Raw genomic sequence first — 56937 nt, 5'->3', positions numbered from 1 at the left:
TGAGCTCCCTGATGATGCCCAGCACCTCCACCACCAGCTCCGGGTCGAGCGCCGAGGTGACCTCGTCGAGCAACATCAGCCGCGGCTGGGTGGCCAGCGCCCTGATGATCGCCACCCGCTGCTGCTGGCCGCCGGAGAGCTGGTCGGGGTAGGCCCGCGCCTTGTCCGCCAGCCCGAACCTGGCCAGCAGGTCGTGCGCCTGCTCCTCCGCCGGCCCCCTGGCCACCCGGTGCACCTGCCGGGGCGCCAGCGTGACGTTGTCGAGCACGGTCATGTGCGGGAACAGGTTGAACGCCTGGAACACGATGCCCAGCCGCTTGCGCACGTCGTCGACGTTCACGCGCGGATCGGTGATCTCGTCGCCGTCGAGGTGGATCGTGCCGTCGTCCACGGTCTCCAGCAGGTTGACGCAGCGCAGCAGCGTGGACTTGCCCGAACCCGACGCGCCGATCAGGCTGACCACCTCGTGCGCCTCGACCTCCAGGTCGATGCCGCGCAGCACGCTGTGCCCGCCGAAGGTCTTCCACACCCCGTCGATCGAGAGGACGCTCATACGCCACGCCTCCTGCGCGTACGTGCGGCCAGATGGTCGGTGAACCTGGCCATGGGGATGGTGAGCAGGATGAACAGCAGCGCGGCGGCGAGGTAGGGCGTGTAGTTGAACGTGCTGGCCGCGTGGATCTGCGCCTGCCGAAGCGCCTCCAGCGGTCCGATGGTGGCCACCAGCGCCGTGTCCTTCTGCAGCGAGACGAAGTCGTTCAGCAGCGGCGGCACCACCCTGCGGGTCGCCTGCGGCAACACCACGAACCGCATGGCCTTGCCGTGGCTCAGCCCGAGGGAGCGGGCCGCGGCCACCTGGCTGGGATGGATCGACTCGATGCCCGAGCGGAACACCTCCGCCACGTACGCGCCGTAGGAGAGGGTCAGCGCGATGATGCCCAGCGTGGCCAGGTCGGTGGGAATGCCCTGCAACCGCAGGGCCGGCAGCCCGAACCCCACCAGGTAGATCACCAGGATTGTCGGCACGCCGCGGAAGACGTCGGTGTAGAGCGTGGCCAGCGCCCGGATCGGGAAGAACGCGGGCGTCCTGATGCCCCTCGCCAGCGCCACCAGCAGCCCCACGACGAGGATCAGCGGCTCGGCGATCAGGAACATCTTGATGTTGAGCAGAAACCCGTCCAGCACGTCGGGCAGCGCCTCGCGGAACTCGCCGAAGTCGAAGAACGTCTCCCTCACCCGCGGCCAGCCCGGCGAGCTCGTCACGATCCACCCCACCATGACGACGAAGACGACCGTCGAAGCCGTCGCGATGGAGGCCGTGCGGCGGCTGCGCGACCTGCGCATGCGCTCGCGCTCGGCCTGCCGCTCCGACTTGACCCACTTGCTCACCACGGCATCACTTCAGCTCGGGCGCGCCCGCCGCCGAACCGAGCCACTCCTGCTCGATTCTGGCCAGCTCACCCTTCGACTTCAACGTGTCCACGGCCTTGTCCACGCAGGACCTGAGCGGGCTGCCCTTCTCCATGACCAGCCCGAACTCCTCCGGCGTGCCGCCCGTCGAGCTGAACTGGCCCACGATCTTGGCGTTCTCCACCTGCGCGGACGTCACGTAGAACGCCGTCGGCAGATCGACGACGATCGCGTCCACCTGCTTGTTCTTCAGCGCGTTCACGGCGTCCACCTGCTCGTTGTAGACGTTGGGGTCCTTGCCGGGCTGGATGACGCTCTTGACCGCGTCGAGCGAGGTCGTCCCCACCTGTACGCCGATCTTCGCGTCCTTCAGCTCGGCCAGGCTCTTCGCCCCCGCCACCTTGCTCCCGTCGACCGCCACCACGGCCTGCTTGACCGTGTAGTAGCCCTTGCTGAAGTCGACCGCCTTGGCCCGGTCAGGCGTGATGGACACCTGGTTGATGTCGAAGTCGAACTGCTTCTTGCCCGGCGCGTACGCCGAGTCGAACTTGACCGTGTTCCACTGCACCTCGGTGCGGTCGAATCCGAGCTCCCCCGCCACGGCGAACGCCACCGCGCTCTCGAACCCCTGGCCGTTGCCCGGGTCGTCGTCCTTGAACCACGGCTCGTAGGCCGGCTTGTCGGTGCCGACGGTCAGCTTGCCGGGGGTGACGAGCTGGAGCTGCTCCTTGGCGCAGGCGGTGGACGTGGTCGGGGCGGCCGCCGTGTCCTCAACGGGTGCGCAGCCAACGACCGCCACCGCGAGTGCGAGCAGTATGAGGGGACGGGCCATGGCCTAGCCTCCAGGGGGAACGTGCCAGATAAACGTGGGCATTCTACGCTGCCCAAACCAATCTCCCAGCCCGCGCCCCTCTCCCGAACCACCCCCAACGTTCCCCCCAAGACCATGGTCAAGTAGCTCACCATGGACCATGGGCAACGTTGTGACCACGGCGACGGGTCCACGTGGGCTCGCGTTACGGCGCTCGGCCGGTGAAGGGTCAGAGGCCGTTCCCTGGAGGGCCCTCGACCGAAGTACGGCGGGTGGCGGACCACGGCGGCGCGTAACAGATGGAGACAGCACCCCTACGGGGCCTCGGTTGCGTGCTGACCCTACTTTCGACAGGGGTCATGGTTGACGATCGAGGGATGTTCCGCCTGGCTCGCCCTTGACAGGCTCCCTCCATGAACACGTTCTTTCCCGGCCGGTGGATCGGCGGTGTGACGCTTATCTTGGGGCCGGTGGCTCTGTGCGCCGGATACCTGCTGCGTTACGTGAGCACGGCCACCGCTCTCACTTCTCAGCAGCACGCGTGGGCCGAGGCGCAGCCGTTCGCCGCCTACGGTCAGTTACTCGCCTATACCTCAGAACCCGCTCTACTCACCCTCTCCTACGCGGTCTTCGCGCTGGGGGCGGTGCTGCTCTTCCCCGCTTTCATCGCCTTGGCTGGATGCGTGGGCGGCGAGCTCGCCTTCTGGGGCGCCGCTCTGCTGGTCGTCGGGCTTTTCGCCCGGCTGTACTTCGCCGGTGCCGACCAGACAGCCTTCCAGCTCACCGAGGTGCTCGGGCTGGACCAGGCGACACATGCGACTATGAAGGAGTACGTCGACATCTCCTACGGGCCGTGGCGCGTACCTGTCTGGGCCTCGGTCGGCCAGTACGCCGGCTCGCTCCTGCTGGCCATCGCTGCCTGGCGCTCGGGCGTCTTCGGCACCGCCCGCTCCTTGATGGTGTTGTTGGCGGGAGGCACCTGGATGGGTGTGCTGAAAGGCGCCTCAATCCCTGATGTGCTGGTCACCGGCCTGCTCTGCGTGGCGCTGCTCCCGATGGGCGCGCAGGTGCTGCGGGAGCGGCTGCCAGCCCCAACCGGCCGTTCGAAGCTGCTGAGCTGGTGAAGGGCGAGCCTGCTCAGCACACAGAAGAGTCAGCGCAACAGACGGAGACAGCACGCCGCACGCGGAGACAGAAAAAAGCCCCCGCACGAGGCGGGGGCTTTTCTCGCACAGGTCAGCCTGCGACGACCTCGACGTCGATCGCAGCGGACACCTCAGGGTGCAGCTTGACGGTGACCTTGTGGGAGCCGACGCTCTTGATCGGGTTGACGATCTCGATGCGGCGGCGGTCGATGATCGGGCCGCCGGCGGCCTTGACGGCGTCGGCGATGTCGCCCGTGGTGATCGAGCCGAACAGCCGGCCGGACTCGCCGGCGCGGGTGGCCAGGCGCACACGCAGGGCGCCGAGCTGGCCGGCGACCTCCTTGGCGGTGCCGAGGTCGCGGATCTCGCGAGCGTCGCGGGCCTTCCTGATGGTCTCGATCTGCTTCTCGGCGCCGCGCGTCCAGCGCATGGCGTAGCCGCGCGGGATGAGGTAGTTGCGGCCGTAGCCGTCCTTCACCTCGACGACGTCGCCAGGGGTGCCGAGGCCGGAGACCTCGTTGGTGAGGATGAGCTTCATGTCGACATGCCTCCTTAGCGCGCCGTGCTCGTGTAAGGCAGCAGGGCCACCTCACGGGCGTTCTTGATCGCGGTCGCCACGTCGCGCTGGTGCTGGGTGCAGTTGCCCGTCACCCGGCGGGCACGGATCTTGCCGCGGTCGGAGATGAACTTCCGCAGCAGCGCCGTGTCCTTGTAGTCGACGTAGGAGATCTTGTCGTGGCAGAACAGGCAAACCTTCTTCTTGGGCTTGCGCAGTGCCGGCTTGGCCATCGTGGTGCTCCTCTCAGAGCCCCGCACCAGGGCGGGAATGGACAGTCATCCGCTTGCGCGGATCTTCACGTGTTAGAAAGGCGGTTCGTCGCTGAAGTCGTTGCCGCCGCCGCCGAAGCCGCCGCCGCCCTGCTGGCCGCCCTGCTGGCCGCCGCCTCCACCGCCGAAGCCGCCACCACCGCCGCCCTGGGGCGGGGCGGGCGTCGCGGAGGCCCACGGGTCGTCGGCCGGGCCGCCGAAGCCGCCGCCACCACCCTGGCGGGAGGTGCGGTTGACCTTGGCGGTGGCGTTGCGCAGGGACGGGCCGACCTCGTCGACCTCGACCTCGTAGACCGTGCGCTTCTCGCCTTCCTTGGTCTCGTAGGACCGCTGCTTGAGCCGCCCCTGAACGATGACCCGCATGCCGCGCTGGAGGCTCTCGGCGGCGTTCTCCGCCGCCTGCCGCCACACGTTGCAGGTCAGGAAGAGGCTCTCGCCGTCTTTCCACTCGTTGGTCTGGCGGTCCATATACCGCGGAGTGGATGCGATGCGGAATCGAGCCACCGCTTGCCCCGTGGGGGTGAAGCGCAGCTCCGGGTCGTCGACAAGGTTGCCGACAAGGGTGATTACGGTGTCGCCTGCTGCCATGGCTAGCGCTCGCCTTCCTGCACGCCTTCGCTTGGGTTTCGCTCAGACTACGGTCGCCGCCCGACAGAATTCCGGGCAACGAGCTTGCTCAGTGCACGTCCGGACGCAGGACCTTGGTGCGGAGGATGCCCTCGTTGAGGTTCATCTGCCGGTCGAGCTCCTTGACCGTCGCGGGCTCCGCGGCCAGGTCGATGACGGCGTAGATGCCTTCGGACTTCTTGTCGATGTCGTAGGCGAGACGGCGACGGCCCCAGACGTCGACCTTCTCCACGGTGCCGCCGTCGTTGCGGACCACGGTGAGGAACTGGTCGAGGGACGGCGCGACGGTGCGCTCATCGAGCGAAGGGTCCAGAATGACCATTACTTCGTAACGACGCATGCGGGACTCCAACCTCCTCTGGACTCTTGCGGTCACGACACTCTGCCGTGACAGGAGGACGCTGACGTCTGAGCCCTGGCGCCCCTTTCGGCGCCCGGACCGATGGATCAACCATCACAACGCAGCGTGCCCAAGGTTACCAGCCTCGACAAGGTGGGAAAGCCTTTAGGAAAGCGAGGGGGTGGTGGTTGTGCCGCACGTGCTTCAGCCCTCCGAACAGGAGCGGTTCCGTCTCAGGCTCAACACCGACGGACGTTCGCACCCAGTGGAGAACACACTGGCCGTCGTCACGCTGGTGTGCGGTGTGGTGGCGTTCGTCGCGACGTTCTGGGACTCCGCGCACATGATCGCGTCCTGGGTCGGAACGCTGGGGTTCGGCGTCGGTCTCTACTCCCAGTACATCTCGGCGACCACGCCGCAGCGCACGCTCAACGTCGTCGGTCTCGTGGGGGCGTTCATCGGCGCCGCACTGGGCATCGCGCACGGCGGTTTCCTTCCCCATCCGTGAGCGAGGACCCCGGCGTACGCGCCTGGCGCCGAGCCCGTACGGAGCTCATCCGCTGACGTGCAGGTCTATCCCGAGCAGCACGAGGAACCAGAGGAAGACGGAGAGCAGCGCCTCGGCGAGGTCCCTGAGGAGTCCTGGCGTGATGTAGTCGTGAACCCACGCGACGTAGATGCCGATGACCACGTAGATCACGATGATCAGCGCTCGTAAGCGCCAGCGGCTCATGGTTTCTCCTCGGGTCGGGGGTGCCTGGCGACTTCCCCGGCGTGCCCCGGCCAAACGGATAAGCTCGGTGACATGGTGCGCATCGGAGCTCACGTCGACCAGGACGACCCGGCCGCTCACGCCGAGGAGGTGGGGGCCGAGGTGGTGCAGTTCTTCCTCGGCGATCCCCAGGGCTACAAGAAGCCCGTGCTGCCCGCCGAACCTGTGGAGGGCGTCGACATCTACATCCACGCCCCCTACCTCGTCAACGTGGCCACCACCAACAACCGCATCAGGATCCCGAGCCGCAAGCTGCTGCAGCAGCACCTGACGGCGGCCGCCGGCCTCGGGGCCAAGGGCCTGATCGTGCACGGCGGTCACGTCGGCAAGGACGACGACCCGCAGACCGGGTTCGACAACTGGCGCAAGGTGTTCGAGCGCATGGAGTGCCCCATCCCCGTGCTGATCGAGAACACCGCGGGCGGCGGCAACGCGATGGCCCGCAAGCTTGAGCGCATCGCCCGGCTGTGGGAGGCGCTCGACGGGTTCGACGTGGGTTTCTGCCTCGACACCTGCCACGCGCACGCGGGAGGCGAAGAGCTGGTCGACCTGGTCGACCGGGTCAAGGCCATCACCGGCCGGATCGACCTGGTGCACTGCAACGACTCCCGCGACGCCTTCGACTCGGGCGCCGACCGCCACGCCAACCTGGGCAAGGGAACGATCGACCCCGAGCTGATCCTGGCGGTCTGCCGGGCGGCCGGTGCGCCGGTCGTGGTGGAGACGCCGGCCGAGGGCCAGGCCGACGACATTGCCTTCCTGAGGAAGAACCTCTAGCGAATACACACAGGCTGTGGATAACTTCCCTGGATTACCGAGGAAAGAAAGGGGGTAGAGAGATCATCCCCCGATCGACCCGCCCACGCCCGCGACTCAGCCCGCCCACGCGCCGTCGAGGAAGCGGGCGGTGTTGACCAGCATGAGCGGCCCCGAGATCAGGGCATAGAGCGCCAGCACCCACGCCTTCCTGGTCATGACCTTGGCGACCAGCACCCACACCGGAAACCACAGCAGCAGCGAGCGCGGGATCGACAGGTAGTACGCCGACGTCATCAGCGCCGCCGCCTGCGCCCCCGTGTAGACGAGCTCGCTCCACCGGCGCAGCACGGCCAGCCAGACCAGCGCGGCCACGGCCACCACGGCCCCCACGATCTCCATCCTGAAGGCCACCGCGAAGTCGTCGGCGCCCATCGCGGAGTGCCAGGTCGTCTGCCACGCCTCCCACGGCCACACGAAGTCGCGCCCCCAGCCGGCCTCCTGCGCGTGCTTCCAGGCCAGCCAGTCGCCCGTCCTGCTGTAGTGGTACGACGAGTACGCCACCAGCGGGGCGAACGGCACCACCAGCCACCCGGCCCGGTGCGGCGACTCCCTCCTCGCGCCGAACTCCACGACGAGCGCGACCGCCAGGAACAACCCGGTGATCCGCACGCAGGAGGCGCCCGCGGCCAGCAGCGCGGCCGCCGGCCAGCGCCCCTGCCTGGCGGCCAGCCACGCGGGGATGGCGAAGGCCAGGAAGAGCGACTCGCTGTAGCCCGCGGCCAGGAACACCGCCATCGGGAAGAGCAGCAGCGCCAGCACCGCCATCCAGCCGGAGGCGCCCTCGAACTCGGTCAGCCGGGCCAGCGCCATCATGGCGACCGCCCCGGCGGCCAGCGAGACCAGCAGTCCGGCCGCCGCCCAGTCGGGTACGACCAGGTAAACCATGCGCAGCGCCGCGGGCAGGCCGGGGAAGAACGCGGGCAGCCCCTCGTCCACCGGTCTGCCGGGCTCGCCGTCGTAGCCGTACTGGGCGATCGTGATGAACAGCGTGGCATCCCACTTGCGCCACTTGTCCAGATATTCGCCCAGCGCCACGCCGAGCACGGTCGCCAGCAGCAGCCCCGCCCGCGAGCCGCACCAGAGCAGCAGCGCGTCCCGGCCGGACGAGCGCGTGATCATCGCGTGAGGGAGGCCAGGGTGAAGCGGTCACGCGCGTCGGCGAACACGCCGCCCGCCTGGTCGTCGATCCCGGCCTGCCGCACGACGTCCTTGCCGGGGCGCAGGATGTCGCGCACCACGAACGCCATCATGATGCCGATCGTGATGACCCGCCCCCAGACGGCGGTGAAGTATGTGTCGTCGCCGATGCCCAGGTCGTCCCTGCTGAGCGGCGGCTGCGCGAGCAGGTAGAGCCAGATGGCGACGAAATACCACACCTCCGCGAGCTGCCACAGCGCCAGCGGCTTCCAGTTGGGCCTGGCCAGCACGGCGAACGGCACCAGCCAGAGCACGAACTGCGGCGACCACACCTTATTCGTCATCATGAACGCGGCCAGCGCCAGGAAGCAGATCTGCGCGAGCCTCGGCCTGCGCGGCGCGGCCAGCGTGAGCACGGCGATGCCGAAGCACAGGACGGCCAGCGAGGCCATGCCGAGCGTGCTCACGTCGGCCTCACCCAGGACCGGCCAGCCCTTGTTCTGGAAGAACAACCACGGCGAGCCCCAGTCGACGCCGCGCTCCTGGGAGAAAACGTAGAAGCGACGCCAGCCGTCCCACGCGAAGACCATGAACGGCACGTTGACCACGAGCCACGCGCCGGCGGCCGAGCCCATGGTGACCAGGAACGGCCGCCATCGCGCCGTACGCCAGGTGAGCAGGAACAACGCGCCCACGAACATCAGCGGATAGAACTTCGTGGCGATCGCCAGCCCGAGCAGCACCCCGGCCAGCACCTGCCGCTTGCGCGCCCAGGCCAGCAGCATGCCCATGGACAACGCGCCGGCGATGAGGTCCCAGTTGATGTACGCGGCCAGCACCACGGCGGGCGCGACGGCGTACCAGAGCGCGTCCCACCGACGCGTGGGCCCGGCCACCGCGGCCATCAGCAGCACGCCGGCCACGAGGGACAGGCCGAGCAGGATGACCGTCAGGTCGTAGAACCTGACCGCCTGCGCGACCTGGTCGGGCTCCAGCCACCGGGCGATCCAGCTGAACACCTGCATGACCTCGCCCAGCACCACCGGGTATTCGACCTGCTTGTCGAACGGCACCGCGGCGAAGTAGGGGTTCTCGGTGGCCAGCTGCCTGTCGAAGTAGAGCGGGTAGATGTCGGTGTAGCAGAAGTTGGTGTACGTCGAGATCTGGTCGTTCCAGCCGCCGGTGCGGCACGGCAGCCGCACGACGTATGCGAGGGACGCCCCCAGAGCCGCGAACAGCCCCAAGGGGAGGAACGGAATGGCGCGCGCCGCCAGCGGCACGCGCACCTCCGTGGTCGTCATTGGTCCTCGAGCCTGCCGTTGACCGGCCCGGGCCCTCCGGCTCGCGTGTCGGTCCCGGTCTCGCCGCCCGCGACGTCCGGGTCGTCGGCCTCGGGGAACCCGTCGTCGGCCGGCGGCGGATCGTCGGTGGTGGGCTCGTCGCCGGTGTCGCCGTCACAGCCGATGAGGCAGTCGGGGTCGTCGCCGGTCTCGTCGTCGAAGGGGTTCTCGCCGTCGTCGAACGGGTTCTCCGGCGTCTTCGTCGGCGTGGGGCTCGGGCTGGGCACGATGTTCTCCGGCGTGCCGATCTCCGCCCTCTCGGGGAACTGCTCGACCGGCTTGCCCTCGTGCGCGGCCAGCATGAACCGCTGCCAGGCGATCGTGGGCGGGCCCGCGCCCTCGAAGCCCAGGGACACTTCGAACGGCCTGGTGTACGGGTTGTTGAGGTTGTACTTCTTGCTCGCCTTGCCCTTGGGCGTGATGGGGCAGTTGGAGTGGAGCGGCGGGACGACCTTGCCGTTTTCTGTCCTGCACTGCTCGCGGTAGAATCCGACGGCGGTGGAGATCTGCGGCGTGTAGCCGACGAACCAGGCGCCGTTCTCGTCGTTGTTGGTGCCGGTCTTGCCGGCGGCCGGCCGGTTGCCGAGGCCCTTGCCCGCCGCGGTGCCGTTGCGCAGCACCTGCGCCATGGCGACGGTGGAGTCGGCGGCCACGCCGGGGTCGATGACCGACTTGGAGAGCTGCTGCTCCGGGTAGGCGACCTGGCCGTTCTGCTCGACCTTCTGCACGACGTGGTAGCGGGTGTATTTCCCGGCGTTGGCGAAGATGGAGTAGCCGGCGGCCTGCTCGACCGGCGTCACCGGGGCGCTGCCGATGGCGAACTGGTAGTGGTGCTCCTGGATGTCCTTGGTCATGTCCTGTTCGTTGAACCCGGCCGCCACGACGAGGTTCTTCACGTCGTCGAGCCGGTTGGGCAGCGCGAACGCCATGGAGACGAAGGCGGTGTTGACCGACTGGGCCGTCGCCTTGACCACGTCGACGGCCCTGCCGACGTTGTGGCTGTTGGTGATGCCGCCCTTCTGCTGGCCGGGGAGCTCCTTCGGCACGGTCTCGTTGCCCGGCACGTAGCTGCTGAGCGAGTAGCCGGCCTGCAGCCAGGCGGCCAGCACGTACGGCTTGAACGCCGACGCGGCCTGCTTCTTCGACTCGAAGGCTTCGTTCCACGGGTCGTTGATGTAGTTGTCGCCGCCGTAGAAGGCGAGGACGCGGCCGTTCTTCGGGTTGACCGCGGCCAGGCCGCCGTGGAACTCCTTCGACATGCCCTGCATCGTGGTCTTCATCGCCTGCCGGGCGGCCTTCATCAGTTTCCTGTCGAAGGTGGAGACGATCTTGTAGCCGCCGCTCTCGACCTCGTCGCGGGTCAGGCCGCGCGACTCCAGCTCGTTGAGCACCTGCTTGACCATGTAGCCCCGGTCACCGCCCAGGGAGTTGCTGGTGGTGGTTTTCCGCGTCTTGGGGAACTTCGCGGGCTGCGGGAGCTGGCCGTATTTCTCGGGCCAGAGCTCGGCCATCCTCTTGACGGTCTGGTTGAAACGATATTTCAGCCCTGGGGCGTCGGGCTCCCAGGCCGGCTGCTGGATCCGCGCGGCGAGGTAGGCGCCCTGCTCGGGGGACAACTTAGCGGCGGTCATCCTCTTGCCGAAGTAGGCCTGCGCGGCGGCCTCCACGCCGTACGCGCGGCCGAAGTTGACGGTGTTGAGGTAGTTGCGCAGGATCTCGTCCTTGGTCAGCGTGTCGTCGAGCTTGACCGCGACGAAGATCTCCTTGATCTTACGTTCGATGGACACTTCCTGGCTGAGGCCGTCGTAGTAACCGCGGGCCATCTGCTGGGTGATGGTCGAGGCGCCCTGCAGCTGCTGCCCGGTCGCGGTCATCCACACCGAACGGGCCATGCCGGAGAAGGAGATGCCGGAGTCCTCGTAGAACGTGTCGTTCTCGATGGCGATCGCGGCGTCCTTGACACTGTCGGCCATCTGGTTGATCTCGACGCTCTTGCGCGGCATGCCGAGCCTGGCGATCTCGGTCTTGCCGTCGTTGTAGTAGATGGTGCTCTGCTGCGCGGTCGCCTCGGCCTGCACGGTCGTCGGCACCGGCACGTTGGCGTACGCCACCATGATCATGCCGAACATGCCCGCCGTGAGCACCACGACGCCGGCGACGACGATCTTCCAGCTCGGCACGAACCTGCGCCAGCCACGGCGGCCACCGCCGCCGCCCTTCTTCACAGGTGGCTCCGGGGGACCTGGCGGCCCGCCCTGGCCTCTTCTGCGCGAGCGCCGCGGCATGTCGCTGGCCATCGTCTCCTGGTTACTGAGCGTGCGCGACTCCGAGCGCGAACGAGAGCGCGGCGGCGGCTGGTCGCCGCGCTCATCCGCCGGGTCGGCGCGTCTGGGAGGCTCGTCGTACGGCTGTGCGGCCATGGCCCCGGTCTGCTCGTACGCCGCTTCGGCACGTCGGGGCTCCGGCGCCTCGCCCCAGCCGGATCCGCCGGTCTGGCGAGAGGAACCTTGGGGCACAGAACGGGATGAGCTGGAGCGACGGCGCCTGCCTTGGCGCGCCGATCCCTCATTCATGCTGTTACTCACACGTCCTCGCAACGTCGTCGGAACTGAAACGGCGGTTGGGCGTGAGGCTCCTCGCCGCCCTCGGTCTTCACGCTTGGCCGACGAGGTCAGGCGGTCCGTTCCCGAGTACGTACGAAACCGTCAAGTGGTTCCAGGAACAACCTTGGCAGACCTCGACAACGTACACCCGGAACTCATCGTAATCATGAGCCATGGTGATGAGCTCTGATGTGACTTTTGCCTGGCCGGCATGGCGCCCAAGGCACTCACCGTAGACATAAGTCACATTGGTGACGTTCTCCCTTTCGCAGACCGGGCAGAGACGTTCGGTCGGCTCGCCGAAGTGGCGGGCCGCGCGAAGGAGGTAGGGCTGTGCGTCACAGACGTCACCGCGCGAGGCTCGCCCGGAATGCAGGGAGCGGACTGCCGCTCTCTTCGCGAGACCGTAATCCACCACCCTTCGCTGTGACCACATGAGCGTCAGACTACGGCGTTTTGAGTGTCCATCCCAACGACTCCGCGGAATCATAGATTGCAGCGATATAGCGCCACGACGTATCATCGGGATGTATCGGCTCGATACATCGACGCGAGAGGGGGCGGTTCCCATGGCCAGCGGGCAGGGCAGGGTCCTGGAGCTGGCCGTGCTCGGGTCGCTGCACGAAACGCCGCTGCACGGCTATGAGCTGCGCAAACGTCTCAACGCCCTGCTGGGGATGTTCCGTGCGTTCTCCTACGGATCGCTTTACCCCTGTCTGCGATCACTTCTCGCTCGGGGCCTCATCGCGGAGGAGCAGCCCGCTTCCACCACGATCGTCGGCGGCCGGTCGAAAATCGTTTACAAGCTGACCGCCGAAGGCAAGGAACGCCTGCAGGACCTGCTCACGCAGGCCGGTCCTTCCGCATGGGAGGACGAGAGCTTCGGCGTGCATTTCGCGTTTTTCCGGCACACCGAGGCCGAGGTGCGGCTGCGCATTCTCGAAGGCCGCCGCAGCCGGCTGGAAGAGCGGCTCGACGCGGTGCGCACGGCGCTGGCGCGCACCAGGGAACGTCTCGACAGCTACACGCTCGAGCTGCAGCGTCACGGGCTCGAGTCGGTCGAGCGCGAGGTGCGCTGGCTCAACGAGCTGATCGCAACGGAGCGCCGGGCCTCGGAAGAGCCCGGCAGAGACACCACGTCAACTGATGAGTAAGGGAGCGAGTGCGATGGGTTCGGTTCGCGTGGCCATTGTCGGTGTCGGCAACTGCGCGTCGTCGCTGGTCCAGGGTGTTCACTATTACAAGGACGCCGACCCGGACACACGGGTCCCGGGCCTGATGCACGTGAAGTTCGGCGATTACCACGTCGGCGACGTCGAGTTCGTCGCGGCCTTCGACGTTGACGCCAAAAAGGTCGGCCGTGACCTGTCCGAGGCCATCGTCGCCAGCGAGAACAACACCATCAAGATCACCGATGTGCCGCCCACCGGCGTGACCGTGCAACGCGGGCCCACCTTCGACGGACTCGGCGAGTTCTACCAGGACATCATCGACGAGTCCGACGAGACGCCCGTCGACGTGGTCCAGGTGCTGCGCGACAACCAGGCCGACGTCCTGGTCTCCTACCTGCCCGTCGGCTCCGAGGACGCAGACCGCTTCTACGCCCAGTGCGCCATCGACGCGGGCGTCGCCTTCGTCAACGCGCTGCCCGTCTTCATCGCCTCCGACCCCGTCTGGGCGGCCAAGTTCACCGACGCCGGCGTGCCCATCGTCGGCGACGACATCAAATCCCAGGTCGGCGCCACCATCACCCACCGCGTCATGGCCAAGCTCTTCGAAGACCGCGGCGTCGAGCTGCTACGCACCTACCAGCTCAACTTCGGCGGCAACATGGACTTCATGAACATGCTGGAGCGCAAGCGCCTGCAGTCCAAGAAGATCTCCAAGACCCAGTCGGTCACCTCCCAGATCCCCCGCGAGATGGGCAAGAGCGACGTGCACATCGGCCCCTCCGACCATGTGCCCTGGCTCGACGACCGCAAATGGGCCTACGTCCGCCTCGAAGGCCGCTCCTTCGGCGACACCCCGCTCAACCTGGAATACAAGCTCGAGGTGTGGGACTCACCCAACTCCGCCGGCATCATCATCGACGCCGTCCGCGCCGCCAAGATCGCCCTCGACCGCGGCATCGCCGGGCCCATCCTGTCGGCCTCCTCCTACTTCATGAAGTCCCCGCCCGAGCAGTACTCCGACGACCAGGCCCGCGAATACGTCGAGAAGTTCATCCGCGGCGAAGTCGAACGCTGACCTCCGCACCATCCCCAGGGCGCCGCGCCTGTGCGGCGCCCTGGGCTTCGCTCACAGACGGGCCGCGGGAGGCAGCTCGTCGGCCGGAGCTGGCCGCCAGGTGAGCGGGTCGGAGCCGAGCCTCGCCAGCTGCGGCACCTGCTCCCTGCACCACGGCGAGATCGCCAGCAGGCCGTTGAGCACGCCCTCGGCGAACTCCTTCCACGGCATCCACGAGGTCTCCCCCACCTCGTCGGGGTTGGGCACGACGGGCGCGTCGACCGTGACCCGGAAGACCGGGCAGAGCTCGTGCTCGACGATGCCGTTGGACATGACGGCGCGGTAGGCGAAGGCGGGCAGCATCAGGTCGGCGCGCTCGGCCTTCAGCCCCAGCTCGTAGGAGAGCCGGCGCATGACCGCGCGGTCGAGCGACTCACCCGGCAGCGGGTGGCCGCAGCAGCTGTTGGTCCAGACGCCGGGCCAGGTGAGCTTGTGGTCGGCCCTCCTGGTGAGCAGTACGCGGCCGTCCCGGTCGAAGACATAGCTGGAGAAGGCCAGGTGAAGGGGGGTGTCATGGCAGTGCACCGACATCTTCGGCGCGGTGCCGAGCGGATGGCCACTGCGATCGACCAGCACAACGAGTTCGTCAGTCGTCACGCTTCGAAGCGTACGTGATCATGTGTGCTGTGGGGAAGCCGGGTTCACCTGCTGGACCGGCATCCGCGCGTCCCGCACGACGGGTCCGGGGCTAGGCTGACGGCGTGTCATTCGTCGCCGATCTCCGCGTGGTCCTGCGGGGCAGAGATTTCCGGCGCCTGTTCGGGACCCGTCTGGTCTCCCAGTTCTCCGACGGGATCTTCCAGTTCGGCGTGACGGGTTTCGCCTTCTTCAGCCCCGAGAACCAGACGACCGCGCTCGAGGTGGCGGTGGGGCTGGCCGTGCTGCTGCTGCCGTACAGCGTGCTCGGGCCGTTCGTCGGCGTGTTCATCGACCGCTGGTCGCGGCGGCAGATCCTGGTGGTCGCGCCCTTCATACGCGGTGTGCTGCTGCTCGTGGCGGCCGGGCTGGTCGTCGCCGACGTGCCCGACCCGCTGTTCTACGGCGCGGCGCTGCTGGTGCTCGGCGTCAACCGGTTCTTCCTGGCCGCGCTCGGCGCCTCGCTGCCGCACGTCGTCCCACCCGAGCGGCTGATCGCGGCCAACGCCGTCACCCCCACCTCAGGGACGGTGGCCACGTTCATCGGCGCCGGTCTTGGGTTCCTGTTGCGGGAGATCTTCGGCGGCGGCGACTTCGGCGTGGCGCTGCTGCTGGCGACGTCCGGCGTGGTGTTCACGCTGAGCGCGCTCGTGGCGCGGACCATGGACCGCCGGCTGCTCGGCCCATGGTCCGACCCCGACCTGCCGCAGGCCCGCCAGGCCCTGCGCAACGTCGTCACCGGTCTCATCGACGGCGCCAGGCACCTGGTGCGCCACCGGGTGGCCGCCGCGACGATGGGCGCGATGGCCACGCACCGGTTCCTGTTCGGCATGTCCACCGCGCTCGGCATCATCCTCTACCGCTACTACTTCGCCGACGGCGACGCCGAGACCGCGCTGCGCGGGGTCGGCCTCGTCGTGGTCGGCGCCGGCATCGGCACGGCCCTCGCCGTGGTCATCACCCCGTACACGACCGATTGGTTCGGGATCGAGCGGTGGGTGCAGATCGCGATGGCGGGAGCGGGCGTGCTGACGGCGGCGCTCGTGCTGCCCTTCCAGGAGTGGGGGCTGCCGGTGGCCGGGTTCGTGCTGGGCGTGGCCGGGCAGAGCGTCAAGATCTGCGCCGACACGACGGTCCAGCGCGACGTCGAGGACATCTACAGGGGCCGCGCGTTCTCCCTCTACGACATGCTCTTCAACGGCATGTACGTGCTCGCCGCCGCCGTGTCGGCGGTGATCCTGCCGGCCGACGGCAAGTCGTACGCCGCCGTGGTGATCATCTCGGTCGGCTATCCGGCGGCGGCGCTCGTCTACCGGATGATCACCACCGCGTCACGCGCCGAGGTCGTCTGACCTGGCCCACTCCAGCAGCGCCTCCGTGGCCGCCTCCTTGCCGATCATGCCCTTGTCGAGCCTGAGCTCGAGCAGGAACTTGTACGCCCGCCCCACGACCGGCCCAGGCCCGACCCCGAGCACCCGCTGGATCTCGTTGCCGTCGAGCTCGGGGCGGATCTTGGCCAGCTCCTCCTCCTCGGCCAGCCTGGCGATGCGCTCCTCCAGGTGGTCGTAGGTCCGCGCCAGCGCCGCGGCCTTGCGCTTGTTGCGGGTCGTGCAGTCGGCCCTGGTCAGCTTGTGCAGCCGGTCGAGCAGATGGCCGGCGTCGCGCACGTAGCGACGCACGGCGCTGTCGGTCCACTCCCCCGTGCCGTAGCCGTGGAAGCGCAGGTGCAGCTCGACCAGCCGGGAGACGTCGGACACGACGTCCTTGGGGAACTTCAGCTCGGTCATGCGCTTCTTGGTCATCTGGGCGCCGACCACCTCGTGGTGGTGGAACGACACCCGGCCGCCCGGCTCGTGGCGGCGCGTCTTCGGCTTGCCGACGTCGTGCATGAGCGCCGTCCAGCGCAGGATCTTGTCGGGCTTGCCGTCCTCCTCCTGCGCGATGGCCTGGTCGAGCACCGTCAACGTGTGCTCGTAGACGTCCTTGTGCCGGTGGTGCTCGTCGATCTCGAGGCGCAGCTTGGGCAGCTCGGGCAGCACGTACGCCGCCAGCCCCGTCTGCACCAGCAGCCGCAGCCCCTCGCGCGGGTTGGCGCCGCAGACGAGCTTGTCGAGCTCGTCACGGATGCGCTCGGCCGAGACGATCTGGATGCGCTCGGCCATCGCGGACATCGCCGCCAGGGCGTCGTCGTCGACCGTGAACCCGAGCTGCGAGGCGAACCTGGCCGCCCGCAACATGCGCAGCGGATCATCGCCGAAGGAGCGTTCGGGAGACCCCGGTGTGCGCAGCAGCCCGGCCCGCAGGTCGCGCAGCCCGCCGTAGGGGTCGATGAACTCGTGCCCCGGCAGCCGCACCGCCATCGCGTTGACCGCGAAGTCGCGCCGCTCCAGGTCGGCCTCCAGCGTCTCGCCGTACATGACGTCGGGTTTGCGCGACTTCGGGTCGTACGACTCGCTGCGGTAGGTCGTGATCTCGATGAGCGAGCCGCCTTTGCGCAGGCCGACGGTGCCGAAGTCGATGCCGATCGTCCACACGGAGTCGGCCCAGTCCTTGACGATCTCCAGCACCCGCTCGGGGCGGGCGTCGGTGGTCAGGTCGAGGTCGTTGCCGATGCGGCCGAGGAGGAGGTCACGCACGGGCCCGCCGACCAGGGCGAGCTCGTGGCCGTGCGCGGCGAACAGGCGGCCGAGCTCGTCGGCCGCCGGCGCGATCTTGCGGAACAGGTCGTGCATGGCCTGCCGCTGGCTTTCGGTCAGAGTTGAGTCGGACAAACGCAGTGGGTCCTTCCGGAACATATCCCCCGAGCCACACCAGGTCCGGGTTACCTTCGGTCAAAGGACCGTCGGGGGCCATGGAACGAGGTAAGGAGGACTATATGAAGGATGCCCTCGCGATCCACCGCCGGCTCCTCGCACACCAGGTCCATCATGAGATCGTACGCCTTCCGCGTCCCATGACATCCGCGCGGGAACTGCCGGACATGGTCTCCGCGGCGCCCGAGAGGTGCCTGATGGTCACCGTGCTCGAAGTGGCCACCAGGGTCGGCCGCGAGGTCGTCGTCGCGGTGACCTCCCCCGTCGCCCTGCCGCCCAGGCCCGGAGCCGTCGGCGCCCTGCTCGGCGCGCGCCAGGTGCGCCACGCCGCCTCCCACGTGGTCAACGCGGCCACCGACTACGCCGACGGGCTGGTGTGCCCGCTGCTGCTGCCGCAGCCGCTGCCCGTGTTCATCGACGACCGGCTGCGCGTGGACGAAGGACCGGTGTTCATGCCCATCGGCGAACGCCACACCGCCCTCTCCTTACGTGCCCGCGACCTGCTGGAACTTCTGCCGGGAAAGCTCGCCGACCTACGGGGCGCACGCCTGAGAGGAGCACGTGGGGCGGTCGCGCGACGGCACTGAACCCGTACCATTGCGGGCGTGCGTCGTCGTACTCCAGCTCGGGCATGCGCGTGATCCGTAAGGCCACGCTGCTCGCCGTGCTCTCCGCCGCGTTGCTCGCCCTCATGGTGGCGGCGACGCCGGGCACGGCTGCCACCAGCGCGAGCAGGCAGACCGTCACCGTGTCGATCGCGTCGATCACCCCCGACGTGCCCACTTCCCCAAGCGACGAGATCAAGTTCGCCGGCACGGTCCGCAACGACACGGGCGCTCCCAAACCTGCCATGCGCGTACGCCTGCGCTACACGCCACAGAGGATCATCGACCGGGCGTCCATGGAGGTCTACGCGGCCGACCAGAACACCACGACGCTCCCGGGCAACGTCTCGTCCTCCTCGGCGATGGACATCCCGCCGCTCGCCGCCGGCGAGGAGACCCGCTGGGAGTTCACCGCGACGCCGGTGCAGCTCGGCTACCGCTCGTTCGGGGCCTATCCGATCGCCATCGACGTGGCCCAGTACGGCGTGCCGATCTTCGCGCAGCGCACGTTCCTCACCTACGCGCCGCCCACCGTCCCCAAGCCGCCGCGCAACAAGCTGGCCGTCGCCCTGCCGATCATCGACCAGCCGCACCGGGCGACCGACGGGTCCATGTTCGTGGACGACAAGTTGAGCCAGTCGGTCGCCGGCCGGGGCCGCCTGGCCGACCTGGCCCGCGTCGCGCAGGTCGCGCCCAAGACGGTGACCTGGTTCTTCGAGCCCGGGCTGCTCGACGACCTCGACGTGATGAAGAGCGGCTACACGGTCAGGACGAAGGACGGCGAAGAGAGCCGGCCGGCCAGCGCCGCGGCCGGCGCGTGGCTGACGAGCATGCGCACCTCGCTGGCCTCCTCGCCCGTGGTGGCGGTCCCCTACGCCGATCCCGACGTGACCGGGATGGCCCACCGCGGCCTCGACGTCCAGCCCAACAGGGCCATCCAGCTGGCCGGGCAGAAGGCCGGGGAACTGCTGGGCCGCGAGGTGAAGACCAACGTCAACTGGCCGCCCTCCGGCCGGCTCGACCCGGACGCGCTCGACCTGCTCTCGGTCTCCGACGCCAAGGTCGACCGGGTGCTGCTCGACCCCGGCAACCTGCCCCCGCAGCCGCCCGTCACGTTCACGCCCGACGCCGCCTCGACCCTCGACTCGGTCAACGGCCCCGTCACCGCGCTCGTCGCCGATCCCCAGCTGAGCGCCCTGTTCGAGCCCAAGGGCGCCACGAGCGTCCTGCTCAGCACGCAGCGTTTCATCGCCGAGACCGCGATGATCTCCGCCGAGCAGGGCCAGACCTCGCCCAGGTCGCTGGTCATCGCCCCGTCGAGGCGCTGGGATCCCAACCCGGCCCTCGTCTCCGCCCTGCTCAAGGCCGCGGGCCGCCTGCCGTGGCTGCAGATGACCACGCTTGAGTCGATCAAGCCGAGCAAGGCTTCGGTGCCGCGCGCCGGGCTGACCTACACCGACGCCGACCGCAAGGACGAGTTGAGCGGCAAATACCTCAAGCGGGTCAAGGAGACCTGGGAGAAGGCGCAGCTGACCGCCGAGATCACCACGACGAAGACACGGTCCAGCTTCGACGCGGCCGTACTCAGGCTGTCCTCCTCGGCCTGGCGCTCCAGCTCGCGGACGGGCCGCGCGCTGACCAAGCAGGTGAGCGCGGCGGTCGATGACCGCCTGGGCAAGGTCACGATCACCGGAGCCGGCTCCGACCGGCCACGCAAATCGCTGGCCGGCAGCGACGGCGTGGTGCCCATCAGCGTGAAGAACTCGACGGGCGCCCAGATCTCCCTCTACGTCGACGTCCAGTCCAACAACCGCAAGCTGCTGCAGGTCAAAGACCAGAACGAGCGGCTGACCATCGGCGTCGGGCAGAGCGGCACGGTCCCGGTGCCGATGAACGCCACCGGCAACGGCGACGCCACGGTCACCGTGCAGCTCAGGACCGTCGACGGCAAGGCGTACGGCGAGCCGGTGCGGCTGACCATCCGCACCACCGGCTACACCGGCATCGCCTCGGTGATCGTCGGAGCCGCTCTCACCGTTATGCTCGCCGCCGTGGTGACGCGGGTGCTGCGCCGACGGTCAGAACGCAAGCTCGCCCGGGCCGCCAAGAACCGGGAGGTGAGCACTGCATGAGCCGCATGCTGAAGGCCAGCGCCATCATGGCGGCGGGCACGATGGTGTCCAGGGTGACGGGTTTCGTCAGGACCATGGTGCTGGCGTACGCCATCGGCACGGCTCTGCTCGGCGACGCCTACAACGCGGCCTACGCGATCCCGTACAGCATCCTCGACCTGCTGCTGCTGGGCGTGCTGAGCAGCGTCGTGGTGCCGATGATCGTACGGGCGCAGCAGCGCGACGCCGACGGCGGGCGGGCCTACGAGCAGCGGCTGCTGACGCTCGCCACGCTGACGCTGGCCGTCATCGCGGTCGCCGCCGCTTTCGCCGCGCCGCTGCTCATCGACCTCTACACGGTGTGGGACCGGGACAGCAGGGAGTTCGAGGTCGCGGTCATGCTGGCCCGGTTCATCCTGCCGCAGTTGGCCTTCTTCGGCACGGGCGCGGTGGCGGGCGCCATCCTCAACACCCGCGACCGCTTCGCCGCCCCCATGTGGGCGCCCGTACTCAACAACCTCGTCGTCATCTGCGCGTTCCTTCTCTTCGCCCTGGTCAGCACCGCAGGCGGCGACATCGCCAAGGTCACCGACGGTGATCTCGTCCTGCTGGGCCTCGGCACCACGGCCGGCATCGTGGCACAGGCGTCCGTGCTGATCGTGGCGCTCAAGCGCGCCGGGTTCTCCTTCAAGCCCCGCCTCGACCTGCGTAACGCCCGGCTGGGCGAGATGGCCAAGGCCGGCGTCTGGACGATCGGCTACACCGTCGTCACCCAGCTCGGCTTCGTGCTGACCACCAACCTGGCCAGCGCCGCGGGCTCCGTGGTGGAGGGGCACGGCATCAGCCCGTACACCCTGGCGTTCCAGCTCTTCCAGCTGCCCTACGGCGTCATCGGCGTCTCGGTGATCACGGCCATGCTGCCGCGGATGAGCAGGGCCGTCAGTGACGGGCGGTTCGACGACGTACGCTCCGAGTTCGGGTCGAGCGTCCGCCTCGTCTGCTCGCTGATGGTGCCAGTGTCGCTGCTGCTCATGGTGCTCGGCCCGGCCATCACCGTGCCGATCTACGGCCACGGCGCCAACAGCGTCGCCGACGCCGTCTACATCGGCAACGTGCTGCAGGTATACGGGCTGGCGCTCGTGCCGTTCGCGCTCTTCCAGCTGCTGCTGCGCGTCTTCTACAGCTTCGGCGACACCCGCACGCCGGTGTTCGTCGGCGCGGGCACGACCGCGGTCAACGCCCTGCTCATGTGGCTGTTCTTCACGCTGCTGCCGGCGCGTTATGCCGTGATGGGGCTGGCTCTCGCGTACGCGGTCGCGTACGCGCTGGGCGCCCTTACGGCCTGGTGGCTGGCCGGCCGGCGGGTGCAGGGGCTGGGCGGATGGAGCATCGGCATGGCACTGACCAGGATGTACCTCGCGGCGCTGCCCACCGCTGTACTGGCCCTCGGGGCAGTATGGGTGGTCACCGGGGTCTTCGACGGGCTAGGGTTCGTCAATTCGCTGATCGTTCTGGCCGTCGGAGGCGGTCTCGGGTTGCTCCTCTATCTCGGCGTTGCGCACAGAATGCGCATCCCGGAGGTCAACTCCATCGTTGGGATGGTCGCGGGGCGGGTAGGTCGGTAAAGAACGCGGGCGGAATCTACTCGGCACTACCATGGAGCCCGACACGCGCGAATGAGAGCAGGAGGGGCGTGGGCGGATCCACCCGGCATAGCGTGCCTTCGTGGTACACGACCACGCAGGTGAGTCGAGTCATGAGCACGCCCGATCGGCGCAGCGGAGTGAGCCAGTGAGCACGTCGGCGGTCGAACCCGGCACCCGCCTCGCCGAGCGCTTCCGCCTGGAAGACCGCGTCAGCGAGTCCGACGGCGCCACCCTGTGGAAGGCCATCGACGAGATCCTCGCCAGGCCGGTGGCGGTCCACACCTTCAGCCCCGGTTTTCCCCGGGTCCACGAGGTCGTCACGGCCGCCCGGTCGGCCAGCCGGCTCACCGACCCGCGCCTGACCCAGGTGTTCGACGCGGCGGAGGACGAGAAGGCCTCCTACGTCGTGAGCGAGTGGGTCACCGGCGAGAGCCTGACCGACCTGCTGGCCTCGGGCCCGCTGGATCCGGAGCGCGCGGCCGGGCTGGTGGCCGAGGCCGCCGAGGCGCTCGCGCACGCCCACGAGGCGCAGCTCTACCATCTGTGCCTGCGCCCGTCCCACCTGGTGTGGACGACCGGCAACACGGTCAAGGTGCTCGGCGTGGCCGTCGACGCGGCCATGTACGGCCTCACCACCGACCAGCCGGCGCTCGACGACGCCGAGGGCCTGGGCCGGCTGCTCTACGCGGGGCTGACCGGACACTGGCCAGGCGACGAGGAAGAGGGCGGGCTGCCCGCGGCGCCGATGACCGATGGCCACTTCTGCACGCCGCGGCAGGTCACCGCGGGCGTGCCCGGCTATCTCGACGCGGTGACCGTGCGGGCGTGCCTGCCCGAGTCGCGCAAGGGCCACGGCGCGCTGGCCAACCCGGACGAGGTGGCCGCGGCGCTGGCCGACGTCGCCAGGCCGATGCCGATCCCGATCTCCTACCCTTCGACCCCGGCGGTGGCCTCCGCGTCCCATACCGAGGGCCTCGACATCGCCCACCGGCAGAAGTTGTCCGTCCCACCGCCGCAGCCCCCGCCGCACCGCGTGCCCAAGGGCGAGGGCAGCATGGTCAACCGGGTGCTGATGACGTTGGTGGTGCTGCTCGTCATCGCCGCCGTCGGTGTGGGCGCGTGGACGATCGGCAGGAGCCTGGGCAGCCCCACCGACCCTGAGGCCCAGCAGACCGTTCCCAGCGTGTCGGCGTCGGCGTCCGCGCAGGTCGAGGCCGTCAAGCCCGACAGCGCCAAGGGCTTCGACCCGCTCGGCGACGATGACGAGAAGTCCGACATCGCGAAGCTGGCCATCGACGGCAAGCCCAGCACGCTGTGGAAGACCGAGTCCTACAGCAGCGCCGACCTCGGCCGGCTGAAGGACGGCGTCGGCCTCCTGCTCGACATGGGCAAGTCCATCCGGATCAGCGACGTGGTGGCTACGCTGGGCGACGCGCCGGGCGCGACCGTCGAACTCAAGGTGGGTGACTCAGCCGATCTCGACGCCCTGAAGACGGTGGCCACGAAGAAGGACGCAGCAGGTAAGACCACTCTGACCCCCGAAGAACCAGCAAGCGGTCAGTACGTTTTGATCTGGTTCACGCGCGTTCCGACAGATGGGGGCAAGTTTCATGGCACCATCTATGACGTAGTGGTGCACTCTCCCGGATCGGCATAATCAGGAAACTCTCTTGTGAACTCCCCACCCGAGACACCCTCAGCAGCGGAGCGGCCGGCGGTCACAGACGCCGAGCTGCTGACTGCCCATATCAACGGGGATACCCACGCCTTCAGCGAAATCGTCAAAAGGCACCGCGACCGCATGTGGGCGGTCGCCCTGCGTACGCTCGGTGACCCCGACGAGGCCGCCGACGCCGTGCAGGACGCCTTCGTCTCCGCGTACCGCAAGGCCGCCACGTTCCGCGGCGAGGCGGCCGTCACCACCTGGCTGCACCGCATCGTGGTCAACGCCTGTCTCGACCGCATGCGCCGCAAGTCCGTCAGGCCCGTCGCGGACGACGAGCTGATCGAGGCCGCCGAGCGCGAGACCCCCCTGCCCGACCAGACCGTGGAGCGTGAGGTCTCCATGGAGGTGTCGGCCGCGCTCAAACTCCTGCCCAGCGATCAGCGGGCGGCCCTCGTCCTCGTCGACATGATGGGGTATTCGGTCGAAGACGCAGCTCACGTGCTCCAGGTTCCGAGCGGCACGGTGAAGAGCCGGTGTGCCAGAGGACGCGCGAAACTTGCCCCGATTCTTTCGCATCTGCGGAACCGAACGGACCTTAATCGCGTCTCATCCGCGAAGGGAGCAGAACTTCGTGACGGGTGATACGCACTACGATCTGGACATCCTGGCCGAGTTGGCCGAGGGTCTCCTGGACGTCGACACGGCACGCCAGGTCCGCGGGCATCTCGCGGTCTGCGACCCCTGCGGGGAGCTACTGGCAGACCTGGCGACGGTTCGCGAGGTGCTCGCGGCGACCCCCACACCGGCCATGCCGATGGGTGTCGCACTGCGCATCGACAAGGCTCTGGCCGCCGAGGCGGAGTCCCGCAAGGGTGGAGGCGTCGGCCTCGCCGACACCCCGGACTGGGACGAGCTCATGCGGGACGCGCCGTGGGAGCGCGCCGCCGAGGTGCCGGAGCCCGCACGCTTCGGCGCGGGCAAGGTCGCCGAGCCGGCGCGGACCGACGCCCCCGGGCAGGACGCAACTGAGCCGGTGCGTCTGGGCGTGGTCGCCGACGACGGCACCATCGTCCAGGCCAGGCGCACGCGCGCACGACGGCGCGGCTGGGCGTTGCCCGCGGTCGCGGCAGCGGCGGCGGTCGCCGTGGTCGGCACGGCGTTGGCCTCGACCAGCCTGCTGGCGAGCGGCGGAGGCGGTCAGGGCGACACCGTCGCCCCACCGGTGGCGCAGTCCAAGGCGGTGTCGACGCCCACGCCGGTGGAGCGGAATCCGACGCGGGCGAGGTCGTACGCGCTGACCGACAGCCAGCACAACTACAGCGACCAGGAGCTTCGGCAGCCGCTCGAAGGCGTCTTCGGCCCCGCGCCCATCGTCGGTGGCGGCACGTCCGACGCCGCGAGCGTCGACAAGTGCGTGAACAGGGTGGCGGATCGCTCGAAGCTGCCGACGTACGCGGTCGACCAGGGACAGTACAACGGCCAGGAGGCCCTGGTGATCGCCTCGTGGAAGGACAAGGCCGCCCAGAAGCTGCGCATCGACATCGTCGACCCGTTCAACTGCAAGAACCTGCGTAAGCCCGCACTGGGCCGTTGGTAGGCGAAACCCCATGTCAGAGCCCGCTTCGGCGGGCTCTTTCGTTTCGGGTGGGTGTGGCGGGCAGGGCAGGGAATCAGGGCGGCCTAGGATCTGTTGACGCCGATGGCATCAGCTGACTGAGGAAGGCAGGCGTGAAGCGTTGAGTGACGTGCGTAACGTGATCATCATCGGATCCGGCCCAGCCGGCTACACCGCGGCCGTCTACTCCGCTCGTGCCGAGCTCAAGCCGCTGATCTTCGAGGGCTCCGTCACAGCGGGCGGCGCGCTCATGAACACCACCGACGTGGAGAACTTCCCTGGGTTCCCTGACGGCATCATGGGCCCCGACCTGATGGACAACCTGCGCAAGCAGGCCGAACGGTTCGGCGCCGAGCTCATCGCCGACGACGTCGTCGAGGTCGACCTCCGGGCCAACCCCAAGGTCGTCAAGACCCACACCGACACCTACTACGCCAGGTCCGTCATCCTGGCGATGGGGTCCGGCTACCGCGAGCTCGGCCTGGCCAACGAGAAGCGTCTGTCCGGCCACGGCGTGTCCTGGTGTGCCACCTGTGACGGCTTCTTCTTCCGCAACAAGGACATCGTGGTGGTCGGCGGCGGCGACACCGCGATGGAGGAGGCCACGTTTCTGACCAGGTTCGGCCGCATGGTGACGGTGGTGCACCGGCGTGACCAGCTGCGGGCCAGCAAGATCATGCAGGACCGCGCCTTCGGCAACGACAAGATCCGGTTCGTCTGGGACTCCGAGGTCGTCGACGTGATCGGCGACACCAAGGTCGAGGCGGTCAAGCTGCGCAACCTCAAGACCGGCGAGGAGTGCGAGCTGGCCACCGACGCGCTGTTCCTGGCCATCGGCCACGACCCGCGCACCGAGCTGATCAAGGGGCAGATCGACCTCGACGAGAACGGCTACATCAAGGTGGCCTCCCCCAGCACCGCCACCAACATCGAGGGCGTCTTCGCCGCAGGAGACGTCGTGGACCACACCTACCGCCAGGCCATCACCGCGGCCGGCACCGGCTGCGCGGCCTCGCTCGACTCCGAGCGCTGGCTGGCCACCATCGAGAAGTAAGGAGCGCACCGTGAAGGCTGTCACCGACGCCAACTTCGACACCGAGGTCCTCAAGAGCGACAAGCCCGTTCTGGTCGACTTCTGGGCCGAATGGTGCGGCCCGTGCCGCCAGGTCTCGCCGATCCTCCAGGAGATCGCCAACGAGCACAGCGACAAGCTGGAGGTCGTCAAGCTCAACATCGACGAGAATCCTGAGGTTCCGCGCCAGTACGGCGTACTCCAGATTCCCACCATGAACGTCTACAAGGGTGGAGAGGTCGTGAAGCAGATCATCGGCGCCAAGCCGAAGGCCATGCTGCTGCGCGAGCTCGAGGGCATCATCTAGCGCCACGGATGGTTCGCCCTTTGTGGCGCGCTTCGCCCGGCAGAGCCCCCGTCCATCGTGGCGGGGGCTTCTGCATGGGCGCGTGCAGGGCTGAGATGCCGTCAGACGGGACGTAGGGCGCGTTCCGGGCTCATGGATCCCAGGAGCCGTTCCAGAGCCACCTCGACGTCCTCGCGCCACGAAACAGCGGTCTTGAGTTCCAGTCTGAGCCGCGGAAATCTCAAATGCGGACGAACTGTCTTAAAACCAACAGAAAGCAGATATTCCGCGGGAACTATGCAACTCGGCTCTTCCCACTTGAGGTCCCCAAAAGCTTCTATGGCTTTCACCCCACGCCGGGTGAGGTCTTTGGCGACGCCCTGGATCAGCATCCGGCCCAGCCCGCCGCCCGAGAACTCGGGAATGATGTGGGCCGTCATCAGCAGCACCGCGTCCGCGCTGACGGGCGAGGTGGGGAAGGCGAGCGAACGCGGGCTGTAGAGCGGCGGGCTGTAGAGCACGAAGCCCGCGGGCGCCCCGTCGACGTAGAGGATCTTCCCGCAGCTCCCCCACTCCAGGAGCGTGCCGGAGATCCAGGCCTCCTTCTCCAGCCCGGAGTCGCCCGACTCCACCGCGCGCTCGCCGCTGACGGGATCGAGCTCCCAGAACACACACCGCCGGCAGCGGCGCGGCAGATCGTCAAGATTGTCCAGGGTTATGTTGACCAGCCGGCGCGACAACTACCGCCCCTATCGTTGACCCGGAAAAGCGCGCGAAAACCGCGTCCACAGGTGGCATCGTAGCCCAGTGAAGATGCCACCAGCCGACACCACGACGGTCAGCCCCGTCACGGGCGACATGTCCGTCTAGCGTAATCTGGTATTTCAGTCCGATATGACACCTAGGAGGTGGGCCGTGACAGCAGAGCGGGATCACGGTCAGGCACCCGCGACCCACGGGTCGCGCATCGACGCGTACGTCGATCGGTACGCCGCACGAGCTACCGGGATGGTCGCCTCCGAGATCCGAGCTCTCTTCGCCGTCGCGTCGAGACCCGAGGTGGTCTCGCTCGCCGGCGGCATGCCGTACGTCACGGCGCTCCCCCTCGACATGGTCGGCGAGCTCGTCTCCGACCTGGTCACCAAGCGCGGCCCCGTCGCGCTGCAGTACGGCTCCGGCCAGGGTGACCCGCACCTGCGCGAGCAGATCTGCGAGGTCATGCGGCTGGAGGGGATCCACGCCGGGGCGGACGACGTCGTCGTCACCGTCGGTTCGCAGCAGGCCCTCGACCTGATCACCCGGATCTTCATCGATCCCGGCGACGTGGTGCTCGCCGAAGGTCCCTCGTACGTGGGGGCTCTGGGGACATTCGCCGCCTACCAGGCCAAAGTGGTGCATATCGCCATGGACGATCAGGGCATTGTGCCCGAATCCCTGGCCCAGACCATCTACGCCCTCGAAACCGCCGGCGCGCCCATCAAGTTCCTCTACACGATCCCGACCTTCCAGAACCCCGCCGGCGTCACCCTCAACATCGCCCGCCGCCAGCAGGTGCTCGACATCTGCCAGCGGGCCGGGGTGCTCGTCATCGAGGACAACCCGTACGGGCTGCTCGGCTTCGACGGCGAGCCCATGCGCGCCCTGCGCGCCGACAACCCCGACGGTGTGGTCTACCTGGGGTCGTTCTCCAAGACGCTCGCCCCCGGCTTCCGCGTCGGCTGGGCGCTCGCCCCGCACGCCATCCGCGACAAGCTCGTGCTCGCCATGGAGTCGGCCGTGCTGTCGCACTCGTCCTTCACCCAGCTGGCCGTCGGCCAATACCTCACCACGCAACCCTGGCGCGAGCAGATCAAGACGTTCAAGGAGCTCTACCGCGAGCGCCGCGACGCCATCCTCGACGCGCTGGAAGCCCTGATGCCGCCCGAGGTCACCTGGACCCGCCCCGCCGGCGGGTTCTTCGTCTGGGCCACCCTGCCCGAAGGGCTCGACTCCAAGGCCATCCTGCCGCGGGCCGTGGCCGAACGGGTCGCGTTCGTCCCGGGCACCGGCTTCTTCTCCGACGGCAGCGGATCTCGGCACATGCGCCTGTCGTTCTGCTTCCCCGAGCCCGACCGCATCCGTGAAGGCGTACGACGGCTCGCCGGAGTGATCGAACAGGAGATGCAACTGCGCGACACGTTCGGCACCTCCTCGGCCCGCGACCACGCCGGAGTCGACACACCAGGACCCGACCTGGCCTGAACCTCACGACGAAGGGCCGGCGCCGGGCGGCGCCGGCCCTTCGTCTTTCCCCGTCCCATGCCGGGCGCGCGGACGAAGCACCTGCCGTACACCATCCACCCCCGACGCCGGTACGGTTGGACAGCGTGCGATCAGCGGAGGAGATGTGATGAGCGATCTGGGCCACGTGCTCGTGCTGGCCGGAGGCCTCTCCTACGAGCGAGAGGTGTCTCTGCGGTCCGGTCGCCGAGTCAGCGAGGTGCTGCGCGCGGCGGGCGTCGACGTCGAAGCCCGCGACACCGACGCGTCCCTCGTGCCCTCCATCCTCGCCGACCCGCCGGAGGCCGTGTTCGTCACCCTGCACGGCGGCGCGGGCGAGGACGGCGCGATCCGCTCCGTCCTCGAACTGCTCAACGTCCCCTACGTGGGCGCCGACCCCGACGCCTGCCGGGTCGCCTTCGACAAACCCACCGCCAAGGCCGTCGTACGCTCCGTCGGGCTGCACACCCCCGAGTCCGTCACACTGCCGAAGGAGACCTTCCACGACCTCGGCGCCACCGTCGTGCTGGGCCGCATCGTCGAACGGCTCGGCCTGCCCCTCTTCGTCAAGCCCGCCCGTGGCGGCTCGGCGCTGGGCGCCTCCATCGTCCGCACCGCCGAAGACCTCCCCGCCGCCATGGTCGGCTGCTTCGCCTACGGCGACACGGCCCTGATCGAGCAGTACGTCGAAGGCGTCGAGGTGGCCGTCTCCGTCGTCGACCTCGGCAACGGCCCGGAGGCCCTGCCCGCCGTGGAGATCGTCCCCGACGAAGGGGTCTACGACTACGCGGCCCGCTACACGGCCGGCCACACCGAGTTCTTCGCCCCCGCCCGTCTCTCCCCCGAGGCCGCCGCGGCGTGCGCGGACACGGCGGTGACCGCCCACACGGCGCTCGGCCTGCGCGACATCTCCCGTACGGACCTGATCGTCGACGCGGCGGGCGTGCCCCATTTCCTCGAGGTCAACGTGGCGCCGGGGATGACGGAGACCTCCCTGCTGCCCATGGCCGCAGAAGCAGCCGGCCAGGACCTGGGCGACCTCTGCCGCGCGCTTCTCCAGAACGCCGCCATCCGCTCCCGGCCCTGACCTCCAGCCCGGACACCGGCCCCGCCGCACCACTCGCCCGCCGACGCTGAGCCGTCATCCCCTGCCGACGGTCACGCAGGACTACAAGGGCGACCTTTCCGCCCGACACCACCGCGCGCCACTGACCCACGTCGAGGGCGCCTCCTGGGTCGTCCGCACAGCGGCCGTCTCGCGCAAGCCACCCCCATAGGGCACGTCTGCCCTGCCGCGCATGCCGCCGACCCGCCTCACCCGACATCACCTCCTGCCCGCCGCGAATCCACACGGCACACCGCTGACCCGAAACGGGGCGTCTGCCCACCACGCGCACCGGACCAACAACGCGGCATGCATCTGCCACGCTCCGACACACCCACGACGCGACCGTCCGCCGGCCCACGACGACGGCAGCAGCGGCGGCCGCGTGCCCGCCACATACGCCGAATGCGTCACCAGCCACTGACCGCGAGCCCTCTCTCCAGACGGTTGCCTTCCACCCGTAGGCGGGGCCGTGTCTGCCCGCGGAAAGTAGCCTTGCGGTGTGCTGATCGATTCCACGTACCCCAAGAGCTTCGCCAGCGACAACCACGCGGGCGTGCACCCGGACATCCTGGCGGCGATGACCGCCGCGAACGACGGAGACGCGCCCGCCTACGGCGGCGACCGTTGGACCGCGGCCTTCGAAGGAAGCATCAAGGAGGTGTTCGGGCCGGACGCGGAGGGCTTCGCGGTGCTCAACGGAGCGGGCGCCAACATGGTCGGCCTCGCTCTGATGCTCGGCCGCTACGACGCCATTCTCTGCGCCGACGGCGCCCACATCGCCACTCATGAAGCGGGCGCGGCTGAGCGGTTGCTCGGTGTGAAGTTGATGACGATCCCCGCCGCGCAGGGCAAGCTCCAGCCCGGCGACATCCAGGCGCGCCTGGGCGGCGTCGGCAACCACCACGAGTCCCAGCCCGCCGTCGTCTCCATCTCCCAGTGCACGGAACTCGGCACCACCTACTCCCCTGAGGAGATCGCCGCGCTGGCGGAGGCGGCGCACGAGGCGGGCCTACGCCTCCACGTGGACGGCGCCCGGCTCGCCAACGCCGCCGCCTTCCTCGACTGCGATCTGAAGGCCATCACCACCGACGTCGGAGTGGACGTCTTCAGCTTCGGCGGCACCAAGAACGGCGCGCTGGCCGCCGAGGCCGTGGTGGTGCTCGACCCGGAGCTGACCCGGGCAGTGCCATTCCTGCGTCGCCAGTCGCTTCAGCTCGCCTCGAAGATGCGATTCATCTCAGCCCAACTCTCGGCGCTCCTGACCGACGACTTGTGGCGTCGGAACGCGGACCACGCCAACCGGATGGCCATGCGACTGGCGAACGGCTTGGAGGGCATCGCGGGGGTGTCGTTGGCGTTCCCCGTCCAGTCCAACGCCGTCTTCGCCTCGCTCCCGCCGGCGGTGGCCGAGACGCTTCAGCAGCGGTACCTGTTCCACTTCTGGGACGAGGCGTCCGGCGTCGTCCGCTGGATGACCGCCTTCGACACGGCGGCCGAACACGTCGACGACTTCCTGGACGACATCCGCAAGGCCGCCATGTGACCACCCACGTGTTTCACGTGAAACACGAGCCCCGCAACGGCGACGCTCCTACTCATAAGACTCGCAAGACACTCGGCCGGTCACGATGCAGTCGAGCAACACGCCACGAAGAACTGGTACGACGGCCGACCGGCCCGCCCCGCCCTCGTCCACCGCCCGCCCGCAGCAGGGCGGCGGCAGGGCGGCGGCGCGGCGTAATCCCGCCGCCCGCCGAGCCGCGAACGGAGGCCGGTGTTTCACGTGGAACAGCGCATCGGAGCTGGCGTGGTTTCACGTGAAACACCCGCTCATTCAGGAGCTTCCCTCATCGCCCGGACGGCCTCCGGGGCCATCGTGTCGATGATGCGCTCAAGGTCGTCGATCGTGGCGAACTCGACGACGATGCGGCCCTTGCGGCGTCCGAGGTCGACCTTGACCTTCGTCTCGAAGTGGTCGGAGAGGCGGTCGGCGAGATGAGTGAGCCCGGGTGCGGTGGGCTTGGAGGGCGTACGTTCGCGGGGAGCCTTCTGGGCCGCCTGGGCACTTCCCATCGCCACGATCTCTTCGACCGCGCGTACCGAGAGAAGCTCCGCCACGATCCGCTGAGCGAGCTGGGTCTGCTCCTCCACGGAGCTCAACCCGAGCAGGGCCCGCGCGTGGCCGGCGCTGATGACACCGGCGGCCACCTTGGGCTGGATCTCGGGTGGCAGGTTCAGCAGGCGGAGGGTGTTGGTGATGTGGGAACGGGACCGGCCCACCTTCTGCGCCAACTGGTCGTGCGTCGCCTGGAAGTCATCAAGAAGTTGCTGGTATGCCGCGGCTTCTTCCAACGGGTTCAGCTGCTCACGCTGAAGGTTCTCGATGAGCGCGTCCCGCAGGAGGTCGGTGTCCTGCGTGTTGCGGACGATCGCGGGGATCGGGTCAAGGCCGACCTGCTTGCACGCCCGCCAGCGCCGCTCCCCCATGATCAGCTCGTACTGCCCACCGCCGACCGAACGCACCACGATCGGCTGCAGGAGCCCCACCTCGCGGATGGACTTCGCAAGCTCCTCAAGACGTTCGCCGTCGAACACCTCACGCGGCTGGCGTGGGTTGGGGACGATCGCTTCGAGGGCGACCTCCTTGAAGTACGCCCCCGCGACCGGCTGCGGGCCCGTCGCCGCCGTTGACCCGTTGGCCGAGGACGGAACCGCCCCCGTGCCGTCAACGATGGGACCGGTCGGGATGAGCGCCCCGAGCCCCTTGCCCAATCCCCGCCGCTGCTGACTCACTGCGTCTCCTCATCCAGCCGGTCGAATCCGGTCACTCCTGGAGAGGTTACCGTTGCGCGCCGGACGGAGTGCCCGCTCGCCACACACCGCCCCGTTTGATTTACCCCGAGACGATCACAAATCTGCCCAGCCCATGACCACCCCTACGATTCCCTCGCCTCCCCCAGCGGACGCATCGCAGTCTCGTACGTCGCGTGGGTGTGGACGCTCGGTCGGCGTTGGGAAGCGTCCGACGGCCGGGAGGCGGCATCCCGCGTCCCCGTGAATGGCGGGTTCAGGCGACCGTGGCGCGGTGGGCTATCTCCCGGGCGGCGTCCATGTAGGCCATCGCACCGCTGGACCCCGGGTCGTACGTCATGACCGACTGGCCGTAGCTGGGCGCCTCCGACAGGCGGACGCTGCGCGGGATGACCGTGTTGAGCACCGTGTCCCCGAAATGGGCTCGCACCTCGTCCGCCACCTGCGAGGCCAGCCGGGTGCGGCCGTCGTACATCGTCAGGACGATCGTCGACAGGTCGAGCGTCGGGTTGAGGTGCGCCTTGATCAGGTCGACGTTCCTGAGGAGCTGACCGAGGCCCTCCAGCGCGTAGTACTCGCACTGGATGGGGATCATGACCTCGTCCGCGGCCACCAGCGCGTTCACGGTCAGAAGCCCCAGGGACGGCGGACAGTCGATGACGATGTAGTCGAGGTCGATCGAGTCGTACGCCGTCAGCGCCCGGCGGAGGCGGGCTTCCCTCGCCACGAGGGAGACCAGCTCGATCTCCGCACCCGCCAGGTCAATGGTGGCGGGCGCGCAATACAGGTTGGGCATGTCGGGCACTTGCTTGACGATGCCGGCCATGGGCAGATCGTCCACAAGCACTTGGTAGACATCCGGTACGTCGCCGCGGTGCTCCGTGGCGAGCGCCGTGGAGGCGTTGCCCTGCGGGTCGAGGTCGACCACGAGGACACGCTGGCCGTGCATCGACAGGGCGGCGGCGATGTTGACCGAAGTGGTGGTCTTGCCGACGCCACCCTTCTGGTTGGCCACCGCGATCACCCTCGTCTTGGCCGGACGCGGCCAGGAGCCGTCGCCATCAGCAGGGCTCTCGCCGGACTGGGCAGCCGTCTGCGTTGCGGATGTTTCACGTGAAACCACTGAGCTGAGCGCCTCTCGTACCAACGGCGATTCACCGGGGTTCAGGGGGGTCTGGGTCACGATGGCCATCCTTTCAACGAGTGGTGTGCCGGTGCCGGGAATTGACTGTCGCGACACGCCCATTTCAGGCCAGCCAACTCCGGATGGACTCTCGGACGGACGGCTGTCCGGCCAGCCAAGACCGCTTGACGCGACTGGCACAACCGTCACCTCCTTCGTCGCCGCCTGGCTTGCTCCGGCGCGCGACCCGCTACCACCCGAACCAATGTTGCAGGCGGCTCGACCTTACCGCGCCCGACGGTCACGAGCTCAGCCGTTCGGGCCCCGGTGGCTCGCAATTCGGCCTCCGCCTCGGCCAGTTCGCCCGCGGCCCGCTCCCCCTTCATGGCGATCAGCTCGCCACCTTCGCACAACAGCGGCATGGCCCATGTGAGCAGGCGTTCGAGCGGGGCCACCGCGCGAGCACTGGCGACGTCGTACTCACGCTTGCCCGCCAGCTCCTCCGCCCGCCCGCGCAGCACCTCGACGTTGCCCAGCTTGAGCGTGTCGACGCACTCCTGCAGGAACACGGTACGCCGAAGCAGCGGCTCCAGCAGCGTGACCGTGATGTCAGGGCGGACAATGGCCAGCACGAGCCCGGGCAGCCCGGCGCCTGACCCGATGTCCACCAGACGCACATCGGGAGGCACGGCCTCCGCCACGACCGCGCAGTTGAGCAGGTGGCGATCCCAGATCCGCGGCACCTCCCGGGGCCCCAGCAGCCCGCGGACGACTCCAGGACCCGCCAGCAGCTCGGCGTACGCGTTCGCACGCCCCCAAGCCTCCCCGGTGAAGACGTCACGCGCTATCTCCGGCGGCTCCGAAAGCTCATCGCTCACTGGTCGGTAGCCCTTTCTTGGTGCTTGGTCGAAGCCCTGACGCCGATCGCCCTCGGGGACCGCGAGGACGTCAGAGGCCGTCCCCCACCCAAGGCTAGATGCGCGATCACATGGGAAGACTAGCGGGCTGTCCCAACGCCGACGCCGGACCGCGTGCCCCCGCCCGGCCCTGTGCCCGAAACACCCGCAAGCCCGTTCAGCGGACCGCACGCCACTCGTACCCCCGGACATGCACAAGCCTCACGCCCGAGCACGGGCAAGTCGCACGCGCCACGCGCGACCAGGACGTGTGCCCGAGCGTGCCTGAGGCCAGTAGCTGCGTGTGCACCGATCGTGCTCGACGATTGTGCACGGTCCTGCACACGACTCCCGGGTCACGGTAGCGCCCGTACATCCCGTGCCCGGAGTGCCCGTCGGGACGACGGACATGCGAACGGCCGCCTGTTCCCGCGAAGGTGGCGGAGGCAGACGGCCGTTGGGAGGGGTCAGGCGGGCATGACCACGACGTACCGCTGAGGCTCCTCACCCTCGGACTCGCTGCGGAGCCCGGCGGACGCGACCGCGTCGTGGACGATCTTGCGTTCGAAGGGAGTCATCGGGTGCAGGGACTTGGGCTCCCCGCGCTCCTTGACCTGGTTGGCGACCTCGGTGCCGAGCTTGGTCAGCTCTGCCCTGCGCCGCTCGCGGTAGCCGGCCACGTCGAGCATCAGCCGGGAACGTTCGCCCGTCTGCCGGTGCACGGCCAGGCGGGTCAGCTCCTGCAGCGCTTCCAGGACCTCTCCCCCGGCCCCCACCAGCTCCGTGCCTTTGAGCCCGACCACGGAGACCAGGGCACGGTCGCCCTCGACGTCCATGTCGATGTCGCCGTCGATGTCGGCGATGTCGAGAAGGCCTTCGACGTAGTCGGCAGCGATCTCGCCTTCCTGCTCCAGCGCGGTGAGATCAGGAGCCTGCTCCTGCTCGGCCTCGGTCATGGCCGGCCTCTCCTTCGTGTTCACGACTTCTTGCTGCCGGTGCGCTTGCTGCGGGGCTGCCGGCTCGGCTGTTGCCTGATGATCTTAGGCTCCGGCGGGGGCGGCGGCGCCTGCTCCTCGGGGGGTGTCTTGCGGATCTTCGCGATCAGGCCCTGCTTGGGCGGGGTGGGGATCACGTTGCCCTTGGCGTCGTACTGAGGCATCGGGTAGCGGCTGTAGAACCAGTGCTGCTGGCCGAGCGTCCACACGTTGGTCGTGACCCAGTAGAGGATCAGGCCGAGGGGGAAGTTGAGGCTGAAGATGGCGAACAGCGGCGAGATGTACATCAGGATCTTCTGCTGCTGCGCCATGGGGTTGTCCGGCATCTGGGCCATGGACCGGGTGACGCTCTGCCGCACGGTGAGGAACGTGGTCAACGAGCTGATCGCCACGAAGATGCCAAGCACGATCTTGGTCTGCACCGCGCCGGCCTGGAACGTCGTGAGCTGCTCCGCCGACATCCAGAAGTGGGCGGGCAGCGGCGCGCCGAAGATGTGCGCGCTTCTGGCGCTGTCGACCAGGTCCTGCGTCATGCCGTAGCTGGGCTCGCCGTTGGCCATCTTCTGCAGCACGGTGAACATGGAGATGAAGATGGGGAACTGCGCGAGAACGGGAAGGCAGCCGCCGAGCGGGTTGGCCCCGGCACCCTGGTAGAGCGCCATGACCTCCTGGTTCATCCGCTGCTTGTCGTTCTTGTAGCGCTTGCGCAGCTCCTGCACCTTGGGGGCGAGTTCCTGCATCTTCCGCGACGATCGCATCTGCTTCAGGAAGAGCGGGAAGATCAGGATCCGCATGAAGGCGGTCAGCGTGATGATCGTCAGCGCCCAGGTCAGCCCGCTGTCCGGGTTGAGGACCGTGCTGTACGCAGTATGGATCCAGATGATGACTTGGGCTACGGCTTGGTACAGCCAGCTCAGCCAGGACAGCTCCACCGAGCTATCTCCCTTGCGTTTCGTGAGACCGGACCGGGCGTGGGGGCACCGGGTCAATACCTCCGGGATGGAATGGGTGGCACCGCCCGATGCGCCGGACAGTCAGCCATGTGCCGCGCAATGCTCCGTGCACGGCAATCGCCTCGAGTCCATATGCACTGCACGACGGGTAGAACCGGCAGCGTGGACCGAGCATCGGGCCGATGAAGGCCCGGTAGAACCGGATGGGGAGGATGAGCGCCCGAGCGGCGTGGCTCGGCGCCACCACTTGCGGCTGCTCTGTCATCTCTGCTGTCCACCCGTCGAGGACTCGTGCCGCCTGAGCAAACGTTCCAGCGCGGAGTCGAGCTCGGCGGCCAGGTGCTCGAATCGCGCGGACGCGGCCGGTGGATTGGCGCGTACCACCAGAAGGCTACCTCGCGGCAGCCGGTCAAGACGGTCCCGCATCAGGTGTCGGAGCCGTCGCTTGACCTTGTTGCGCGTCACGGCGCCGCCGACGGCCTTGCTCACGACGAAACCCACTAGGGGTTCGTTATCCCCAGATATGGCGAAATGCACCACTAGAGTCGGTCGGCCGGCGCGCTTGCCGCGCCGCACCGCCGTCTCGAACTCGTCCCCGCGTCGCATGCGGGATTGGCGGGACAGCACCGTATACGCCTAACGCCCGCCGGCGAGAAACACCGGCGGGCCGACAAACAGGCGCGGGTCGATCAGGCCGACAGCTTCTCGCGGCCCTTGCGGCGGCGAGAAGCGAGGATGGCGCGACCGGCCCGGGTGCGCATCCGCAGCCGGAAGCCGTGGGTCTTCGCGCGGCGACGGTTGTTCGGCTGGAAAGTACGCTTGCTCACGGGTGGGCTCCAGGCTTGATGATGCGCCACAGCGGCGCTTAACACACAGGATGGCCTGTCAGGGAAGCGAGGGCACGCGAAATAGCCGTCGCGTGACAAGCCGACCGTCGTACGTTACGGGTGAAACGCGGCTCAGGTCAAACCAGACCGGTTATCCACTAATCCACAGGCGACTTTTCCACGGGCCCGCCGGCGTCCACAGTATGTGCACCCAGGTGCCACTACGCTGTGGACAACGTCTTGAACACGGCTGTGCACATAGATACTGTCAGCCCTTCTGGGCCAGCCCCAAGGCTGTGCACAACCTGTGGATCTCCTGTGGAGAGCCTGTGGAGCGCCCGGGCGGGAAGCCCGGCAGCCACGCTGTGGACGAAGGGGCCGCCGAGAGCCGGGGCGGCCGCGAGATGTGGATAACGATCGCGGGGGGCCGCGAGAGGAAGGAGGGGGAGCCGCATCATGAACGCTGTCGACCTCGGCACGGTATGGCAGAGGGCACTGGGCAACTTCCTCAACGAGAACGTGCCGGTGCAGCAGCGCACGTGGCTGTCGATGGTGCGGCCGATCGCCCTGGCCAACGACACGATCGTGCTCGGCGTCCCCAACGACTTCCTCAAGGACCTCATCGAGGGCAAGCTGCGCTCGCTCGTCACGCACGCGCTGTCGCAGGAGCTCGGCCGGACGATGCGGCTGGCGGTGATGATCGACACGACGGCGCCCGAGCAGCCGGCCGGGGACGTTCATCAACAGCCTGTGACTCACAGTTATCCCCAGGATGTGGAGAGTCAGCCGCGTTATGCACAGCCTGCGCCACCGCAGCACAACCAGGCTTCCGAGCCTCCACAGTTCTATTCTCCACAGCCCGAGCAGCCCCAGATATCCACCGAATATCCACAGCAGAGCTTCTCTTTTGAACAGGCGCAGCCGTACACACCGCCTGTGGAGAAGAGCCCCGAGCCGGCGCAGAACCGCTGGGAAGCGAAGAGCAGCAAGCCCAGCGAACCAGCACGGCTCAACCAGAAATACACGTTCGAGACATTCGTCATCGGCGCCAGCAACCGGTTCGCCCACGCGGCGGCCGTGGCGGTGGCCGAATCCCCCGCGAAGGCGTACAACCCCCTCTTCATCTACGGCGATTCGGGGCTGGGGAAGACTCACCTGCTGCACGCGATCGGGCACTACGCCCAGAGCCTGTACGACGGCGCGCGGGTCAGGTACGTGAGCTCCGAGGAGTTCACCAACGACTTCATCAACAGCATCCGCGACCACAAGGCCGACGGGTTCCGCGGCCGCTACCGCGCGATCGACATCCTGCTTGTGGACGACATCCAGTTCCTGGAGGGCAAGGAGCAGACGCAGGAGGAGTTCTTCCACACCTTCAACACGCTCCACAACGCCAACAAGCAGATCGTCATCTCCAGCGACCGGGCGCCGAAGCAGCTGATCACGCTGGAGGACCGGCTGCGCAACCGGTTCGAGTGGGGTCTGATCACCGACGTGCAGCCGCCCGAGTTGGAGACCCGGATCGCCATCCTCAGGAAGAAGGCCATCCAGGAAGGGCTGGCCGCGCCGCCCGAGGTGCTCGAATACATCGCGAGCCGCATCTCCACCAACATCCGTGAGCTCGAAGGCGCCCTGATCAGGGTGACCGCGTTCGCCAGCCTCAACCGGCAGGGCGTCGACCTGCAGCTGGCCGAGGTGGTGCTGAAGGACCTCATCACCTCGGAGTCCGACACCGAGATCACCATCGCGGCGATCATGAGCGAAACCGCCCAGTACTTCGGCATCAGCATCGACGACCTGTGCGGTACCTCCCGCAGCCGGGCGCTCGTCAACGCCAGGCAGATCGCGATGTACCTCGCCCGCGAGCTGACCGAGCTGTCGCTGCCGAAGATCGGCCAGCAGTTCGGCGGACGGGACCACACGACCGTGATGCACGCCGAGCGCAAGATCCGGTCGCTCATCGCGGAGCGAAGGTCGATGTACAACCAGGTCAACGAGCTGACAATGCGGATCAAGCAGACGCCCCGTGGATCTTGAGTTTCATACACAGCCTGTGGAAAACGCTGTGGACCAGCGGAAACACAAAAATTCACTCGCCGTTCGCCCGACAATGCTGGGAAAAATCCGTCCACAATGGTTGGGGACAACGGTGGGGACATCCTGGGGAGAACCTGGGGACTACCAGTGGACAGTGTGTGGACAGACTGTGAACAACGGATCTGGGGCTCCAGAAGGGCCTCTCATACCCCGTGGATAACCTGTGGAAACCTCGTGGATAACCCCGGCCCGGCCGTGGATGAAGGCACCAAGATCTGGGGACGGCCTGTGGGCGAAAAATCTCTGTCCCCAGGCGCGGAAGTTCTCCCCAGGCGTCACCCACAGCGTCGGTGGATGAAAATATGGCCTCTGACCAGCCAAGACGCCGGTTGTCCACAGTACCCACAGCCCCTAGTGTGATGACCTCTTATCTCTCTTACTAAGAAACTCAAAGACCCATAGAGGGGTTCTCCCGGAGCGCGAGTCCGGGAGGGTGGATCCTTGAGATCCTTGAAGCAACGACGAACCCAGGAGGCTGATCACCGTGATGTTCCGAATCGAGCGAGACGTCCTCGCTGAGGCGGTGGCATGGACGGCACGCAGTCTCCCGGCGCGACCGTCGGTGCCCGTGCTCGCCGGCATGCGCCTGGAGGTCACGGACGAGCAGCAGCTCAAGCTCTCCGGATTCGACTACGAGGTCTCCGCCGAGGTGACGCTCGAGGTCCACACCGGCGAACCGGGCGTCGTACTCGTCTCGGGCAAGCTCCTCGCCGAGATCACCCGGTCCCTTCCCGCACAGCCTGTGGATTTCGTGGTCGACGGCGCCAAGGCGGTCGTCACGTGCGGCAGCGCGCGGTTCACCCTGCTGACCATGCCTGTGGAGGACTACCCGTCGCTCCCCGCGATGCCGCCGGCAGCGGGCCGCGTCGGCAGCGACGTGTTCGCCTCGGCCGTCGGTCAGGTCGCCGTCGCCGCGGGCCGGGACGACACCCTGCCGATGCTCACGGGCGTACGCATGGAGATCGAGGGCGACACGGTGACGCTCGCCGCGACCGACCGCTACCGGCTGGCCGTGCGCGAGCTCAAGTGGCAGCCGGGGCAGCCCGACTTCTCCGCGATCGCGATGATCCCCGGCAAGACGCTCGCCGACACCGCGAAAGCGCTCGGCGCGACAGGCGCCGAGGTGGAGATCGCGCTCAGCTCCGCCGGCGGCACCGGCGAAGGCATGATCGGTTTCTCCAGCGCCGGGCGGCGCACCACGACCCGGCTGCTCGACCCCGAGTTCCCCAAATACCGTTCGCTCCTGCCGACCGAGTTCTCCGCCCGCGCCGACCTGTCCACAGGCCCGTTCGTCGAGGCGGTCAAGCGGGTGGCCCTGGTCGCCGAGCGCAACACCCCCGTACGGCTGGCCTTCAAGAGCGGCGAGGTCGTGCTGGAAGCCGGCAGCGGCGACGAGGCACAGGCCGTCGAGGCGCTGCCCGTCGACTACGAGGGCGAGGAGATGAACATCGCCTTCAACCACCAGTTCCTGCTGGAAGGGCTGGGCGCGATCGACTCCGACGTGGCCAGGCTGCAGATGACCACGTCGACGAAGCCCGCTATCCTCACCGGTGGCAAGCCTGTGGACGACGCCGCCGCGGCGGACTACCGCTACCTGATCATGCCCATCCGCCTGTCCGGCTGACCCGGCCTTCGGGGATGATGGAAGCCTGACGAGGGGGACACAACATGCAGATCGGCATGGTCGGACTGGGCAAGATGGGCGGCAACATGGCCGAGCGGCTGCGCCGCGGCGGTCATGAGGTCGTCGGCTACGACCGCGACCCGGCCATCAGCGACGTGGCCAGCCTGAAAGAGCTGGTCGAGCGCCTGCGAGCCCCACGCGCGGTCTGGGTGATGGTGCCCGCGGGCAAGCCCACCCAGACCACCGTCGACGATCTCGGCGAGTTGCTCGACGAGGGCGACATCGTCGTCGACGGCGGAAACTCCCACTACGGCGACGACCAGAGGCACGCCGGCGAGCTGGCGGAGAAGGGCATCGGGTTCGTCGACTGCGGCGTGAGCGGCGGCGTCTGGGGCCTGGACAGCGGCTACGCGCTCATGTGCGGCGGCGACTCCTCCCACGTCGAGCGGCTGATGCCGATCTTCGAGACGCTCAAGCCCGAGGGCGAGGACGGCTTCGTGCACGCCGGGGACGTCGGTGCCGGGCACTTCGCGAAAATGGTCCACAACGGCATCGAATACGGCATGATGCAGGCCTTCGCGGAGGGCTGGGAGCTTCTCGAGGCATCCGACGTGGTCAAGGACGTCAAGGGTTCCTTCAGCAGCTGGCGCACCGGCACCGTGATCCGTTCCTGGCTGCTCGACCTGCTGGTGCGCGCGCTCGACGACGACGAGCACCTCGACCAGCTGCGCGGCTACGCACAGGACTCCGGGGAGGGCCGGTGGACGGTGCAGGCGGCCGTCGACCACGCCGTTCCGCTGCCGGTCATCACCGCCGCGCTCTACGCGAGGTTCGCCTCGCGCCAGGACGACTCCCCCGCGATGAAGGTCGTCGCGGCGCTGCGCAACCAGTTCGGCGGCCACGCGACCACCGCGGCGGAAGGCAGCACCGCCAAGGGCGCCGACTCGCCGGGCGCCGACGTCACGCCGCCCGGCCCGGGCGAGCGCTAGCAGCCGTCCATCGCGAGCCGGTGACCCCAGTGACGGGCGAGGCCGACTAACCTTCGTGAGGTGCATGTCGCCCACCTCTCGCTGACCGACTTCCGGTCCTACGCGTCCGTGGAGCTCGGCCTGGAGCCGGGCGTCACGGCGTTCGTGGGGCCCAACGGCCAGGGCAAGACCAACCTGGTCGAGGCCCTCGGCTACGTCGCGACGCACTCCAGCCACCGGGTGGCGAGCGACGCGCCCCTCGTCCGGCAGGGCGCCACGCGCGCGGTCGTACGCTGTGCCGTCCAGCGCGACGACCGCCGGGCGCTCGTCGAGCTGGAGATCAACCCGGGCCGGGCCAACCGCGCCAGGCTCAACCGCTCGCCCGTGCCGAGGGCGCGCGACGTCGTGGGTCTGCTGCGCACGGTGTTGTTCGCCCCCGAGGACCTGACGCTGTCCAAGGGAGACCCGTCGGAGCGCCGCCGGTTCCTCGACGACCTGCTGGTGGCCAGGGCCCCCAGGTTCGCCGGAGTGCGCGCCGACTACGACCGGGTGCTCAAGCAGCGCGGCGCCCTGCTCCGCACTGCCGCGCAGGCCCGCAGAGGCGCCAGGAGCGCGAGGAGGGCGGAACGCGACACCGGGTTCGCCGCGGCGGGCGCGGGCGACGTACTGAGCACTCTGGAGGTGTGGGACGCCCATCTCGCCAGGCACGGCGCCGAGCTGTTGCAGGCGAGGCTCGAGCTCATCGAGGCGCTGCGCCCGCTGGTCGCGGGGGCCTACGCCGCGCTCGCCCCCGCGAGCGCTCCGGCGACGATGGCCTATCGCAGTACGTTGTCCACAGGTGGGGACAACGGTGAGGGTGACGAACTGCCCGAACACGCCGGTGAGCGGGGATCTTCCGATACACAGACGTTATCCACAGACTTGGGGAAAACCCTTGAGGAGCGTCTCCGCGCGCGCCTCCTGGAGGTGCGCCAGTCCGAGCTGGAGCGGGGCGTCACGCTCGTCGGCCCGCACCGCGACGACCTGATCCTCGGTCTCGGCGACCTGCCCGCCCGCGGCTACGCCAGCCACGGCGAGTCCTGGTCGTTCGCGCTGGCGCTGCGGCTGGCCGCCTACGACCTGCTGCGCGCCGACGGCGGGGATCCCGTGCTGATCCTCGACGACGTGTTCGCCGAGCTCGACACCCAGCGCAGACGCCGCCTCGCCGAGATGGTCGCACCGGCCGAGCAGGTGCTCATCACCGCGGCAGTGCCCGACGACGTCCCCAAGGAGCTGTCAGGCGGCAGGTACGACGTCGCGGAGGGGAGTGTGACCCGTGTCCGCTGAGGACAACCCCACAGCCAAGGGCGCAGCGATGGCCAGGGAGAAGCTCGCCCAGGCCAAGGCCGACGCGGCCAAACGCGGCCAGCTCCCCCGGCGCGAGCCCAGGCGCAGGGCCGCGGGGCCGCGCAGGGAGGGCGGCGATCCACAACTTTTCGGACGGGCCATCGCCGACCTGCTCGCCGATCGCGGCTGGGAACGCTCGGCGGCCGTCGGCGGGGTGTTCGGGCGCTGGGCCGACATGGTGGGCCCCGACCTGGCCGCCCACACCAGGCCCGAGTCGTTCGACGACGGCGTGGTGCTGATCGCGGCCGACTCGACGGCCTGGGCCACGCAGGTGCGGATGCTCGCGCGCACCCTCGTACGCAGGCTCAACGAGGAACTGGGCGACGGCACGGTGACGAAGGTCAAGGTCAGAGGACCGCAGAACGCCCCGCGCCCGTCAGGCGGGTTGCGGGTGACCGGAAGCCGGGGCCCCGGCGACACCTATGGGTAGCCCTGTCGAGCGGTGTCCCGCATGGTGTGGATCGTGGCCAAGGGCGATCAGAAAGCCGCAGACGCGATAAGCCCCCCTTTCCGGAGGGGGGATGCGGCCCCGGGGGGCAGAACGAGCTAGCGGGCATCACAGGCGCGTTCATTGCCACCTTGAGGCTCCGGAGGCGGTAGAATGAAAAAGGATTCCGGACACGTCCGCTTGCGTGTCACCCCGGCAGCAAGCCGACTCCCCTGGGTGACCGCGCATCGGGGCACTCACGACGGTGACGGGCACGGCAGGGGCAGCTTTGTGACGATCATGGCGTCCCTGGCCGCGTGTCCGCGGCAGGAGGATTTCGCAGTTGTCCTACGACGCTAGCTCAATCACCGTACTCGAAGGGCTTGAGGCGGTTCGCAAGCGCCCGGGTATGTATATCGGCTCCACCGGGGAGCGAGGTCTGCACCACCTGGTTCACGAGATCGTGGACAACGCGGTGGACGAGGCTCTCGCCGGATTCGCCACCAGGATCGACATCACGCTGCTCGCCGACAACGGCGTGCGGGTGATCGACGACGGCCGCGGCATCCCCACCGGCATACACCCGGTGGAGAAGCGCTCGGCGGTCGAGCTCGTGCTGACCACGCTGCACGCGGGCGGCAAGTTCGACAGCCAGGCCTACGCGGTCTCCGGCGGCCTGCACGGCGTCGGCTCGGCCGTCGTCAACGCGCTGTCCACCGCGATGGACGTCGAGGTCAAGCAGAACGGCCACTACTGGCGCCAGCGCTTCGAACACTCCAAGCCCACCGCGCCGCTGGCCAAGGGCGAGGAGACCGACGAGACCGGCACCACGATCACGTTCTGGCCCGACCCCGAGGTCTTCGAGACCACGACCTGGAACTACGAGACGCTCTCGCGGCGCTTCCAGGAGATGGCCTTCCTCAACAAGGGCCTGACGATCACGCTGACCGACGAGCGCCCCGAATACATCAACGGCGAGCCGCGCAAGGTCACCTACCTCTACGAGGGCGGCCTGGCCGACTTCGTCAAGCACCTCAACGTGAAGAAGGAGCCGGCGCACGCGTCGATCATCTCCTTCGAGGAAGAGGGCGACGGCATAGCGGTCGAGATCGCCATGCAGTGGAACAACTCCTACTCCGAGTCGGTCTACACCTTCGCCAACACGATCAATACGGCCGAGGGCGGCACCCACGAGGAGGGCTTCCGTGCGGCGCTGACGTCGATCGTCAACCGCTACGCCCGCGAGCAGAAGTTCCTCAAGGAGGGCAAGGACGACAACCTCTCAGGCGAGGACGTCCGCGAGGGCCTGACCGCGATCATCTCCGTCAAGCTCTCCGACCCGCAGTTCGAGGGCCAGACCAAGACCAAGCTCGGCAACACCGAGGCCAAGTCGTTCGTCCAGAAGGCGTGCAACGACCACCTGCGCGACTGGCTGGAGCGCAACCCCGGCGAGGCCAAGGACATCGTCAACAAGTCGCTTCAGGCCTCACGCGCCCGCCTGGCGGCCCGCCAGGCCCGCGACCTCACCCGGCGCAAGTCGCTGCTCGAGTCGGGCAGCGGGCTGCCCGGCAAGCTGGCCGACTGCCAGTGGAACGACCCCGAGCGGTGCGAGCTGTTCATCGTCGAGGGCGACTCGGCCGGCGGCTCGGCCAAGGGCGGACGCGACTCCCGGTTCCAGGCGATCCTGCCCATCCGCGGCAAGATTCTCAACGTCGAGAAGGCGCGGATCGACAAGGTCCTGAAGAACAACGAGGTCCAGGCGCTGATCACCGCGCTCGGCACCGGCGTCCACGACGAGTTCGACATCGCCAAACTGCGCTACCACAAGGTCATCCTGATGGCCGACGCCGACGTCGACGGCCAGCACATCAACACGCTGCTGCTGACGCTGCTGTTCAGGTTCATGAGGCCGCTGATCGAGGCGGGGCACGTCTACCTGTCGTGCCCGCCGCTCTACAAGATCAAGTGGGACCGCAAGGGTGAGGACGCCTCCTACGCCTACTCCGACCCCGAACGCGACGCCGTCATCGCCGAGGGCATCGCCAACGGCAAGCCCGACCCGCGGTCGCGCGACAACGTACAACGCTTCAAGGGCCTGGGCGAGATGAACGCGGCCCAGCTCTGGGAGACCACGATGAACCCGGAGACCCGGCTCCTGCGCCTGGTCACGCTCGACGACGCGGCCCAGGCCGACGACCTGTTCAGCGTGCTCATGGGCGAGGACGTCGAGGCCAGGCGCGACTTCATCATCCGCAACGCTCGCGATGTTCGTTTCCTCGACGTCTGAGCGACCGGCCGTGGGTGCAGATTCCGCTACCTGCGGTGAGCCGCAGGACCTGGCTCATCGTTCCATGAAGAAGGACCTCAACCTGTGACGGACGTGAACACCACTCCCCCGGCTGACCGCATCGAGCCTGTGGACATCCAGTCCGAGATGCAGCGCAGTTACATGGACTACGCGATGTCCGTCATCGTGTCCAGGGCGCTGCCGGACGTGCGCGACGGGCTCAAACCGGTGCACCGCCGGGTGCTCTACGCGATGTACGACGGTGGCTACCGCCCCGACCGCGGCTACTTCAAGTGCGCCCGCGTCGTCGGTGACGTGATGGGCACCTACCACCCCCATGGCGACACCTCGATCTACGACGCGCTGGTGCGCCTGGCGCAGCCGTGGTCGCTGCGTTATCCGCTGGTCGACGGCCAGGGCAACTTCGGTTCGCCGGGCAACGACCCCGCGGCGGCGATGCGGTACACCGAGTGCAAGCTCGCGCCCATCGCCATGGAGATGCTGCGCGACATCGACAAGGAGACCGTCGACTTCCGGCCCAACTACGACGGAAAGTCGCAGGAGCCGGACGTCCTGCCGGCGCGTTTCCCGCAGTTGCTGGTCAACGGCTCGGGCGGCATCGCCGTCGGCATGGCCACCAACATCCCCCCGCACAACCTGCGCGAGGTCGCCTCGGCGGTCAGGTGGGCGCTGGAGAACCCGGAGGCGACCGACGAAGAGCTGCTCGAAGCCTCGATCAGACTGGTCAAGGGGCCCGACTTCCCCACAAGCGCGCTGATCGTGGGCCGGCGCGGCATCGAAGACGCCTACCGCACCGGGCGCGGCTCGATCACCATGCGGGCCGTGGTCGAGGTCGAGGAGGACAAGGGCCGGCAGGCGCTCGTCGTCACCGAGTTGCCGTACCAGGTCAACCCCGACAACCTCGCGCTGAAGATCGCGGAGCTGGTGCGTGAGGGCAAGCTGACCGGCATCGCCGACGTACGCGACGAAAGCTCCTCGCGGGTCGGGCAGCGCCTGGTGATCGTGCTCAAGCGTGACGCGGTCGCCAAGGTCGTGCTCAACAACCTCTACAAGCACACCCAGCTCCAGGACACCTTCGGCGCCAACATGCTGGCGCTGGTCGACGGGGTGCCGCGCACCCTGCGGCTCGACCAGTTCATCCGGCACTACGTGGCCCACCAGATCGAGGTCATCGTCCGCAGGACCCGCTACCTCCTGCGCAAGGCCGAAGAGCGCGCCCACATCCTGAGCGGGTTGCTGAAGGCCCTCAACCGGCTCGACGAGGTCATCGCCCTCATCCGCGCCTCCGAGTCCGCCTCGGCCGCCCAGCAGGGCCTCATGGGGCTCCTGGAGATCGACGAGATCCAGGCGCAGGCCATCCTCGACATGCAGCTGCGCAAGCTGGCCGCCCTGGAGCGGCAGGCCATCCAGGACGAGTACGACTCCCTGATGACGCAGATCGCGGAGTACAACTCGATCCTGGCCAGCGAGGCCCGCCAGCGCGAGATCGTCAACGACGAGCTGGCCGAGCTGGTCGGCCGTTACGGCGACGAGCGCAAGACCGAGATCATCGCCTACGACGGCGACATGTCGATCGAGGATCTGATCGCCGAAGAGGAGATCGTCGTCACGATCACGCGGGGAGGCTACGCCAAGCGCACCCGCACCGACCTCTACCGCGCCCAGAAGCGCGGCGGCAAGGGCGTACGCGGGGCGCAGCTGCGCCAGGACGACATCGTCGACCACTTCTTCGTCACCACGACGCATCACTGGCTGCTGTTCTTCACGAACAAGGGCCGGGTCTACCGGGTCAAGGCGTACGAACTGCCCGACGCCGGCCGCGACGCCCGCGGCATGCACCTGGCCAACCTGCTGGCCATGCAGCCCGACGAGACCGTCATGGAGGTCCTCGCCCTTCGTGACTACGACGTCGCCCCCTACCTGGTCCTCGCCACCCGCAGCGGGCTGGTCAAGAAGACGCGCCTGGCCGAGTACGACTCCCCCAGGTCCGGCGGCCTGATCGCGATCAACCTGCGCGACGACGACGAGGTCATCGGAGCCCGCCTGGTCTCCGAGGAAGACGATCTGCTGCTCGTCTCCAAGGGAGCGCAGTCGATCCGGTTCACCGCCTCCGACGACGCGCTGCGGCCCATGGGGCGTGCGACCAGTGGCGTCATCGGGATGAGGTTCCTCGACGGTGACGAACTTCTCGCCATGAATCGCATCGCCGACGGTCAACATGTGCTTATCGCCACGAAGGCTGGGTACGCAAAACGGACGCCAGTGGAGCAATATCCAGTTCAAGGACGTGGCGGTAGGGGCGTGCTTACTGCGAAAATCGTATCCTCCCGTGGCAAGCTGGTCGGAGCCGTCATGGTCAATCCAGAGGACGAGGTCTTCGCGATCACGTCTGCCGGCGGGGTGATCCGGACGAGTGCCGGAGAGATCAAACAGTCCGGCCGTCAGACCATGGGAGTGCGATTGATGAATCTCGCTGAAGGCGACAGCGTGGTGGCCCTCGCCCGGAACGCGGAGTCCTTGGTGACTTCGATGGAGAGTGAGGAAGACGGGGGAGGAGAGTAGTCATGAGCGCCCAAGGTGGCACCGCCAGGGCAAAGGCGGCTTCGGGTAACGGACAACAACCGAAGAGACCCACAGAGAAAGAGACCTTCGACGAAACCCGGGACACCTCGCCCGCACAGGGCAGGCCCTTCCCGGCCAAGGACGACGCCAAGCCCGCGCCGCCGCCGACGCCTCCGCAGAAGCAGTCGTCGCAGCAGCCGGAGGGCAACGACACGGTACGCATCCGCCCGTCGCTGGCCACGGAGGCACCTCCGCCGCCCGCGGCCGAGGCGCCGAAGAAGAAGTCGGGCGGCGCGGGGGCGCGGCTCCCCCGCAAGGCCCACCTGGTCCTGCGCCGCATCGAGCCATGGTCGGCCATGAAGTTCAGCTTCGTGGTGTCCCTGGTCTGCTTCGTGGTGCTGTTCGTGGCGGTGGCCGTGCTCTACGGCGTGCTGTCGGCGCTGGGCGTGTTCGACTCGATCGTCGACCTGGTCAACCAGCTCGGCCAGGGCGAGCAGGGCCAGAACTCGATCCCGATCGACATCGCGTCCTGGTTCGAGCCCGTGCGCATCCTGGGCTACACCGCCCTGATCGGAGCGGTCAACGTCGTGCTCATCACGGCTCTGGCCACGCTGGGGGCGGTCATCTACAACGTCGCCTCCGACCTCGTCGGGGGCGTCGAGGTGACCTTCAGCGAGGCCGAATAGGCCGTAGCCGGTGTGCTCGCGCCGTGCCCTCGCCCGGCACGGCGCGAGCAGCAGGCCGGACACGGTAAGCTTTTCCCGACCGAACAAACCGGTTCGCCTCCGATCGCCGGATGCGATAACGTTCGGTGTGCGTGCGGGGCTATAGCTCAGACGGTTAGAGCGCTTCCCTGATAAGGAAGAGGTCCCAGGTTCAAGTCCTGGTAGCCCCACATAGTTTGACCAGTCAAAAGGCCGCTATCCGATCTTCGGGAAGCGGCCATTTTGCTGCTTGAGTGTCTAACTGTGTGACTACCGTTCCGGATCTTGTCTCCAACGGAGCGCGACCGAGTGCCTCTGCGTGGCGAGGGAGTAGCCATGGTTGAGATCAACTGGCATGTGGTCAACAACGGCTTGGACTTCCTCGAAAGCGCCGTCGAGCTACTCGGTAGCGGTGGTGCGAGGGAGGTAAAGTACGCCGCTCTTCATCTCAGTGCCAGCATCGAGACCCTCCTTAAGGTTCGGCTGGCTCGCGAGCATTGGACGCTTGTCGTGGCGGATCCTCGGGAGGCACAGCGCACGAAGTATGAGGCCGGAGACTTCAAGAGTGCCACCATCGATCAGGCCTTGGACCGGCTTGCGGGTATCGCGAACGTGGCGATCTCAGAGAAGGACCGTCAGCGGATCACAAGCTTGAACCGGACGCGTAACCAGATAGCGCACTTCGCGCTCATCGGAGATAACCCATTGGCGACGCGCGCTACAGTCGCCCGTGCGATGGAGGCTCTCCTGCGCTTCATCGAGAAGGAACTCGCCCCGGGCGCACCTGACGACGAACGCGAACTCATCAACGACACGTATGCCAGCGTCATGGAGCGGATCCGAGAGATCGAGGTGATGGTCCGCGAGCGGATGAAATCACTCAAGCCCGTCATCTCCCAAGCGGGTGTTCCTGTGGTCAAGTGCCCTGAGTGCCTCAACGAGGCATATTTGTTCGCGGATGGTGAGCCTGGCAGTTGCCTGTTCTGTGCTTACCGCCTTGCGGGTGTCGTGGCCGCTGATGACTATGCGTCCAACGTCCTAGGGGAGAGCGAGTACGCGACCGTGAAGGACGGTGGCGAATGGATCGTGGGCCATTGCCACATCTGTGCGGATAGGGCGTTGGTGGATGGGATCGTGACCACCGGGTCGGTCAAGCCACCCAAGGATGCTTTTCTTGTGGGTACTACGGTGAGCGGGGCGAGCTTGATCGGTGCTCTCGGTGCGGTGAGTGGATCCCGGCGGGGCCAGATGAGATGAACATCTGCTCCACCTGCTTCGACTACATCAGCTCTGGAGACTAAGCGATGCCGTCCTCCTGCGGTAGTCGCAGGAGGACAGCCGGCCGAGCGCTGACGTTCACGATTGAAAGATGCGGTCCATGACCACCGCTCCCCCTTGGAGCACGGGCCTAATCTGCTTCCGGTAGACCAGCTCTGTCACTGCGGTGCTGCTGTGCCCGACCAAGCGGGAGATCTCCTCCAGGGGCGTCCCGTTGTCGGAGAGCAGGGACACGAAGCTGTGCCGCAGCTCTCGGGGCGTCCACTCCTTCGGGTTCAAGCTGGTGCGCTTGATGACCCGGCGGAACGCGCGCCGTACGTTGGCCGCGTCCAGTTCGGTTCCGGCGTTGGACGCGAACACCAGGCCGTGCTCTGACCAGGCGTCGCCCTGTTCCTTCTGCTGGGCTTCCTGTTGCTCGATCAGCACGTCGACGCACCGTTTGGGGAGTGCCAGAGTGCGCCGTGACTTGCGGGTCTTGGTGTCTCCCCCGTTCCGCACGGAGCGCCACACGGCGACGTACGGCGGGATCGGTGGGGTGCCGTCGAGGTTGCCCACGAGGTCAACGTGATCCCAGCGCAGCGCGCGGAGTTCCTCCGTTCGCGCGCCGGTGAGCAGGGAGACCACGATGTAGGCGTACAGGTTCTTGTCCTCGGCTGCCTTGAGCACCTCTTCGGCCTGAGCCATCGTGAGCGCCTTGGACGGACGCCCTTCCTTCCCTTGAGGCACTCGGCACAGCTCAACGACGTTCCGACGGACCTTGTCCCGCGCCATGGCGCGCTTGATGATCCGATTCAGACACGAGTGGAGCCGGGCCACGGTGCTCGTGCTGTGCGTCTTGGCCTTGCCTGCCAGCCATTTGTCCACATCCTGTGCACTGAGGTCGCGGAGCTTCCGCTTACCCAGTGCCGGGATGATGTGTGTCTTGACCAGGGTCGTGTTCGTCGCAACGGTGCTCGGGTCCAGACCGCTGAGCCCGTAGGCCAACCAGTCAGTCGCGGCCTGAGCGACGGTGAACTCCCCTGGCGCGATGGTCAGCCCGTCTTCGTAGTCCCTGAGTACCTCCTTGAGCTTGGCCTTGGCTTCCGTCTTGGTTTTGCCGCTTCCCCGCTTGATGATCCGCTTGCCGTCCGGCGCGAAGCCGAGACTTGCGGTCGCGATCCAGCGTTGCCGCTTGTCATCCCAGTGGAGACCGCCGTCTCCCCTGCTACGTCGCTTGGTCATCAGGCTGCTTCCTCTGCTTCCTTTTCCAGAAGTGCGATGTACTCGCGGATGGCGTTTGCGGTGATCAGACGGGCGCGGCCTTGCTTGACTGAGCGCAGGCGGCCTGTCCTGATCTGGTCGTAGATCAAGCTCCTGCTGAGCCTCAGGAGCTGCATGGCGTCGGTGATCCGGTAGAGCTGGGCGTCTTCAATGGCCGTGTTCATGAAGGGTCGTTCTCCTTGGCGGGGACAGCGGGGACAGCGGGCAGGGTGGACTGTCCCCGGAGATCGGTCGCGTTTGTGCTGGTCAGAGGCGGTACGGGGACAGCGGGGACGCCGGGGACACTTCCGGGGGACTCTGTCCCCGGCAGGCGGTAGCGTCCGGCGGCGTCCACGCCGACCTGGCCGTCGGTGGCCATGCGGGCGCATGTCCGCTTGACCGTGTCGCGGGACAGGCCGATGGCTTCGGCGATGTCCTTGGGCGGGCTGTTCGGGTTGCTGCGCAGGTATCGGACGATGGCCGTGCGGGTCTCTCCGAGTTGGTGATCCTCGGGCGGGCCGTCGAGGAGGTGCCAGGTGCCGGTGTCGGATTGGAAGGACAGGGCGTGTTCGGCCTCTTCCACATCCCTCCCCGTGATGTGGAGCACGCCGTCGGCAGTCCCTCGGGCGCGCTTGAGCACCAACGTGGAGTCAGCGGCACCGGCCAGACCGTTCGTGCCGGAGACCTGCTCCAGGAAGTCGTCAGAGCCCATCTTGCGGACGTGATGCACAAGCACCACAGCCACGCCGAACGTGTCGGCCAGGCGCTTGGCGTACCCCATCGCGGCGTAGTCGGCGTCATAGGCCGACAGGCCGGGCGGGGTGGTGCCGCGTACCTTGGCGAACACGTCGATGACCACCAGGCGCGCGCCGACGTTGCGTTCCAGCCAGCGTGCGATGTGCTCAGCTCCGCCGTTGGGCAGGGTCGGGCATGAGGTGGCCAGGGTGAGTTGAGCGGGTGCGGGCTGGCCGTGCAGGATCTTGGCCATGCGGTTCTGGAGTCGGCGCGGGGTGTCCTCCAAGGCCAGGTAGAGCACTGGGCCGGGTTCCACCGGGATGGAGCCCAGGGCCTTAGTTCCGGCGGCGACGGCGATAGCCGTACTGAGTGACAGCCAGCTCTTGCCGACCTTGGGCGGTCCGGCCAGCAGCGAGAGCCCTTCGGCCAGGATGCCGGGCACGGCGTACTTGGGCTCGGGGAAGGTCATGGCCATGAGTTCGTCGGCGGTCCACGAGGTGCGGAAGGGCGCCGGCGGAGTGCTCGACAGGTCGGGCGCGTGGACGGCATCACCACGCACGAGGTGCAGGTGAGAAGGCTTGTCGGAGCTGTTCATGCGGCGACCGTTCGCGGCCTGCGGGCACCGGCTTTGAGCCCTGATCCGATGGTTCGGCAGGCTTCGCCGTACCGCTGGCCGACGTTCTGAGCGGCGTTGAGCAGCAGGCCGGTCACCTCGTGCTCGGACAGCGTGCCACCGGCCACGAGCTGACCCAGCGCGACGGAGGCGCGGTAGAGCGCGACGTTGTGGCCGTGCTCGGGTGAACTGGTCACCCGTTCCAACTCGCCGTTGATGGCGGTTTGCAGGTAGGCGCTGTGCCGTTCGGCGCTGGCCAGGTCCACCACCACCGGGCGCTGTTCGGGCAACGGGGCCGGGGTGAGCAGGTCGGCCAGCCAGTCGGGAAGTGGTGCGGGAGACGCGGGGTTGAGGACTTGGTAGGTGCCGTTGCCGTCGGGGGCGGTCACGGTGCTGCCGGGGCCGACGGCGTACCCGCCGTTGGCGCGCGTGTCGATCAGCCAGGCCAGGCCGCCGCGTGAACCCTGGGTGTTGCCCAGGTTCAGGCCGTCCGCGGCGCTGTAGTACAGGTGGGTTCCTCCCCGGCGGGTGCGGACTTGGAAGGTCTCCAGCGGGAGCGGTTGGCCGTGCTGGTCGCAGAGCGCGGCCAGCACGTCAGCACCGTCGTTGATGCCGGGCCGGTCCCACTCGGGCGGTGGGATCTCGCCGGGCTTGGGGGTGTCGAGGTCGAGCACCACGAGCCGGGCCGGGCCGCATGCGATGCCGACGTTGTACGGCTGACGCGCCCACATGTCGCGGATGGCGTCGGGGTCGGTGGTGTTGCGTTCCTTCCACGGCCAGCCCTTGAGCGGCTCCTTGCCGCCGGGCACGAGTGGGAAGACGGGCCAGCCGCGCGCGGCGGCGGCCAGGGCGTAGCGGAGTTGGTCAGTGCGCATCGGCGGTCTCCTTCGGCTTGGCGGGGTCATCGGGTGCCGTCGCGGTGCAGGCGGCGGGCGTAGTTGAGGACGTGACGGCCCCAGCGCAGGCGCAGGCCGGTGGCGTCGCAGCGGCGGCAGTCGTGGGAGCCTTTGCCGATGCGGTTGGGGATGCGGCGCTTGCCGTCGCACTTGCGGCAGGTGCGGAAGGGCTTGACGTAGCACAGCGTCAGGTAACGGAGAGTGAGAACGATTGGGGTGAGGATCGCTGCGCTAGCAGCGAGCACGGCGGGGTTCAAAACAGCCTCCCAGGCCGGATTCAGGGTGTCGTCAGCCAGGGCCGCTAGCGTGCTAGCGCCCTGATCATGGCTTGTTTTGGGGTGCTAGCGGGGGTGCTAGCGCTAGCAGGATTGCCCGCTAGCGCTAGCACCCTCCGAAGGGTCAGTCGGTGCCGTTTCGGCGGTTACGTTCTGCTACGGCTTCGGTGAGGTCGTCGAAGCGGATACCGCGCCGGGTGACGGCCTTGCCGTCGATGCGGCGTCCGATGTCGCCTACGCTCACGCCGTACGGCTTGAGCGCGGTGGTGAGCTGTTCGGACTTCCACCCGGTGTAGAAGTCGGGCCGCAGCTCGATCAGGCGGGCGCACAGCGCTTCGTTCCATGCGGCGTTCTCCCCGGCGGGCCAGATGTTGGCCAGGTCGGACAGCACGTCGAAGACGGGGGCGTCTTGACGGGTCTGGGTGTCCGTCTCCGGCAGGGTGCCAGCCAGGCCACGCAGCTTCATCGCGCGGGCCACGACGTGTTCGGCGTCCTGGCTGTTGACGTAGTAGGAGCGGCGGGCGGCGGGCTTGCCCAGGCCGGACAGGATGCCCCACCCGGCTTCCACGACCGGCTGGAAGACGGTCGCGCGGTAGCCCTGCTTGTACATCGAGGTGCCCAGGATCATGTCGTTGGCCGTCTGGTCGGCCACGCTGAGGCAGTAGCGGGTGTTGACGTTGCGGGTGATGCCGGTCGGGAGGCTGTCCTTGTCGGGGATCTGCGTGCCGATCAGCAGGATGATGCCCAGCGCGCGGGCCAGCTTGATGACCTTCTCAAGGATCTCTCCGGCTTCCTTGCCGTACTTGGAGAGCATCAGTTCTTGCAGCTCATCGATGGCGACGATGAGCGGATGCAGCCCCGAACCCTTGAGTGAGGCCAGTTCGGGCGTGACCTTGTTCTCCGGGGCCTTGCCCAGGGCGGCGTAGTGCGAGATGCGCTTGGATCGGCGCTGGCACTCCTGGTAGAGCCACTTGATCATTCCCGCGCAGCGGGCCAACGTCTCATCGTCGAAGCCGTTGCCGTACTCGGTGCAGACTGGCTCCAGCACCTTGAAGTCACCGACGCCCTTGAGCTCATATATTCGCAGCTCAGCGCGCGGGTCCAAGGCGGCAGCCAGCACCTTCAACCGCAAGGCGAAGGTCTTGCCCGAACCGGGCTGGCCGCCGTCGAGCCAGTTGCGGAACATCAGCTCGGCGTAGACCGTCTCCATGCGCGGGGTGGTGGCGAACGGGAAGGGCTTGAACACATCCACCTGGCCCTCGCGCAGCAGCGGCCAGGCGGGCTGCTTCATCTGCGAGGCAGGCTCGTAGCCGACCCACAGGGCCAGGCGTCCGGGGTGGCCGGTGCCGGGCTCGGGCCAGACCTGATCGAGCGGGAGCCGCATCGCGGAGGCCAGGCGTCCCCGGCGGGCGATCACGTCGGAAGCTTCCACGCCGTAGGGCAGATCCACGATGGCGAGGTGGCCGGGGCCGTCACGGTGGATGTCGTTGGGGAAGCTGATGGCGTGCTGATCCTTGGCCACTGCGGAGTTGATCCCGGCGATGCCGCACGAGAGCAGGGCGCGCCGTACGAGTTCGGCGGTGAGCTTGCGGTAGCGCGGTCCCTCGCTCACGCGGTCGGTGATGGGCGCGTCGGCGGGCCGTCCGACGCGGGCCAGCACCGGCACGGCGGGTGTGAGCACGAGCAGGCGCAACGCCCAGTCCGGCAGCCCTGCCAGCAGCGGCAGCAGGGAGCGGACCAGGCCGGGCACGTCGGCCAGCAGGAGGACCAGCAGGGCGACCAAGGCCAGGCCGGCCAGCGCGGTGACCACCGACACGCGCCAGCGGGACTGACGCTGACGCTGCTTGTCCAGCTTGAGCCATACCTCGGGGTCGTTGCGGTCGGCGGCGTGCTGGCGAAGCGCCCAGTTGCCCTCCTCAGCCGCAGCCCAGTGCAGCAGGCGGCCAAGGGTGCGGAACAAGCCGGGAACGGCGTACCACAGCGCCTTGGCGGTGTACTTCGGCGTGCGCACACCGTGGTAGCTGACGACGTAGGCGGCGTCCTTGGCCTGCCAGATCAGCATGGCCCTGATGCTGCGCAGGGTGCGCGCCCAGGCCGGGATGATCGGGGCGCGCTTGGACGCGGCGGTCGGACGGTAGGGCAGGTCGTCATCGTCGGGGCGGTCCACCGGCGGGCCGACCGTCCGGTCTTCGACCGCGATCGTCTCGCGGTCGAAGAACTCGTCATCGTCGTCGGGCCTGCTGTCGCGGTCCGGGGCGGGTTCGTCGGTCGGTCGGGGGCGGCGG

General features: G+C 68.1%; 55 protein-coding genes and 1 tRNA gene (1 of these 56 only partly in view). 27 read left to right on the top strand and 29 right to left on the bottom strand.

Annotated features, from left to right (window positions below):
* The 3 genes in view from E1267_RS03220 to E1267_RS03210 are tightly spaced (at most 7 nt apart) and all read right to left on the bottom strand, a layout consistent with a single transcriptional unit that may run on beyond the window.
* Positions 1-553, bottom strand: partial view of an amino acid ABC transporter ATP-binding protein gene (locus E1267_RS03220; protein ID WP_132329588.1) — the 5' portion only. 191 nt of this gene lie to the left of the window's left edge; the window shows 553 of its 744 coding nt (coding positions 1-553); the start codon lies at positions 551-553; its stop codon lies beyond the left edge, outside the window.
* The gene (locus tag E1267_RS03215; protein ID WP_246063391.1) at positions 550-1389 is read right to left on the bottom strand and encodes an amino acid ABC transporter permease; all 840 of its coding nucleotides are present in this window, start codon (positions 1387-1389) and stop codon (positions 550-552) included. Before E1267_RS03215 ends, E1267_RS03220 begins: the two co-directional genes overlap by 4 nt.
* Positions 1390-1396: 7 nt before the next feature.
* Entirely contained in the window at positions 1397-2242 is an 846-nt protein-coding gene (locus tag E1267_RS03210) for an ABC transporter substrate-binding protein (RefSeq protein WP_132329586.1), read from the bottom strand.
* A gap of 428 nt (positions 2243-2670) precedes the next feature.
* Here E1267_RS03210 and E1267_RS03205 point away from each other — a divergent pair, with 428 nt between their 5' ends.
* Entirely contained in the window at positions 2671-3345 is a 675-nt protein-coding gene (locus tag E1267_RS03205; RefSeq protein ID WP_220449319.1) for a hypothetical protein, read from the top strand.
* Positions 3346-3457: 112 nt separating this feature from the next.
* Here E1267_RS03205 and rplI read toward each other — a convergent pair whose 3' ends face one another.
* From rplI to rpsF, 4 genes are all read right to left on the bottom strand, one after another.
* Positions 3458-3904, bottom strand: a complete 447-nt coding sequence (rplI, locus tag E1267_RS03200) for a 50S ribosomal protein L9 (RefSeq protein WP_132329583.1) — start codon at positions 3902-3904, stop codon at positions 3458-3460.
* Between the two features lie 14 nt (positions 3905-3918).
* Positions 3919-4155: a 30S ribosomal protein S18 gene (gene rpsR / locus E1267_RS03195; protein WP_020543048.1), complete on the bottom strand. Its 237-nt coding sequence runs from the start codon at positions 4153-4155 to the stop codon at positions 3919-3921.
* A 72-nt stretch (positions 4156-4227) separates the two neighbouring features.
* The gene (locus tag E1267_RS03190) at positions 4228-4782 is read right to left on the bottom strand and encodes a single-stranded DNA-binding protein (RefSeq protein WP_132329581.1); all 555 of its coding nucleotides are present in this window, start codon (positions 4780-4782) and stop codon (positions 4228-4230) included.
* 88 nt (positions 4783-4870) lie between these two features.
* Positions 4871-5161, bottom strand: a complete 291-nt coding sequence (rpsF, locus tag E1267_RS03185; protein ID WP_132329579.1) for a 30S ribosomal protein S6 — start codon at positions 5159-5161, stop codon at positions 4871-4873.
* 190 nt (positions 5162-5351) lie between these two features.
* Here rpsF and E1267_RS03180 point away from each other — a divergent pair, with 190 nt between their 5' ends.
* On the top strand, positions 5352-5669 hold the full coding sequence (locus tag E1267_RS03180) for a hypothetical protein (RefSeq protein WP_236666946.1): 318 nt from the start codon (positions 5352-5354) through the stop codon (positions 5667-5669).
* 45 nt (positions 5670-5714) lie between these two features.
* Here the strand turns inward: E1267_RS03180 and E1267_RS03175 are convergent, their stop codons facing one another.
* Positions 5715-5894 (bottom strand): hypothetical protein, encoded by a 180-nt coding sequence (locus E1267_RS03175; RefSeq protein ID WP_132329576.1) that lies wholly within the window; start codon positions 5892-5894, stop codon positions 5715-5717.
* Positions 5895-5966: 72 nt separating this feature from the next.
* Here E1267_RS03175 and E1267_RS03170 point away from each other — a divergent pair, with 72 nt between their 5' ends.
* The gene (locus tag E1267_RS03170) at positions 5967-6710 is read left to right on the top strand and encodes a deoxyribonuclease IV (protein WP_181957737.1); all 744 of its coding nucleotides are present in this window, start codon (positions 5967-5969) and stop codon (positions 6708-6710) included.
* A 96-nt stretch (positions 6711-6806) separates the two neighbouring features.
* On the opposite strand, the gene E1267_RS03165 is transcribed toward E1267_RS03170, so the two are convergent.
* The 4 genes from E1267_RS03165 to E1267_RS03150 form a co-directional block, all read right to left on the bottom strand.
* Positions 6807-7871, bottom strand: coding sequence for a mannosyltransferase family protein (locus E1267_RS03165; protein WP_132329573.1), 1065 nt, complete (start codon positions 7869-7871; stop codon positions 6807-6809).
* Positions 7868-9190 (bottom strand): glycosyltransferase family 87 protein, encoded by a 1323-nt coding sequence (locus E1267_RS03160; protein ID WP_132329570.1) that lies wholly within the window; start codon positions 9188-9190, stop codon positions 7868-7870. Before E1267_RS03160 ends, E1267_RS03165 begins: the two co-directional genes overlap by 4 nt.
* Positions 9187-11649, bottom strand: coding sequence for a transglycosylase domain-containing protein (locus tag E1267_RS03155; RefSeq protein WP_132329568.1), 2463 nt, complete (start codon positions 11647-11649; stop codon positions 9187-9189). Before E1267_RS03155 ends, E1267_RS03160 begins: the two co-directional genes overlap by 4 nt.
* 232 nt (positions 11650-11881) lie before the next feature.
* Positions 11882-12268 carry a DUF5318 family protein gene (locus E1267_RS03150; RefSeq protein ID WP_132329566.1) on the bottom strand — a complete coding sequence of 129 codons (387 nt, stop codon included), beginning with the start codon at positions 12266-12268 and terminating at the stop codon, positions 11882-11884.
* 133 nt (positions 12269-12401) lie between these two features.
* Between E1267_RS03150 and E1267_RS03145 the strand changes: the two genes are divergently transcribed.
* A complete protein-coding gene (locus E1267_RS03145; RefSeq protein ID WP_132329563.1) occupies positions 12402-12986 on the top strand; it encodes a PadR family transcriptional regulator in 585 nt (194 codons plus the stop codon).
* Positions 12987-12999: 13 nt separating this feature from the next.
* A complete protein-coding gene (locus E1267_RS03140) occupies positions 13000-14079 on the top strand; it encodes an inositol-3-phosphate synthase (protein ID WP_132329560.1) in 1080 nt (359 codons plus the stop codon).
* 51 nt (positions 14080-14130) lie between these two features.
* Here the strand turns inward: E1267_RS03140 and idi are convergent, their stop codons facing one another.
* The gene (gene idi / locus E1267_RS03135) at positions 14131-14715 is read right to left on the bottom strand and encodes an isopentenyl-diphosphate Delta-isomerase (protein ID WP_132329557.1); all 585 of its coding nucleotides are present in this window, start codon (positions 14713-14715) and stop codon (positions 14131-14133) included.
* 104 nt (positions 14716-14819) lie between these two features.
* Here idi and E1267_RS03130 point away from each other — a divergent pair, with 104 nt between their 5' ends.
* Entirely contained in the window at positions 14820-16106 is a 1287-nt protein-coding gene (locus E1267_RS03130; protein WP_132329554.1) for an MFS transporter, read from the top strand.
* Here the strand turns inward: E1267_RS03130 and E1267_RS03125 are convergent.
* The gene (locus E1267_RS03125) at positions 16086-17549 is read right to left on the bottom strand and encodes a CCA tRNA nucleotidyltransferase (RefSeq protein WP_132329551.1); all 1464 of its coding nucleotides are present in this window, start codon (positions 17547-17549) and stop codon (positions 16086-16088) included. The genes E1267_RS03130 and E1267_RS03125 overlap by 21 nt on opposite strands.
* Before the next feature lie 80 nt (positions 17550-17629).
* Between E1267_RS03125 and E1267_RS03120 the strand changes: the two genes are divergently transcribed.
* From E1267_RS03120 to trxA, 8 genes are all read left to right on the top strand, one after another.
* Complete coding sequence (locus E1267_RS03120; protein ID WP_132329548.1) at positions 17630-18154, top strand: YbaK/EbsC family protein; 525 nt, start codon at positions 17630-17632, stop codon at positions 18152-18154.
* A gap of 44 nt (positions 18155-18198) precedes the next feature.
* On the top strand, positions 18199-20304 hold the full coding sequence (locus E1267_RS03115) for a DUF6049 family protein (protein ID WP_132329545.1): 2106 nt from the start codon (positions 18199-18201) through the stop codon (positions 20302-20304).
* Entirely contained in the window at positions 20301-21908 is a 1608-nt protein-coding gene (murJ, locus tag E1267_RS03110) for a murein biosynthesis integral membrane protein MurJ (RefSeq protein ID WP_246063389.1), read from the top strand. The genes E1267_RS03115 and murJ overlap by 4 nt, the downstream gene beginning before the upstream one ends.
* A 166-nt stretch (positions 21909-22074) precedes the next feature.
* Positions 22075-23586: a protein kinase family protein gene (locus E1267_RS03105; RefSeq protein WP_132329542.1), complete on the top strand. Its 1512-nt coding sequence runs from the start codon at positions 22075-22077 to the stop codon at positions 23584-23586.
* A gap of 15 nt (positions 23587-23601) precedes the next feature.
* The gene (sigM, locus tag E1267_RS03100; RefSeq protein ID WP_132329539.1) at positions 23602-24237 is read left to right on the top strand and encodes an RNA polymerase sigma factor SigM; all 636 of its coding nucleotides are present in this window, start codon (positions 23602-23604) and stop codon (positions 24235-24237) included.
* On the top strand, positions 24227-25192 hold the full coding sequence (locus E1267_RS03095; RefSeq protein ID WP_132329536.1) for an anti-sigma factor: 966 nt from the start codon (positions 24227-24229) through the stop codon (positions 25190-25192). The genes sigM and E1267_RS03095 overlap by 11 nt, the downstream gene beginning before the upstream one ends.
* 139 nt (positions 25193-25331) lie before the next feature.
* On the top strand, positions 25332-26264 hold the full coding sequence (gene trxB, locus E1267_RS03090; protein ID WP_132329533.1) for a thioredoxin-disulfide reductase: 933 nt from the start codon (positions 25332-25334) through the stop codon (positions 26262-26264).
* A 10-nt stretch (positions 26265-26274) separates the two neighbouring features.
* A complete protein-coding gene (trxA, locus tag E1267_RS03085; RefSeq protein WP_132329530.1) occupies positions 26275-26589 on the top strand; it encodes a thioredoxin in 315 nt (104 codons plus the stop codon).
* Positions 26590-26690: 101 nt separating this feature from the next.
* On the opposite strand, the gene E1267_RS03080 is transcribed toward trxA, so the two are convergent.
* Complete coding sequence (locus tag E1267_RS03080; protein ID WP_132329527.1) at positions 26691-27308, bottom strand: GNAT family N-acetyltransferase; 618 nt, start codon at positions 27306-27308, stop codon at positions 26691-26693.
* A gap of 268 nt (positions 27309-27576) precedes the next feature.
* Between E1267_RS03080 and E1267_RS03075 the strand changes: the two genes are divergently transcribed.
* From E1267_RS03075 to E1267_RS03065, 3 genes are all read left to right on the top strand, one after another.
* On the top strand, positions 27577-28809 hold the full coding sequence (locus E1267_RS03075; protein ID WP_171055312.1) for an aminotransferase-like domain-containing protein: 1233 nt from the start codon (positions 27577-27579) through the stop codon (positions 28807-28809).
* Positions 28810-28957: 148 nt separating this feature from the next.
* The gene (locus E1267_RS03070) at positions 28958-29914 is read left to right on the top strand and encodes a D-alanine--D-alanine ligase family protein (protein ID WP_132329521.1); all 957 of its coding nucleotides are present in this window, start codon (positions 28958-28960) and stop codon (positions 29912-29914) included.
* Between the two features lie 520 nt (positions 29915-30434).
* Positions 30435-31478 carry a threonine aldolase family protein gene (locus tag E1267_RS03065; protein WP_132329518.1) on the top strand — a complete coding sequence of 348 codons (1044 nt, stop codon included), beginning with the start codon at positions 30435-30437 and terminating at the stop codon, positions 31476-31478.
* Positions 31479-31765: 287 nt separating this feature from the next.
* Here E1267_RS03065 and E1267_RS03060 read toward each other — a convergent pair whose 3' ends face one another.
* From E1267_RS03060 to rpmH, 8 genes are all read right to left on the bottom strand, one after another.
* Positions 31766-32728: a ParB/RepB/Spo0J family partition protein gene (locus E1267_RS03060; RefSeq protein WP_132329515.1), complete on the bottom strand. Its 963-nt coding sequence runs from the start codon at positions 32726-32728 to the stop codon at positions 31766-31768.
* A gap of 274 nt (positions 32729-33002) precedes the next feature.
* Positions 33003-33938, bottom strand: a complete 936-nt coding sequence (locus E1267_RS03055; RefSeq protein WP_220449318.1) for a ParA family protein — start codon at positions 33936-33938, stop codon at positions 33003-33005.
* A 137-nt stretch (positions 33939-34075) separates the two neighbouring features.
* Positions 34076-34747, bottom strand: a complete 672-nt coding sequence (gene rsmG / locus E1267_RS03050; RefSeq protein WP_132329509.1) for a 16S rRNA (guanine(527)-N(7))-methyltransferase RsmG — start codon at positions 34745-34747, stop codon at positions 34076-34078.
* 485 nt (positions 34748-35232) lie between these two features.
* Positions 35233-35721 (bottom strand): Jag family protein, encoded by a 489-nt coding sequence (locus tag E1267_RS03045; RefSeq protein ID WP_132329641.1) that lies wholly within the window; start codon positions 35719-35721, stop codon positions 35233-35235.
* A 20-nt stretch (positions 35722-35741) separates the two neighbouring features.
* A complete protein-coding gene (gene yidC / locus E1267_RS03040) occupies positions 35742-36692 on the bottom strand; it encodes a membrane protein insertase YidC (protein WP_132329506.1) in 951 nt (316 codons plus the stop codon).
* A 4-nt stretch (positions 36693-36696) separates the two neighbouring features.
* A complete protein-coding gene (yidD, locus tag E1267_RS03035) occupies positions 36697-36978 on the bottom strand; it encodes a membrane protein insertion efficiency factor YidD (protein ID WP_132329503.1) in 282 nt (93 codons plus the stop codon).
* Entirely contained in the window at positions 36975-37319 is a 345-nt protein-coding gene (gene rnpA, locus E1267_RS03030; protein WP_201760613.1) for a ribonuclease P protein component, read from the bottom strand. The genes yidD and rnpA overlap by 4 nt, the downstream gene beginning before the upstream one ends.
* A gap of 83 nt (positions 37320-37402) precedes the next feature.
* On the bottom strand, positions 37403-37540 hold the full coding sequence (rpmH, locus tag E1267_RS03025; protein ID WP_020547366.1) for a 50S ribosomal protein L34: 138 nt from the start codon (positions 37538-37540) through the stop codon (positions 37403-37405).
* A gap of 456 nt (positions 37541-37996) precedes the next feature.
* Between rpmH and dnaA the strand changes: the two genes are divergently transcribed.
* The 10 genes from dnaA to E1267_RS02975 all read left to right on the top strand — a co-directional run bounded on the left by dnaA (position 37997) and on the right by E1267_RS02975 (position 50873).
* The gene (gene dnaA / locus E1267_RS03020; RefSeq protein ID WP_132329497.1) at positions 37997-39577 is read left to right on the top strand and encodes a chromosomal replication initiator protein DnaA; all 1581 of its coding nucleotides are present in this window, start codon (positions 37997-37999) and stop codon (positions 39575-39577) included.
* 544 nt (positions 39578-40121) lie between these two features.
* Positions 40122-41261 carry a DNA polymerase III subunit beta gene (gene dnaN / locus E1267_RS03015; RefSeq protein WP_132329495.1) on the top strand — a complete coding sequence of 380 codons (1140 nt, stop codon included), beginning with the start codon at positions 40122-40124 and terminating at the stop codon, positions 41259-41261.
* A gap of 44 nt (positions 41262-41305) precedes the next feature.
* Positions 41306-42250, top strand: coding sequence for a phosphogluconate dehydrogenase (NAD(+)-dependent, decarboxylating) (gene gnd, locus E1267_RS03010; protein WP_132329492.1), 945 nt, complete (start codon positions 41306-41308; stop codon positions 42248-42250).
* A 60-nt stretch (positions 42251-42310) separates the two neighbouring features.
* Positions 42311-43555 carry a DNA replication/repair protein RecF gene (gene recF, locus E1267_RS03005; protein ID WP_132329489.1) on the top strand — a complete coding sequence of 415 codons (1245 nt, stop codon included), beginning with the start codon at positions 42311-42313 and terminating at the stop codon, positions 43553-43555.
* Positions 43545-44045, top strand: coding sequence for a DciA family protein (locus E1267_RS03000; RefSeq protein ID WP_246063387.1), 501 nt, complete (start codon positions 43545-43547; stop codon positions 44043-44045). Before recF ends, E1267_RS03000 begins: the two co-directional genes overlap by 11 nt.
* 340 nt (positions 44046-44385) lie before the next feature.
* On the top strand, positions 44386-46329 hold the full coding sequence (gene gyrB, locus E1267_RS02995) for a DNA topoisomerase (ATP-hydrolyzing) subunit B (protein ID WP_132329486.1): 1944 nt from the start codon (positions 44386-44388) through the stop codon (positions 46327-46329).
* An 84-nt stretch (positions 46330-46413) separates the two neighbouring features.
* Positions 46414-48912, top strand: a complete 2499-nt coding sequence (gyrA, locus tag E1267_RS02990; protein WP_132329484.1) for a DNA gyrase subunit A — start codon at positions 46414-46416, stop codon at positions 48910-48912.
* A 2-nt stretch (positions 48913-48914) separates the two neighbouring features.
* Positions 48915-49598 (top strand): DUF3566 domain-containing protein, encoded by a 684-nt coding sequence (locus E1267_RS02985; protein WP_132329481.1) that lies wholly within the window; start codon positions 48915-48917, stop codon positions 49596-49598.
* Positions 49599-49733: 135 nt separating this feature from the next.
* Positions 49734-49807 (top strand) — tRNA-Ile (locus tag E1267_RS02980).
* A 145-nt stretch (positions 49808-49952) separates the two neighbouring features.
* Positions 49953-50873 (top strand): HAD-IA family hydrolase, encoded by a 921-nt coding sequence (locus tag E1267_RS02975; RefSeq protein ID WP_132329478.1) that lies wholly within the window; start codon positions 49953-49955, stop codon positions 50871-50873.
* Positions 50874-50972: 99 nt separating this feature from the next.
* Here the strand turns inward: E1267_RS02975 and E1267_RS02970 are convergent, their stop codons facing one another.
* The 6 genes from E1267_RS02970 to E1267_RS02945 all read right to left on the bottom strand — a co-directional run.
* A complete protein-coding gene (locus E1267_RS02970; RefSeq protein WP_132329475.1) occupies positions 50973-52115 on the bottom strand; it encodes a tyrosine-type recombinase/integrase in 1143 nt (380 codons plus the stop codon).
* Positions 52115-52318: a helix-turn-helix domain-containing protein gene (locus E1267_RS02965; RefSeq protein ID WP_132329472.1), complete on the bottom strand. Its 204-nt coding sequence runs from the start codon at positions 52316-52318 to the stop codon at positions 52115-52117. The genes E1267_RS02970 and E1267_RS02965 overlap by 1 nt, the downstream gene beginning before the upstream one ends.
* Positions 52315-53463, bottom strand: a complete 1149-nt coding sequence (locus E1267_RS02960; protein WP_132329469.1) for an AAA family ATPase — start codon at positions 53461-53463, stop codon at positions 52315-52317. Before E1267_RS02960 ends, E1267_RS02965 begins: the two co-directional genes overlap by 4 nt.
* Positions 53460-54356, bottom strand: a complete 897-nt coding sequence (locus tag E1267_RS02955) for a bifunctional DNA primase/polymerase (protein ID WP_220449317.1) — start codon at positions 54354-54356, stop codon at positions 53460-53462. Before E1267_RS02955 ends, E1267_RS02960 begins: the two co-directional genes overlap by 4 nt.
* 26 nt (positions 54357-54382) lie before the next feature.
* On the bottom strand, positions 54383-54622 hold the full coding sequence (locus E1267_RS02950) for a hypothetical protein (protein WP_132329463.1): 240 nt from the start codon (positions 54620-54622) through the stop codon (positions 54383-54385).
* 154 nt (positions 54623-54776) lie between these two features.
* The coding region (locus E1267_RS02945) for a hypothetical protein (protein WP_220449316.1) at positions 54777-56937 on the bottom strand (2161 nt) is incomplete at its 5' end.

Origin of the sequence: Nonomuraea longispora (assembly GCF_004348345.1) — a bacterium.
Taxonomy (GTDB): Bacteria; Actinomycetota; Actinomycetes; order Streptosporangiales; family Streptosporangiaceae; genus Nonomuraea; species Nonomuraea longispora.
Note: the sequence above shows the minus strand (reverse complement) of the source record. Positions and strands in the feature narration are given on the sequence as shown.

What these genes read in the sequence shown, in the direction of transcription:
- E1267_RS02975 (WP_132329478.1), top strand. Translation starts at nt 49,953, where the DNA reads ATGGTTGAGATCAACTGGCATGTGGTCAACAACGGCTTGGACTTCCTC.
- E1267_RS02960 (WP_132329469.1), bottom strand. Translation starts at nt 53,463, where the DNA reads ATGAACAGCTCCGACAAGCCTTCTCACCTGCACCTCGTGCGTGGTGAT.
- E1267_RS03155 (WP_132329568.1), bottom strand. Translation starts at nt 11,649, where the DNA reads ATGGCCGCACAGCCGTACGACGAGCCTCCCAGACGCGCCGACCCGGCG.
- E1267_RS03190 (WP_132329581.1), bottom strand. Translation starts at nt 4,782, where the DNA reads ATGGCAGCAGGCGACACCGTAATCACCCTTGTCGGCAACCTTGTCGAC.
- E1267_RS03210 (WP_132329586.1), bottom strand. Translation starts at nt 2,242, where the DNA reads ATGGCCCGTCCCCTCATACTGCTCGCACTCGCGGTGGCGGTCGTTGGC.
- rpsR (WP_020543048.1), bottom strand. Translation starts at nt 4,155, where the DNA reads ATGGCCAAGCCGGCACTGCGCAAGCCCAAGAAGAAGGTTTGCCTGTTC.
- E1267_RS03145 (WP_132329563.1), top strand. Translation starts at nt 12,402, where the DNA reads ATGGCCAGCGGGCAGGGCAGGGTCCTGGAGCTGGCCGTGCTCGGGTCG.
- E1267_RS03150 (WP_132329566.1), bottom strand. Translation starts at nt 12,268, where the DNA reads ATGTGGTCACAGCGAAGGGTGGTGGATTACGGTCTCGCGAAGAGAGCG.
- rpsF (WP_132329579.1), bottom strand. Translation starts at nt 5,161, where the DNA reads ATGCGTCGTTACGAAGTAATGGTCATTCTGGACCCTTCGCTCGATGAG.
- E1267_RS03120 (WP_132329548.1), top strand. Translation starts at nt 17,630, where the DNA reads ATGAAGGATGCCCTCGCGATCCACCGCCGGCTCCTCGCACACCAGGTC.
- E1267_RS03165 (WP_132329573.1), bottom strand. Translation starts at nt 7,871, where the DNA reads ATGATCACGCGCTCGTCCGGCCGGGACGCGCTGCTGCTCTGGTGCGGC.
- E1267_RS03115 (WP_132329545.1), top strand. Translation starts at nt 18,199, where the DNA reads ATGCGCGTGATCCGTAAGGCCACGCTGCTCGCCGTGCTCTCCGCCGCG.
- E1267_RS03075 (WP_171055312.1), top strand. Translation starts at nt 27,577, where the DNA reads ATGGTCGCCTCCGAGATCCGAGCTCTCTTCGCCGTCGCGTCGAGACCC.
- E1267_RS03045 (WP_132329641.1), bottom strand. Translation starts at nt 35,721, where the DNA reads ATGACCGAGGCCGAGCAGGAGCAGGCTCCTGATCTCACCGCGCTGGAG.
- E1267_RS03070 (WP_132329521.1), top strand. Translation starts at nt 28,958, where the DNA reads ATGAGCGATCTGGGCCACGTGCTCGTGCTGGCCGGAGGCCTCTCCTAC.
- E1267_RS03175 (WP_132329576.1), bottom strand. Translation starts at nt 5,894, where the DNA reads ATGAGCCGCTGGCGCTTACGAGCGCTGATCATCGTGATCTACGTGGTC.
- murJ (WP_246063389.1), top strand. Translation starts at nt 20,301, where the DNA reads ATGAGCCGCATGCTGAAGGCCAGCGCCATCATGGCGGCGGGCACGATG.
- E1267_RS02985 (WP_132329481.1), top strand. Translation starts at nt 48,915, where the DNA reads ATGAGCGCCCAAGGTGGCACCGCCAGGGCAAAGGCGGCTTCGGGTAAC.
- rplI (WP_132329583.1), bottom strand. Translation starts at nt 3,904, where the DNA reads ATGAAGCTCATCCTCACCAACGAGGTCTCCGGCCTCGGCACCCCTGGC.
- E1267_RS02955 (WP_220449317.1), bottom strand. Translation starts at nt 54,356, where the DNA reads ATGCGCACTGACCAACTCCGCTACGCCCTGGCCGCCGCCGCGCGCGGC.
- yidD (WP_132329503.1), bottom strand. Translation starts at nt 36,978, where the DNA reads ATGACAGAGCAGCCGCAAGTGGTGGCGCCGAGCCACGCCGCTCGGGCG.
- E1267_RS02970 (WP_132329475.1), bottom strand. Translation starts at nt 52,115, where the DNA reads ATGACCAAGCGACGTAGCAGGGGAGACGGCGGTCTCCACTGGGATGAC.
- rnpA (WP_201760613.1), bottom strand. Translation starts at nt 37,319, where the DNA reads ATGCGACGCGGGGACGAGTTCGAGACGGCGGTGCGGCGCGGCAAGCGC.
- E1267_RS03125 (WP_132329551.1), bottom strand. Translation starts at nt 17,549, where the DNA reads ATGTTCCGGAAGGACCCACTGCGTTTGTCCGACTCAACTCTGACCGAA.
- E1267_RS03160 (WP_132329570.1), bottom strand. Translation starts at nt 9,190, where the DNA reads ATGACGACCACGGAGGTGCGCGTGCCGCTGGCGGCGCGCGCCATTCCG.
- E1267_RS03055 (WP_220449318.1), bottom strand. Translation starts at nt 33,938, where the DNA reads ATGGCCATCGTGACCCAGACCCCCCTGAACCCCGGTGAATCGCCGTTG.
- E1267_RS02965 (WP_132329472.1), bottom strand. Translation starts at nt 52,318, where the DNA reads ATGAACACGGCCATTGAAGACGCCCAGCTCTACCGGATCACCGACGCC.
- E1267_RS03140 (WP_132329560.1), top strand. Translation starts at nt 13,000, where the DNA reads ATGGGTTCGGTTCGCGTGGCCATTGTCGGTGTCGGCAACTGCGCGTCG.
- dnaA (WP_132329497.1), top strand. Translation starts at nt 37,997, where the DNA reads ATGAACGCTGTCGACCTCGGCACGGTATGGCAGAGGGCACTGGGCAAC.
- E1267_RS03170 (WP_181957737.1), top strand. Translation starts at nt 5,967, where the DNA reads ATGGTGCGCATCGGAGCTCACGTCGACCAGGACGACCCGGCCGCTCAC.
- gnd (WP_132329492.1), top strand. Translation starts at nt 41,306, where the DNA reads ATGCAGATCGGCATGGTCGGACTGGGCAAGATGGGCGGCAACATGGCC.